This is a genomic window from Pseudomonas sp. C5pp (assembly GCF_000814065.1).
In the GTDB taxonomy this organism is placed as follows: Bacteria; Pseudomonadota; Gammaproteobacteria; order Pseudomonadales; family Pseudomonadaceae; genus Aquipseudomonas; species Aquipseudomonas asiatica.
Genome location: NZ_JWLN01000038.1, coordinates 1 through 51,091 on the forward strand (window position 1 = coordinate 1; position 51,091 = coordinate 51,091).

Consider the following 51,091-nt stretch of genomic DNA (forward strand, 5'->3'; position numbering starts at 1 on the left):
GGAGTTGGGGGAGGGGATCTACCAGCGTTTGATTGGCAGCCGTGAAGAGACCGCTGATGACGGTTCAACTCAAGGACTGATCAATTACTTCCGCGGTCGTCACCGGGGCTGATACTCCCTCCAAGGTCGTCATGCTGTCGGCCACTGGCTGCCCCGAAAAGGGGGCAGCCGCTGTCTAGCGTCAAGTCTCTGATTGGGGCCGCTTGTTGTTATCTTCGATTTTCTATGGCCTTGTGGCATTAGGTGCCTTCTCCACATTTGATTCAACAGCAAAACCAGCAAGCGCCCCCACAATCCGCCCACACGCCTTCCCATCACCATACGGATTATGCGCCACGCTCATCTCCCTATACGCCTCCTCATCGGTCAGTAACCTAGCCAGCTCCCCGACAATAGACCCAACCTCCGTACCCACCAGCTTCACCGTCCCCGCTGCCACCGCCTCTGGCCGCTCCGTGGTATCGCGCATCACCAGCACCGGTTTACCCAGCGCCGGCGCTTCCTCCTGAATGCCCCCCGAGTCGGTCAAAATTACGTACGCCCGGCTCATCAGATAAACGAACGGCAGGTAATCCAGTGGTTCGATCAGGTAGATATTCCCGACATCCGCCAGCAGCCGGTTGACCGGTTCGCGCACGTTGGGGTTGAGGTGCACCGGGTACAGCACATCCACCTCGGGGAACTGGCGCGCCGTCTGTACCAAAGCCTGGCAGATGCGTTCGAAGCCACCGCCAAAGTTCTCGCGACGATGGCCTGTTACCAAAACCATGCGGCGGTTGGCAGCCAGGTAATCGAACTGGCGCTCGAACTGTGCCCTCAGCGCCGGGCTCTCCAGTTTGTGCACCACTTCCAGCAGGGCGTCGATCACAGTGTTGCCGGTGGTGAAGATGCTCGCCGGGTCGATGCCTTCCCTTAGCAGGTTGTCACGCGAGGTGGCGGTGGGGGCGAAGTGCAGGGCGGCCAGGGTGCCGGTAAGGCGCCGGTTGCCTTCCTCTGGCCAGGGTGAATACAGGTTATTGGTGCGCAGGCCGGCTTCTACGTGGGCTATGGGTATTTGTTGGTAATAGGCCGCCAGGCTGGTAGTAAAAGTGGTCGCGGTGTCGCCATGCACCAGCACCACATCGGGCTTGAATTCGGCCAGTACCGGCTGGATACCCTGCAAAATCCCGGTGGTCACGCCGGTCAGGTCCTGGCCGGGTTTCATGATGTTCAAGTCGTAATCGGGGGTGATACCGAACAGTTCCAGTACCTGGTCGAGCATTTGCCGGTGTTGGCCGGTTACGCACACGCGCGACTCGAAGCGGGCGTCCTGGGCGAGTTGCAGGGCAAGGGGGGCCATCTTGATGGCTTCTGGACGGGTGCCAAATACGGTGAGGGTCTTGAGGGGCACGGCGGTGATCCTCTTGCTGGACGGGCTAGTACGGGTGGGCCAAAAGGGGCCGGGCAGGCGCGCGGAGACTGGCCTTGTGGACGGGCCGGGAGCGAGGGCAAGCGGCGGGTGGGTGAGGGCATGCAGCTTGGGTCCTTCAAGCAAACGGCTGTCCATTGCTCAAAAAATCTAGCAGTTGGTTCATGTGATGCCAGTTGGCGTAGGCGGGGATGGCCCGCTGGAGAGTGCTGTTGTTCCTGCTCAGGCCTTGTTCACCGGAGGTTGTAGGAATGTGGGCAGGTTTTGCTGTGAATGCGGCATCGGACAAACGGGTATTCGGCTACAGGCCGTGATGCATGGCGCCAATGCTCTCGGGCTGGGGTGGTGGAGGGAAAAGGCGATTGTTTTTTGGGTTGGCGAAGTTGGCTGGGTGATTGATCGATTTGGTAACCATTCGCCGATGATGGTAGCTGTTTCGATGTCGGATTTGCCGCTAGGGTTGATTGCGCAGCTGAAGGAAACCGGCTGCTGGAAAATGACCAACCCAGGAGTGTTCACCATGCGTAACAACGTTCTGTCGTACTTGCTGCTGCCGCTGTTCGCCAGCCTGTCCTTTTCCCTTAGCGCCGCCCCGGCCAGTACCACGGCGGTGGCCGAGCCGGTGCCGGTGGTAACCCAGCAGCAGGCCCTGCAGCCGCAGCGGCTGGACCTGAACACGGCTGATGCGCTTACTTTGCAGAAGGAGCTGAACGGGATAGGGAAGGCCAAGGCTGAGGCCATAGTGGCCTACCGGGAGGCCAATGGGCCGTTTGCTTCGGTGGATGAGCTGCTGGAGATCAAGGGGATTGGTAATGCGTTGCTGGAGCGTAACCGGGACAAGGTGATGGTGGAATAAGGGGGAGGGGGCTGGGGTTTGTGTCCTGGCCCTGCCTTTGATGAAGATTCAATTCAGAGAACTGAATCCAAAAGCGGTCCGCGTACCCTGTGGGAGCGGCTTTAGCCGCGAACAACCAAACGCGGTGCATGGCACCGGCTGCGCCGGTATTCGCGGCTAAAGCCGCTCCCACAGGGACCCTGCTGATTCAATGAGTTATGTGCAATTCTATGAAAGCGGCCTTGCGACGGTACATGGACCGTATCAGCGGTCAGATCGTGCCAGCGACCAGCGGGGGTGCTAGCGGTCCTGCGCATCCTTGGCATCCGCTTCGGCATTGCGCTCATGTACCTTGCGCAGCTGTTCTTCGGTCAGTGGCAGTTTTTTTGCGGTGTCGCGCAGCAGCATCAGCCCGCCGACGATCGAGCCGAGGGCTATGATGAGTATCAGCCAGGCATACCAGGGCATTGTCGTTCTCCTTTGCTGGTGATGGGCAGCGCTTGTACAAATGTTGAGCAATTGCCCGTTCCGTTGGTTCAATTATAGGAGCCAGCCACTGTCGGGCCAATTCCGTGACCCGCGGGCCCCAAAGCCTGCGCCACTTCGTTTACAATGCGCGCCGTTTTCGACTTGCCAAGAGACCCTGCCCATGTCCGCCTGCCAGACGCCCCTGATCGTCGCCCTGGATTTCCCTACCCGTGAGGCCGCCCTGAAGCTGGCTGACCAGCTTGACCCTGCGCTGTGCCGGGTGAAGGTTGGCAAGGAGCTGTTCACCAGCAGTGCTTCGGGCATTGTCGAAACCCTGTGCGACAAGGGCTTCGAAGTGTTCCTGGACCTCAAGTTCCACGACATCCCCAACACCACCGCCATGGCGGTGAGGGCTGCGGCCGAGATGGGTGTGTGGATGGTGAACGTGCATTGCTCCGGTGGCCTGCGCATGATGGCGGCCTGCCGCGAAGAGCTGGCCAAGCGCAGCGGCCCGCAGCCGTTGCTGATTGGCGTGACTGTGCTGACCAGCATGGAGCGTGAAGACCTGGCCGGTATCGGCCTGGATGTCGACCCGCAAGAGCAGGTGCTGCGCCTGGCGGCGCTGGCCGAGAAGGCTGGCATGGACGGTTTGGTGTGTTCGGCTCTGGAAGCCCCGGCACTGAAGGCTGCGCACCCGTCGCTGCAACTGGTGACCCCGGGCATTCGCCCGGCGGGCAGTGCGCAGGATGACCAGCGCCGTATCCTCACCCCGCGCCAGGCACTGGATGCGGGTTCGGATTACCTGGTGATCGGCCGGCCGATCAGCCAGGCTGCCGACCCGGCGCAGGCGTTGGCTGCGGTTGTGGCGGAGATTCGTGGGTAAGTAGCCCGCGTTGTGAAGAAAGGCCGGCACGAGAGTGCTGGCCTTTTTTGTTTGGTATATGGCACCGCCTTTGGCGGTGATCGCCGGCAAGCCGGCTCCCACAGAAGAGCGCAGCCTCACAGGCAGAGCTGGACCTGTGTGAGCGGGCGAGTCAGCTTTTGGAGTTTGGGTTGTTCCCTCAAAACCTGTCAGTGCAGTTTGTTCCTGGCCAGTTCGATGTCGTTCATCAGTGCCTTGGCCATGGCCAGCAGGTAATCGGCGGAGCCCAGCAGCTTGTGGTCATCTTCCATGTCGCCTTCGCGCACAAGGTGCTTGATGTAGCCCAGCAGGACTGACACGTGCTCGTAGGCATCATCGATCGGTATGCCGGGCTGTACGCGGAGCAGGTCGAGGGTGGGGTTGCCAGCTTCGAGGAAGGTTTCCAGGCCTGCGGTGAGGATGGGGGAGGGGGTGTACTTTTTCATGGTGAAAATCCAGTGCGTGATGAGGAGCAACCACCCGGATCTTTCTCACGGACAAAGGTGGCAGCCATTGCGCGGGGTGAGAAACCGGTGCACTGACGCCGGCCAAGCCGAAGCCTGCCCGCGAATGGCTGCCATTGAACAGTGGAGCAGCAGTGCATAACAGGTTCTCACACCCGGTCACCAACATGGCGACCCGGTGAAGTTATCCCTGAGGGATTTCCCCGACAATTCAGCTGCTTCCGACCGCTGCGTAGGATAGTTCGCTTGCTGCTTCAAGCTGAAGCGGTGGGGGCAAGGTTCAGGAAAGTCTGACGCGCTGCGAACGCGGTGCTGCAGTTATCGCCGGGGCCGCTGTGCGGCCCAATCGCCGGCAAGCCAGCTCTCATAGAACAACACATGACTCATTAGTTCGACGAGGTTCTGTAGGAGCAGCCTTGTGCTGCGAAGAGGCCGGTACTGACAAAGCCTGTCTGTTGCTTGTACCGGCCTCTTCGCAGCACAAGGCTGCTCCTACAAAGGACGCGTCAGACGAGCGATATTTGTTCTCTGCGCGACAGCGCAGCCCAAAAGGGCTGGGTAATCTCTCACAGGTACAGCGTCGGGCTCAAAGGTGGCGCTGTACCTGTGGGAGCTGGCTTGCCGGCGATGAGGCCAGTGTTGGCTACCTCAATCTCAAACCTTCAGCACCAACTTGCCAAAGTTCTCCCCACTGAACAGCTTCAGCAAGGTCTCGGGGAAGGTCTCCAGCCCTTCCACCACATCCTCCTTGCTCTTCACCTGCCCGCTGGCCAGCCACCCGGCAATCTCCAGCGCGGCCTTGCCGTAATCCTTGGCGTAATCCATCACCACGAAGCCTTCCATACGCGCGCGGTTCACCAGCAACGACAGGTAGTTGGCCGGGCCTTTCACCGCTTCCTTGTTGTTGTACTGGCTGATCGCGCCGCAAATCACGATGCGTGCCTTGAAGTTGATGCGGGTCAGCACGGCGTCGAGGATGTCGCCGCCGACGTTGTCGAAGTACACGTCCACGCCTTTGGGGCATTCGCGCTTCAGGCCGGCCAGCACGTCTTCGGCCTTGTAGTCGATCACCCCATCAAAGCCCAGTTCGTCCTTAAGGTACTGGCACTTCTCGGCGCCGCCGGCAATGCCGACCACGCGGCAGCCTTTGATCTTGGCAATTTGCCCGACAATGCTGCCCACCGCGCCAGCCGCGCCGGAAATGACCACGGTGTCACCGGCCTTGGGCTGGCCGACGTCCAGCAGGGCGAAGTAGGCGGTCATGCCGGTCATGCCCAGCGCCGACAGATAGCGGGGCAGGGGGGCCAGGTTGGGGTCGATCTTGTGCAGGCCCTGGGGTTCGCCAGTGAAGTAGTCCTGCACGCCAAGGGCGCCGCTTACATGGTCGCCCGGCTTGTAGGCGGGGTGGTTGGAGGCAACCACTTCGCCAACACCCAGCGCGCGCATCACCTGGCCCAGGGCCACGGGCGGGATGTAGGACTTGCCTTCGTTCATCCAGCCGCGCATGGCCGGGTCCAGCGACAGGTACAGGTTGCGCACCAGCACCTGGCCTTCGCCGGGTTGTTCGGCGGGCACGGTCTCGAAGCTGAAGTCGTCACGGCGCACGGCGCCGACCGGGCGTTTGGCGAGCAGGAAGCGGCGGTTGGTGTTGGTCATGGCGGGTCCTTGTGGGCAATGGAAGGGGGAGGCGTCAAATCTACCCTGTTGATGTAGGCAGGTCCTTAACATCACTGACAAGCATGGTAGCCCAACCGGTGGGGTGATGATGCTGCCCGGGCGGGTGGTGGCTGACTATGCTCTGAACCCCACCAAGCACGCTTTGGAGCACGCGATGAGCATGACCTTTTCCGGCCAGGTAGCCCTGGTCACCGGCGGCGCCGCCGGCATCGGCCGGGCAACCGCCCTGGCTTTCGCCCAGGAGGGCCTGAAGGTGGTGGTGGCCGACCTCGACCCGGCCGGTGGCGAGGCCACTGTGGCCCTGATCCACGCTGCGGGCGGGGAGGCGCTGTTCATTGCCTGCGACGTTACTCGTGACGCCGAGGTGCGCCAACTGCACGAGCGCCTGATCGCTGCCTATGGCCGGCTGGACTATGCCTACAACAACGCAGGTATCGAGATAGAGCAGGGCCGCCTGGCCGAGGGCAGCGAGGCGGAGTTCGATGCCATCATGGGCGTCAACGTGAAGGGTGTGTGGCTGTGCATGAAGTACCAGCTGCCGTTGCTGTTGGCCCAGGGCGGTGGGGCCATCGTCAATACCGCTTCGGTGGCGGGCTTGGGCGCGGCGCCGAAGATGAGCATCTACAGCGCCTCCAAGCACGCGGTGATCGGCCTGACCAAGTCGGCGGCCATCGAATACGCCAAGAAGGGCATCCGGGTGAATGCGGTGTGCCCGGCGGTGATCGACACCGACATGTTCCGCCGCGCCTATGAGGCCGACCCACGCAAGGCCGAGTTTGCCGCTGCCATGCATCCGGTGGGGCGCATTGGCAAGGTCGAGGAAATTGCCAGTGCCGTGCTGTACCTGTGCAGTGATGGCGCGGCGTTCACTACAGGGCATTGCCTGGCGGTGGATGGTGGGGCTACGGCGATCTGAGCCGAAACCGCGTGGCCTTCTTCGCGGGCTTGCCCGCTCCCACAGGTACCCCGCTGCCCTCAGGTCCTGTGATGTCTCTGTGGGAGCGGGCAAGCCCGCGAAGAGGCCCTGGCAGACCACCACAATGCCAGCCCAACAACAACACATCCCACCACCAACACTTCACCAAATACCAGTAAGGCCAGCTGTGACCCTAACCGGTCACTCAGCAGCCCGGTAAAGATCACCGGCAGGCTGAACCCCAGATACGCCAACAGGAAGAACCCGGCACTGGCCCGTGTCTTCTCGTTGCCGGCGAGCTGGTTCACCGCTGCCAGCCCGCCCAGGTAGATAAACCCGTAGCACGCACTGCTGGCCGCCACCGCACCCAGCAATACCGCGCCCAGCTGGCCGCTGTCCGCACCCCAGGCCAGCACGGCATAGCTGCACGGCAGTATCACCAGCCCCAGCAGCGTGGCCGTACGGCTGCGCAGGTGCCGTGCCATGGGCTGGAACAACAACCCGCAGCTGATCACGCAAAAGGTCGAGAACCCTGACCAGGCGCTAAGCCCATGCTGGCGCAGGATGCCCGGCAGCAGGGCGATCACCAGCCCCACGCAGGCCCAAGCCAGCAAAATGGCCAGGCCATAGGCCACGCTGCCACGCGGATAGCAGGGCAGGCGGAGCATGGGGTTGCGTTTTGCCGGGCGTGGGTCCGGCAGGCGCCATACCAGCAGCATGGCCAGCGCCGCCAGCAGCAGTTGCAGGTGGAAACTGCCCGGGGTCAGGCTGGGGCCGCGCAGCAGGAACAGGCTAGTCAGCGCCGCGCCCAGGCCGAAGCCCAGCGAGGTGCTGGCGGTAACCCAGTTGGCGGCGCGGGTGTTGTCCGCGCTGCCCATCAGTTCACCCATGTAGGCGGTGGCCGTGGCCGAGGCCAGGCCGGTACCCAGGCCGAGGAACAGCCGGGCGAGGCCCAGGGTTTCCAGGCTGGGGGCCAGCAGCATCAGCACGGTGGCGACCATCGACAGGGCCAGGGCGGCGAGCACCAATGGCCGGCGCCCAACCCGGTCGGCCAGCCCGCCCAGGGCCAGCAGTACGGGTAGCACGCCGAGCACATAGCCGGAGAAAGCTACTGCGGTGGCGGCGGCGCCTTGGCCGGAGAGGTCGGCGTAGGTGATGTACAGCGGGGCCTGCAGGTTGACCGCCAGGGTGATCAGGCAGAGGGCGAAGGCCAGGCGGGCCGGGGCGGAGGGCATTGGGTAGGATCCTGGTTCTGTAGTGGCTGTACCGGCCCTTTCGCGGGTGAACCCGCTCCCACAGGTACTGCACCGCTCTCGGGTTGGTGCGATCTCTGTGGGAGCGGGTTCACCCGCGAAAGGGCCGGGCCTGTTCACTCTGATGCCAGCCCATTCCGATCACCAGACACACCGCCAACCCTTTTATGCTTAACTGTTCGCTCAAAACCAGCGAACACTTGCCCCATGCACTTGCCCCTCGACCGCACCAGCCCCACCCCGCTGGTGCAGCAACTCACCGACCACCTGCAAACCTGGATCGGCCAGCAACGCCTGCGCCCCGGCGCGCGCCTGCCGTCGATTCGGGCCTTGGCCCGCAGCCAGGCGATCAGTGCGTCGTGCGTGATCGAAGCCTACGACCGCCTGGTCGCCAACGGCTGGCTGGAGGCCCGTCACGGCACCGGCTTTTTCGTCGCCGAGCGCAAACCCGGCCAGGCCGTGGAAGACGCCCAACCCTGGGGCGAGGCCAGCGACGGCAGCTGGCGGCAGTTTCGCGAGGGCCATGACGAATTGCTCAAGCTGGGCTGCGGCTGGCTACCCAGCAGTTGGCGCGCGGCCACCGAGCTGGCCCAGGCAGTGCGCCAGGTAAGCCGTGGCAATCCGCAGGACCTGTTCGACTATTGCCCACCCCTGGGCCTGGCCAGCCTGCGCCAACAGCTGCACAAGCGCCTGGCGCAGCTGGGCATCGCCGCCGGCCCCGAACGTATCCTCACCACCCACGGCGCCAGCCACGGCCTGGACCTGCTGGTGCGCACCCTGCTGCGCCCGGGCGACACGGTCCTTGTGGAAAACCCCGGCTACTACAACCTGTACAACCTGCTGCGCCAACACCAGGTGCGCATGCTGCCGGTGCCGCGCACCGCCGAAGGCCCGGACCTGGCGGCCCTCGAAGCGCTGCTGGCGGCGCACAAACCACGCTGCCTGTTCATCAACAGCCTGTACCACAACCCCACCGGCACCAGCCTGACGCCGAAGGTGGCCTACCGCCTGCTGGAGCTGGCCCGCGAGCACGACCTGCGCATCATCGAGGACGATATCTATGCCGACTTCCAGGAGGGGCCGGCCACCCGGCTGGCCACCCTCGACAGCGAGCAGCGGGTAATCTACATGGCCAGTTTCTCGAAAACCCTCAGCAGCTCGTTGCGGGTCGGCTACTTGGTCGCCGACCCGGTGTTGCTGGCGCGCCTGGCCGAGTTGAAGATGGTCAGCGGCATTGGCACCTCGCGCTTTGCCGAGCAGGTGGTGGGGCAGATGCTGGCCAACGGTAGTTACCGCAAGAGCGTGCAGCGCCTGCGCGTGCGCCTGGGTCAGCACATGGCCAGGCTGCTCGGCCAGCTGGAGCAGGCGGGCTGGCAGGTGTTCTGCGAGCCTTACGGCGGCATGTTCGTCTGGGCTCGGGTGCCGGGGCGGGATTTCGCCAGCCTGGAGCGCCTGGCGCTGGAACACGATGTGCTGCTTACTCCCGGCAGCGCCTTCGATTACCAGGGCGCGGCCAGCGCTTGGCTGCGCATCAATGTCGCTTACGGGCAGGACTCCCGCGCCCAGGCCTTTTTCAAACAAGCGGGGAGCTAGCCTATATATCCTTTTTCTCTATATGTTGATAAGTGGAAAGGCCGTCCTCTTTAACAATCTCACTGTATCCTTGCGCCTTTAGTTGTTCATTGTAGGAGTTCTCGGTGAACCAAGTTGACTTAGTATAGCCGGTAATCTTTTTATTGTCGTATGAAAGCCGCAGTTCGCCGCTGTGGGGTTTGGCTTTGTTGCTAGAGTTCGAATACTCGATCATTGTTATTCTGTCGTTTGTCAGCTTAAGTTGCCATGACTCTGTTTCCTTGTTTGTCAAAGAACTACCTTGTATCGTGATGGCGTCATTGGTTTTGTTGCTGATGTTCCAGTCTATGATTGTGTCGCTAATTAATTGTCGCACTTCTTCGTTGTGTATGTTAAGGAGGCTCCGGCTAAGCGAGTCATCTTTCCAGGAAAATTCCAGATAAGTGCTGTCTGTGTTGTCTTCTTTGCCATTCAAGGATGTGACTTTGTCGTTTCCCCATTTGGTGAAATAGCTCGTAACAGGGTCTTTTGGTCTTTTTTGGAGGGAGATTTTGCATAAAGGCCTGCGCCCTCCGTGGACCTGCGATGGCGCGTAGTGAAACTCGTAGCTTACCCCCATGTCAGTCGATCGGGTAATGCTGGATATGCTCTGATCTTGGCTCCAGAGCAAGTTTTCTAAACTATATGGGTCTGTTGTGCAATCAATCAGGCTGAGCGTTGGCAGGGGGTTGATTACGGCCGAAGAAAGGAGGAACGCTAGTTCCGGTGGAGGTGGGAAGCGTTCTTCGTAGGCTTTGAGGGAGGCTTCGAAGTCAAAAGTACTTCGTTCTGGGAGAAGCTCGCTGCCGAGATACTTAAAGCTTTGGTCTGATTCCGCGGTCTGTTTCTCGCTCCAATTAAAATGGGGCAGGACTTGACCTGCCATGAAAAGATTAAGATGGAAGCTGGCAATTCCAGTGGTGGTGCTGATTAGAATTTCGCTGCGCCCCAGATCAATCTTGATAAAATCTGTTTCCCTGGCTTCTGTGTTCATGATTGCCTCATGTGTGTAATGAATATTTTGCCGTCCTGCTATCACATCAAGCACCCTGCATCGTTGTTCCTTTATCTGCAACTGACAAAAATGCCAGGTGGCAGCAATTGATATTTGTGGAATCAACGGTGCCTGCAATGTCAATCCAGTTCTCCGTTACTCCTGCTGGGTGCTCGGCTACGCTTGCCAGCTTGAAGAGGTGTTAAAAAGCCCGGTAAAGCGACCTTGATATAGTCAATAGCGACGGAACATAGCTATTTGACACTATTCTGACGTCAGGCCCTTGTTCATCGGCTGGCAACGTTGCCACCCTTGGCCTTCGGGATAACCTCGCACGCAGAAGGGGAATCGGCATGGGCACGAGCAAGCACGGTGTGCTGGCGAACCTGGGCATGGCACGCAAACTCGGCCTGGGCTTTGCCCTGGTGCTGGTGCTGACCCTGGCGGTGGCCGGCATTGGCATTGCCGCGTTGCACAGCGTTGGCCAGCGCTTCGACAGCTTGCGCCAGCTGGCCCAGTTCAATACTGACCTGCTGCGCTTGCGCCAGCACGAGCAGGCATTTGCCCTGCGCTCCGACCTGCAGCAGGCCGAGGCCTTGCGCAGCGGCTTGCAGGGCCTGGTCGAACGCGCCCGTGGCCTGCCGGCGCTGGCGGCGGCGGAAACCGACCTGGCAGCCTATGGCCAGGCGTTTGAGGCCTTTGTCGAGGCGGTGCAGGCCAAGGAGCTGGCGCTGGACATGGCCAGTTGGTCGGTGTCCAGCGTGGCCAACAACCTCGACGTACTGCAGGCCGGCCTGGCCGATGACGGCGTGTATACCCTCAAGCAGTCCCAGGGCCAGCAGGGCGGCGCGTTCCTCGAGCAGGCCACGCAGGTGGCGCAGGTGTCGCGGCTGATGCTGCAGGCCATGGACGAAGCGCGGGTACGCCTGGAAAAAAGCCGCAAGGGCGAAGAGGGCGTCAGCCAGGAACGCATCGCCCAGACCGTCGAGGCCGCCAGCCTGGTCAGCCAGTTGCAGGGCGCTGTCAACGATGCCGGCTACCAGAGTGTGCTGGGCGAAGTGGCGGGGCACATCGGCAGCTTCTCGGAAAAGCTCAACGAATACACTGACCAGCTGGCCCGCGAGCAGGGCTTGAAGGCGCAGTTGCAGGCCAGTGCCGAGCAAGTCACCAGTCGGGTCGACCAGGCCTACCTGGGGCAGGAGCAGGCCCTGCAGGGCGAACTGCAACGCAATGCCGTGGCCATCGGCCTGGCTACGGCATTGGCGCTGCTGGTAGGTGTGCTGGCCGCCTGGCTGATCACCCGCGCCGTGGTCGGCCCGCTCAAGCATGTGATTGCCCGCGCCCAGCGCATCGCTGCCGGCGAGCTGAGCTTTGACGCCCAGGCACCACGGCGTGACGAAGTAGGGCAGCTGATGCAGGCCATGCAGCAGATGGCGGCGGGCCTGTCGGGCATTGTCAGCGGTTTGCAGCAGGGCATCGAGCAACTGGCCGGCAATGCGCAGGCGCTTTCGGCGGTGACCGAGCAGACCAACCGCGAGGTGGGCAGCCAGAAGGAAGAGACCGAGCAGGTGGCCACCGCCATGCAACAGATGACCGCCACCGTGCACGATGTGGCGCGTAATGCCGAAGAGGCGGCGCAGGCGGCCCAGGCTGCGGACGAGAAGGTTGATTCCGGGCAGCAGGTGGTGCGCCAGAGCATGCAGCGTATCGAGCAACTGGCGTCGGCGGCGGAGACGGCCAGCGCCGGCATCGACAGCCTCAGTGCCGAGATCCACACCATTGGCGACGTGCTGGAAGTGATCAAGAGCGTGGCCGAACAGACCAACCTGCTGGCGCTGAATGCTGCTATCGAAGCAGCCCGGGCTGGTGAGCAGGGGCGTGGCTTTGCCGTGGTCGCGGATGAAGTGCGTGCGCTGGCGCGGCGTACCCGGCAGTCTACCGAGCAGATCGAGACTTTGGTCGCCAGCCTGCGCGGCAATGCCCAGCAGTCGGTGGCGCAGATTCGCGGCAGTACCGAGCTGGTGCGTTTGGCGGTGGCTGATGCGCTGCAGACCGAAAGCGCGCTGGGCAGCATTGCGGCGGCGGTGTCATTGATTCAGCAGATGAACCAGCAGATTGCCGCGGCGGCCGAGCAGCAGAGCTCGGTGGCAGAAGAGATCAGCCGCAGTGTCACGCAGATCCGTGGTAGTGCCGATCAGGCGGCGTTGGCGATGCAGGACAATGCCCGGTCGAGTATCGAGCTGGCGCAGTTGGGTACCGACCTGAAGGGGATGGTGGGGCATTTCAGGTTGTGATCTGGACCTGGGGCTTGTGTTGCCTGTACCGGCCCCTTCGCGGGTAAACCCGCTCCCACAGGAATACCACAATGCTGAATATTGTGTGATCCCTGTGGGAGCGGGTTTACCCGCGAAGAGGCCAGTACAGGCAACAAATACCTTCAGGCCCTGCGCGGGTTGAGGATCATCAAGGCCAGTACCCCCGCCACAATCCCCCAGAACGCCGAACCAATCGAGAACAAGGTCAGCCCCGAAGCGGTAACCATGAAGGTAATCACCGCCGCCTCCCGCTCGCGCGCTTCGCTCATTGCCACGGTCAGCCCGTTCATGATCGAGCCGAACAGCGCCAGCGCCGCAATCGACAGCACCAGCTCTTTCGGCAGCGCCGCAAACAGCGCCGCCAAGGTCGCGCCGAACACCCCGGCAATGCCATAGAAAATCCCGCACCACACCGCCGCGGTATAGCGCTTGCCCGGGTCTTCATGGGCATGCGGCCCGGTGCAGATTGCCGCGCTGATCGCCGCCAGGTTGACCCCATGCGAACCAAACGGCGCCAGCAGCAGCGAGGCAAAGCCGGTGGCCGAGATCAGCGGCGAGGCCGGCACCTGGTAGCCGTCGGCGCGCAGCACGGCCACACCCGGCATGTTCTGCGAGGTCATCGCCACCACGAACAGCGGAATGCCAATGCTGATGGTCGCCGCCAGCGAGAAGCTTGGCGTGGTCCACACCGGCTTGGCCACCTCCAGCCGGAAGCCGCTGAAGTCCAGCAGGCCCAGGGCGCCGGACAGCGCCGTACCCACCAATAGCGCGGCCAGCACGCAGTAACGCGGCGACAGGCGTTTGACCAGCAGGTAGCTGAAGAACATGCCCAGTACCAGCAGGGTGCGATGCTGTGCGGCAACGAAGATTTCGCTGCCGATCTTGAACAGGATACCCGCCAGCAGCGCCGAGGCCAGCGAGGCCGGGATGCGCTTGACCAGGCGCTCGAAGCTGCCGGTCAGGCCACAGATCAGCACCAGCACGGCACAGGTGATGTAGGCGCCGATCGCTTCGCCATAGCTGACCCCGCCCAGGCTGGTGATCAGCAGGGCGGCGCCGGGGGTGGACCAGGCCACGGTGATCGGTGTGCGGTAACGCAGCGACAGGCCGATGCTGCACACCGCCATGCCGATCGACAACGCCCAGATCCATGAGGAAATCTGCGCGGTGGTCAGCCCGGCTGCCTGGCCGGCCTGGAACATCAGCACCAGCGAGCTGGTATAGCCGGTGAGCATGGCGATGAAGCCGGCGACCACCGCCGACGGGGAGCTGTCTGCCAGGGGCCGCAGGCGTACGGAAGTGGCATCGGTCATGAACAAAATCCTTGTAAAGGTGTAAGCAGTTTTTTCAGACTACAGCGAGCAAGGTTGATCCTTGCCATACAGCGGCCATTGCTTTTAGCCGTACAGTCGCCAACTATTGGGTGAAAATGCAGAACTGCACAGGCAGCCACAAGAATGGTGCCCGCTTTTGTGGGAGCAGCCTTGTGCTGCGAAGAGGCCGTTTCAGCCAATGCAGGTGCTGCGCCTGTAACGGCCTCTTCGCAGCACAAGGCTGCTCCTACAGGGCCAGGCGAGATCTTTGGCATAGAGGGGGAGAGGGGCGATGTACAAGGTCTATGGCGACTACCAGTCGGGCAACTGTTACAAGGTCAAGCTGATGTTGAGCCTGCTGGGCCGGCCATATGAATGGCACCCGGTGGACATCCTCAAGGGCGAGACCGAAACGCCCGAGTTCCTGGCGATGAACCCCAACGGCAAGGTACCGGTGCTGGAGCTGGAAGACGGCAGCTACTTGTGGGAGTCCAATGCCATTCTCAACTACCTGGCCGATGGCAGCGAGTTCCTGCCCACCGAGCCACGCCTGCGCACCCAGGTGCTGCAGTGGCAGTTCTTCGAGCAGTACAGTCATGAGCCGTACATTGCCGTGGCGCGTTTCATCCAGTTCTACCTGGGGTTGCCGGACGAGCGACTGGAGGAGTACCGCAAGCTGCACAAGGGCGGTTACAAGGCACTGAAGGTGATGGAGCGGCAGCTGCAGATGACGCCGTACCTGGTCGGCGAGCAGTATTCGATTGCCGATGTGGCGTTGTATGCCTACACCCATGTGGCGCAGCAGGGCGGGTTCGACCTGGCCGACTACCCCGCAGTGAGGGCCTGGCTGGAGCGGGTCAGCAGCCACCCGCGGCATGTGCCGATGGTGGGTTAGTTTATAGCCTGTGCCGGCCTCTTCGCGGGTAAACCCGCTCTTATCAAACAAAATGCAACCCGCTGTTTTTTAAGCACCTTAGGCTGCCACCAATTGATATCCCAGCTTTCGGGCTTTGCGAAGCAAAGCCCGAAGCTGTCGGTCTTGGCTTTTGGCTTCGAATGCTTCGAGCCCCTGTTCAACATAAGTCTGTTTTTTTGTCAGCAGTGTGTAGACCAGTCGAGCCAGTTGGTGTGCAGTGGCTTTGATGGCGCAACTGGTGTCCATGCGAGTCAATCTGGCTCGATGCGATGCCCCGATGAAACCCTTGTCGTTGCGTGCATTTGAAGCGGCCTGCTTGAGCGCCTGTGCCGCTCGGTTAATGACCTTAGGACCGCCCCCTGATAGCTGGCGGCCGCCTGAGATACGAGTCGGCGGGGCCAACCCTAGCCAGGAGCAAAAGTGCTGGGATGATGGAAATCGTGAGAGATCAGAGCCGATCTCTCCCGCCAGCACCAGGGCGGTGTCCACGCCAATTGTTGGAATAGCGGTCAAATCGACCCCTAGCACCTGCCAGAGGGCTTGGTGTAGCGCTGCCTGTTGAGCGCTCGTCCGGTGTGGGCTTCGCAGCGCTTTCCTGGGTGGTTGTGGTTCATGCTCCAGTACGGGTAGTTGTTCCAATGCCTTTCCGATGACGGCATCGCATTCAGCGATCTGTTGCTCAAGAAAGTCATAGGCTGCGAGCTCCTGCGCCAATGCATGCAGGTGCTCTCGTCGCCAATTGCCATGCAGGCTACGCGCAATGGTGTCTTTACCTGCCTTGATGCGGCCATCGGTCAGCTCAGCCAATCGAACAGGATCTCGCTCACCCGCGATGATTGCTCGCAAAATTCTCATGCCCGTCACGCCTGAAATATCACTGATGACATTGGCCAACTGGATGTTCATTTGGCTCAGTGCCTTCTGTATCCGGTTCAAGGTTTGAGCCTGGTCTTTCACTTTGAAAGCCCGTTGCCTGACCAGTGAGCGAACGCAGCATGTTGGGTCGCTTGGGCGAAAAGCGCCTCGCAAGAGACCATGAGTCATCAGTTGCCAGATCCATTGGCAATCCAGCACGTCAGACTTGCGTCCAGTTATTTGCCGGGTAGCTCGGGCATTAACAAGATAGACCTCGAATCCCCGTTCGCTGAGGATTTCGTAAATCGGAATCCAGTAAACGCCTGTGGACTCCATGGCTACGACCTTGATGGCCAAGCTATCGAGCCAATCGGCCAGCTTGTACAAGTCGTCGGTAAAGGACGTGAATGACTGAACGGCGTTCTCGTACTGGGGATCAACCGCGACAAAGTGTTCTCGACTACCTACATCAATCGCAGCGCAGTCGGGATGAACGATGGTGAAGCGTTGCTTGGAAGGCTTGCGCGCCATGGTGAATACTCGCAGGATAAAGGGCGCGCGGGGCACACGGTGGCGAAAGGGTTCACTCTCTCATACGTGGTCACAGCTGATTCAGCTGATGCCTACAGGGACTTCACGCCGATACCGTGCGGATCACTCTCCCACGCGGGTGTGCTGACACACACCAGTGCTGGCTACGATCTCTGTCCCGCGCGCTCAAACCCTAACAAAGCGAAAGGCGGCTGGCCCTAATAGGCCAGCCGCCTTTTCTTTTTCAAAATGTCAGCGCTGCCACAGATCTGAAGTCATGCGCCTCATGTTTGCTGCGCGACAGCGCAGCCCGGAAGGGCTGGGTGATCTCCCACAGGGAAATCACAGGGCCTGAGGGCAGCGGAGTACCTGTGGGAGCGGGTTTACCCGCGAAAGGGCCAGTACAGGCCACCTGCAAACGGTCAGGCCGACGCGAACCGCTCATCCAGGTAGGCAATGATGGCCTTGGACTCATACATCCAGGTCACCTTGCCCGCTTCTTCAATACGCAGGCACGGCACTTTCACCCGGCCGCCACCTTCCTGCAGGGCCTGGCGGTGCACCGGGTCGTTCTTGGCATCGCGCAGCGCTACCGGCACGTTCAAACGGTGCAGAGTGCGGCGGGTCTTGACGCAGAACGGGCAGGCGTGGAACTGGTACAGCGCCAGGCCCTGGGCCGCTTGCTCGACGCGGGCCTGGGCGGCGGCGTCGCGCTTGCGCTTGGCCGGGCGGCTGATCCAGTCGCCGAACACGATGAGCTGGCCGAGGCCAACCCGCAGGGCTTTGACGATCATGGGCAACTCCTGAAATGAAAAAGCCGACCCGGCAGGGTCGGCTCGGGGTCAGCAGCCAATCACTTGATCAGGCTGAGGAACTCGCTGCGGGTGGCGGCGTTTTCGCGGAACTCACCCAGCATCACCGAGGTGATCATGGTCGAGTTCTGCTTCTCGACACCGCGCATCATCATGCACATGTGCTTGGCTTCGATGACCACGGCAACGCCGGCGGCACCGGTTACCTGCTGCACGGCCTCGGCAACCTGGCGGCTGAGGTTTTCCTGGATCTGCAGGCGGCGAGCGTACATGTCGACGATGCGCGCCACCTTCGACAGGCCCAGTACCTTGCCCTTGGGCAGGTAGGCCACGTGAGCCTTGCCGATGAACGGCAGCATGTGGTGTTCGCACATCGAATACAGCTCGATGTCCCGGACCAGCACCATTTCGCTGTTGTCAGAGCTGAACAGCGCGTTGTTGGTGACTTCTTCCAGTGTTTGCTCATAACCGCGGCAAAGGTACTTCATCGCCTTTGCAGCCCGCTTGGGCGTGTCGAGCAGGCCCTCACGGGAGACGTCCTCGCCAATCTGGCTGAGGATCTCGGTGTAGTTCTGTTCCAGGGACATGGATCTACCTGTGGGAAAAAATCGCAAAAACGAAGGGTACGGCGGTGAGGGCGGCGCTGCAAGCGCGGCGTTACTCGTCGCGGCCTTCGAGCATGGTTCGCTTGAGCATCACATACACTGCGCCGGTGCCGCCGTGGCGGGCGCTGCACGAGGCAAAACCGAGCACCTGCGGGTGCTGGCGCAGCCAGGTGTTGACGTGGCTCTTGATCATCGGGCGCTTGCCGTCCAGGCGCGCGGCCTTGCCGTGGGTAACCCGCACGCAGCGCACTTCCAGTCTGGTGGCCTCGGCGATGAAATCCCACAGGGTTTCGCGGGCCTTTTCCACGGTCATGCCATGCAGGTCGAGGCTGCCCTCGAACGGGATCTGCCCCAGCTTCAGCTTGCGCAGCTGGCCTTCCTGTACGCCATCGCGGCGCCACAGCAACTCATCTTCGGCGCCAACGTCGATGACGAACTGGTCGGACATGCCGTCGATCACCAGCGCCTTGTCACTGCGCACGGTCGCCGCCTGACGCAGGCCGGCCAGCTTCTGGCGGTCGGCCTTGGGCTTGCCGACTTCGGCGCGGTCGTGCCTGATCGGTTTGACACCGCGCACTTCGGCCTTGAACAGGGAAAAATCGTCGTCTTGCATGATGCCTCCACGTGGGCGGCGTAGTTTACGCGACTGTGGGGCCTTGTGCAGCCTGTGCCGGCCCTTTCGCGGGTAAACCCGCTCCCACAGGGACCGCGTCAGCAGTGCCTCAATCGTGTTTTTTCATCAGGTGCGGCGACAGGTTCAGTTCCCGCCCGCGGCGCAGGCGAATGCGGCTGCGCCGCCAGAAGCGCACGCCCAGCCACAGCAGCAGCAAACCGGCCACGGTGAGGATGCCGGCCAGCGGTTTGTTGGCATTGAGCTCCGCCAGGGCAGGGTAGTTGCCCAGCAGGCCGGCAACGCCGGCCATCGCCAGCAGCACGCCAAGGGTCGCCAGCATGGCCGAAAGGCCTGCCGCCAGGCGGGCACCCCAATTACGCGGTTCGCGCGGGCGCAGGCGCTTGGCGTCGAAACTGCCTTTGAGCTTCATTCCGCTCTCCTCTGTGGATATCCGGAATTCGACCTGGGGCCGCCCATCGGGTTCCGCCCGGCTGCCGGGCGGTTGTGCTCAGCCGCTCAGATCAGGCTGGCGGTGGGGGCCACGCAAGCGAAGTTGTCGGCCATCACGGCCATTTCGCACTGGTGGATCTGCGCGGCCGGGATCACCCTATCCTTGAATGCCAGGTCGCGGGTCGCCGAAGCGTCTTCCACCAGGGTGCAGCGGTAACCATAGTCCTTGGCGCGGCGTACCGTGGTGCTGACGCTGGAGTGGCTCATGAAACCGCAGACGATCAGGTCCAGGTGGCCCAGCGCCTGCAGGGTCTCATGCAGCTGGGTGTTCTTGAATGCGTTGGGCATGCGTTTTTCGATGACGATTTCGCCTTCCAGCGGCTCCAGCCCCGGAATGAACTGGCCGGCCGGCCCTTGTGGGTCGAAGCGGCCACCGACAGTGCCCAGGTGGCGAACGTGGATGATCGGACGGCCGCTCTTGCGCGCGGCGTCGAGCAACCTGGCGATGTTGGCCACGGCCTCGTCCATGCCCGACAGCGCCAGGGGCCCGCTGAGGTACTCCTTTTGCGCATCGATGATGATCAGGCTGGCGTGGCTCAGCTTGGCCGGCGGGTAGTCGCGGCCAGTGAGGCGAAACATCGTGGTTGGAACGGACATCAAGGGCTCCTTGGATAGGGCTTTTGTATACCTATTCTCCCCTGCCTTGGCGCCAATGGGAATGGTTGACAACGCAAGCGGCATGGTTACTGGCTTGTGGCTAGCCATTGGGTAAGGCAAAGGAACAAATGTGCGGGTGGGGCTGTTAGACTTTTGTCCGGTCTGAATTAGGAGTACCCCGTGATCACATCCCGCCTGCGCACGCTGCGCGACTACATCCGCTGGGCGGTCAGCCGCTTCCACGAGCACGACCTGTTCTTCGGCCACGGTGCCGACAATGCCTGGGACGAGGCCCGCCTGCTGGTACTGGGGGCGGTGCACCTGCCGTGGGAGGTGGCCGACAGCTATCTGGACTGCATGCTCGAGGACGACGAGCGGGTACGCCTGCAGCACCTGCTCAAGCGCCGTATCGAAGAACGCGTGCCGGCCGCCTACCTGTTGGGCGAGGCCTGGTTCTGCGGCATGTCGTTCATCGTCGACGAGCGCGTGCTGGTGCCGCGTTCGCCGATTGGCGAGCTGATCGAGAAACGCTTCGAGCCGTGGCTGGCGAGCGAGCCGGCGCGCATTCTCGACCTGTGCACCGGTTCTGGCTGCATCGGCATCGTTGCCGCCGACGTGTTCCCCGAGGCCGAGGTAGTGCTGGCCGACCTGTCGTTCGAAGCGCTCGAAGTGGCCAACCAGAACATCGAACGCCACGGTCTGGACGGGCGGGTGTACACCGTGCAGGGCGACGGTTTTGGCGGTTTGCCAGGGCAACGTTTCGACCTGATCCTGTCCAACCCGCCGTATGTCGATGCCGAAGACTTCGACGACATGCCGGCCGAGTACCACCACGAGCCCGAGTTGGGCCTGGCCTGCGGCAACGATGGCCTGGACCTGGTGCGGCGCATGCTGGCCGAGGCGGCGGACCACTTGACCGACAAGGGCTTGCTGATTGTCGAGGTGGGCAACAGCCAGGTGCATGTCGAGGCGCTATACCCCGAGGTGGACTTTGCCTGGCTGGAGTTCGAGCGCGGTGGGCACGGGGTGTTCATGCTGACCGCCGAGCAGTGCCGCCAGCATCAGGAACTGTTCAAGGCCCGGGTCTGATTCCAGGGCCTCTTCGCGGGTAAACCCGCTCCCACAGGTATAGCGTTGCCCTCAGGTGCGACGCGGACCCTGTGGGAGCGGGTTTACCCGCGAATTAGGCGACGCGGTCTCAGCGCGTGGCAATCCAGATCAGCAACCCCGCCTGGAACACCGCAAACGCCACCAGGCAGGTAATGGTAAAGCGCAACCCGCTGTCTTCACGCTGGTACTTGGCAACCCGTTCATCCCGCTCACGCAGTTGCCCTTCCTTCTCCTGCAACTGCTGGTCAGCCTGCTGCAGCAGGCCGGCAGCATCCAGTATCCCCACTCGCTGCAAGCGCTCGCTGTTCCACGCCCCCTTGAGCTCGCCCACCGTCATTTCCACGGTACGGCCCTTCAGATGCTGGCTGTCCTCGTACTCCACCTCGATACCCATCCCGCGCAGGCAGTGGTCACGACGCAGGCGTGAGTCTTCGTTCAGCGCATCCTTGCTCGGCAGCGCCATGCCCTCGATCCGGTAGTGCGACCACTTGCGCTGCAGCCACTGCGCGGCCTGGGCCAGCAGGAAGCGGCCGATGCCACGGTTCAGCGGCTCCAGTTGCAGGCCATGTTCATTGCCAATGCGCACCAGGCGCGCGGAGTGGTCGACGCGAATGTCCAGGCGGTTCTGTTCCTTGTGCACCTTTTGCCCGGGCAGCTGGATTTCCATGCGCAGCAGGCTGTGGGCCTTGTCGTGGCGTTCGGCATAGCCGAACTGCACGAAGCGCAGGGGCCGCGCGCCGGTGTTGCGGTCGGTGGGCAGGGCGGCCAGGCGCAACAGCTGGAAATGTTCGGCGGCCAGCTCGGCCCAGGGCAGGGCAGGGCTTTCCTCGGGCTCTTCGGCTGGCTCTACGGCGGCGGGGGCGGTTGTCATCGGGGCTTGTCCTTGGGTACGGGCATGCGGCAGGGGCTGCGCAGCAGCCCCAAAGTTCCGCTAATACTGAAATATCGGCCGTACCGGCCAAGACCTGAGGGTCAGGCAGAAGGCAAATGCTGGATAAACGTCACAATCTGCTCGCCAAGCTCCCTTGCCAGCGGCAGTTCTGGGTTGAGGTAGCTGTCGCGCTGTTGGCTCATTGCCTTGGGGCTGATGCGCAGCATGTGGTTCATGCCATCGATCAGCACCAGTTGGGCATCCGGCTTGGCCGCCTTCAGTCGTTCGGCGTCGATCACGCCCACCTGCACGTCGTTGCGCCCCTGCACGATCAGCGCGGGCATGGGCAGGCGGGCGAAGGCCGCCGCCGGGTTTTGCTGGAACAGCGAAATCAGGTAGGGCTGCACGCTAGGGCGGAACACCTGACGCAGCGGCGCCGGTACCTCCAGGCTGGTCTGCCCGGCCTGCAGGCGGTCGAGCAGGGCGCTGCCACCAGCCAGTTGTGCCGGCGGCAGGCGCTGTGCCAGCTGTTCGCGCAGCACGTCGGCCAGCGGTCGGCCGCTGCCAGCCAGTGTAATCACCGCGCTGGCGCCGGCCTGCTCGGCGGCCAGGCTGGCGATCAGCGCGCCTTCGCTGTGGCCGATCAGGATCAATGGGCCGAAGCGCGGGTCGGCCTTGAGCTTGCGGCTCCAGGCGACCACGTCGGCTACATAGCGCTCCACGCTCAGGTCACGCTCGTCGGGCGTGGCCGGCTGGCTGGCGGCCACCCCGCGTTTGTCGTAGCGCACGCTGGCGATGTGTTCGTTGGCCAGCAGCAGGGCCAGGCGCTTGAGGTTGTCGACCCGGCCTGACGCCGGGTTGTTGCCGTCTCGGTCGGTGGGGCCGGAGCCGGCGATGATCAGCACCACCGGTGGCGGGGTTGGCTGTTGCGGCAGCAGCAGGCTGCCGTGCAGCACGCCTTGGCCGGTATCGAGGTCGATCGGGCGTTGCAGCACGGTGGGGGCGGCGGCCTGGGCCAGGCCGGTGCACAGCAGGAAGAAGAGGGCGACGAAGCGCGACATCATGCGGTACTACATGGGGAGATGAGGGTTTGACCCAGTGTTTGCGGGAAGGTTCGAAGGGGAGGTTGCCTGTACTGGCCTCTTCGCGGGTAAACCCGCTCCCACAGGTACAGCACAATTTTCGCATCTTGTGACTACCCTGTGGGAGCGGGTTTACCCGCGAAGAGGCCAGTACAGGCGATCAATCCATCTGTATACTGCCGCTTTCGTTCACTTCAGGCAGATCTCGCGGAGCGTCCATGTCCGGCAATACCTACGGCAAGCTGTTCACTGTCACCACCGCTGGCGAGAGCCATGGCCCGGCGTTGGTCGCCATTGTCGATGGATGCCCACCGGGCCTGGAGATTTCTCTCGACGACCTGCAGCACGACCTTGACCGGCGCAAGCCCGGCACCAGCCGGCACACCACCCAGCGCCAGGAAGCCGACGAGGTGGAAATCCTCTCCGGCGTGTTCGAAGGCCGCACCACCGGCTGCTCGATCGGCCTGCTGATCCGCAACACCGACCAGAAGTCCAAGGACTACTCGGCGATCAAGGACCTGTTCCGGCCGGCCCACGCCGACTACACCTACCACCACAAGTACGGCGTTCGCGACTACCGCGGCGGTGGCCGCAGCTCGGCGCGCGAAACCGCCATGCGCGTGGCCGCCGGTGCCATCGCCAAGAAATACCTGGCCACCCAGGGCATCACAGTGCGCGGCTACATGAGCCAGCTGGGCCCGATCGAAATCCCGTTCCAGACCTGGGAGTCGGTGGAGCAGAACGCCTTCTTCAGCCCTGACCCGAGCAAAGTGCCGGAGCTGGAGGCCTACATGGACCAGCTGCGCCGTGACCAGGACTCGGTGGGTGCCAAGATCACCGTGGTCGCCGAAGGCGTCATGCCGGGCCTGGGCGAGCCTATCTTCGACCGCCTCGATGCCGAACTGGCCCACGCGCTGATGAGCATCAACGCGGTCAAGGGCGTGGAGATCGGCGCCGGCTTCGCCAGCGTGGCCCAGCGCGGCACCGAGCACCGTGACGAACTGACCCCGGAAGGCTTCCTCAGCAACAATGCTGGCGGCATCCTCGGCGGTATTTCCTCGGGCCAGCCGATCGTTGCCCACCTGGCGCTGAAGCCGACCTCCAGCATCACCACCCCGGGCCGCTCCATCGACATCGACGGCAACCCGGTGGACGTCATCACCAAAGGCCGCCACGACCCGTGCGTGGGCATCCGCGCCACGCCGATCGCCGAGGCGATGATGGCCATCGTGCTGATGGACCACCTGCTGCGCCACCGCGCGCAGAATGCCGATGTGAAGGTGAATACCCCGGTGCTGGGTCAGCTCTGATTCGCCAGTACCGGCCTCTTCGCGGGTAAACCCGCTCCCACAGGAATATCACTGGGCCTGAGGGCAGTGGGGTACCTGTGGGAGCGGGTTCACCCGCGAAGAGGCCGGCACAGGTCCCCACAAGGTCACCCCATGCAACCAATCCCCTCCCACAGGAATATCACTGGGCCTGAGGGCAGTGAGGTACCTGTGGGAGCGGGTTTACCCGCGAAGAGGCCGGCACAGGTCCCCACAAGGTCACCCCATGCAACCAATCCCCTACTGGCGCCTGTCCAGCTTCTACCTGTTCTACTTCGCCCTGCTCGGTTCCACCGCCCCGTTCCTGGCGCTGTACTTCGACCACCTGGGCTTCTCTCCGGCACGCATCGGCGAGCTGGTGGCCATCCCCATGCTCATGCGCTGCATCGCCCCCAACCTGTGGGGCTGGCTGGGTGACCGCACTGGCCAGCGCTTGCTGATCGTGCGCCTGGGCGCGCTATCTACCCTGGCCACCTTCGCCCTGATCTTCCTTGGCAAAAGCTACGCCTGGCTGGCGCTGGTCATGGCCCTGCACGCATTCTTCTGGCATGCGGTGCTGCCGCAGTTCGAGGTCATCACCCTGGCCCACCTGCACGGGCAAACCGCGCGCTACAGCCAGGTGCGCCTGTGGGGCTCGATCGGCTTCATCCTAACCGTGGTCGGCCTGGGCCGGCTGTTCGAGTGGCTGAGCCTGGACATCTACCCGGTGGCGCTGGTCACTATCATGGCCGGCATCGTCGCCGCCAGCCTGTGGGTGCCCAATGCCCAGCCGGTGGAGCAGGGCGAGCGCAGTGGCGCGGGCGGTTTCCTGCAGCAACTGCGGGCGCCCGGGGTGGTCGCGTTCTACGTCTGCGTGGCACTGATGCAACTCAGCCACGGGCCGTACTACACCTTCCTCACTCTGCACCTGGAACACTTGGGCTATGCCAGGGGGGCCATCGGTCTGCTGTGGGCACTGGGGGTGGTGGCTGAAGTACTGGTGTTCATGGCCATGAGCCGTATCTTCGCGCGGTTTTCGGTGCAGCGGGTGCTGCTGGCCAGCTTCGTGCTGGCGGCGCTGCGCTGGCTGTTGCTGGGCAACCTGGCCGGCGAGCCGGCGGTGCTGGTGTTTGCCCAGGTGTTGCACGCGGCCACCTTCGGCTGCTTCCATGCCGCCAGCATCGCTTTCGTGCAGGCCAGCTTCGGTGCCCGCCAGCAGGGCCAGGGCCAGGCGCTGTATGCGGCGCTGTCGGGCACTGGCGGTGCGCTGGGGGCATTGTATTCGGGCTACAGCTGGAAACTGCTGGGGCCCACCTTCACCTTTGGTATGGCCAGTGCCGCAGCCTTGGCTGCAGCCGTTATCATTGCCCTTTGTTCGCAACCGACCAGGACCCGCCCCTGATGAGCATTCTCAGCGTTTTCCACCCCTCTAGCCCGGAACTGCCGAACAAGGTGTTGACCCACCACGACGATATCGTTGCCACCCTGGCCGAGCAGGGCGTGCGCTTTGCCCATGCCGAGCATGGCCTGCGTGTGCGCCCTGGCTCCGCCCAGGAGGAGGTACTGGAGGCCTGTCGCGAGCACCTTGACCAGCTGATGACGGCGCATGGCAGCAAGGCTTTCGTGGTACTCAACCGTGAGGGTGAGGCCCCTGCGCAGGTGGACGTTCGCGATGAGCATGTGCATGACGCCGACGAAGTGTTTGCCGTAGTCAGCGGGCGGGCTCAGGTTGGCCTGCGTGCGGGGGATTGGGTGTATTCGGTGCTGTGCGAGAAGGGCGACCAGCTGGTGCTGCCGGCGGGGACTCGGCGCTGGGTCGAGCTGGGCGCTACACCGTTTTGCTTGGCGTTGCGGTTGTACGGCAGCGAGGAAGGGATGCAGCCGAGGTTTACCGGGGATGTGACTGCGCGGGCGTTTCTGGGCATTGATGAGTTGTGATGGCTTTGCCGGCCTCTTCGCAGCACAAGGCTGCTCCTACAAGTAAAACGCGAAGCTTGAGGCCAGCGCGGGCCCTGTAGGAGCAGCCTTGTGCTGCGAAGAGGCCAGATCAACCAACAAAAAACTCAGCGATAAGTCGGCAGGGCAAACCGCTGCTGGCTCTGCAGCATCGAAATCACCGGCAATTCACTGGCCTGCTCAGCCAAATCGCGGCGAATCGCACTGATCGCCCAGGACAGCTGCTCGGCACTGTGCAATTGCGCGTAGGTCAGCACGCGGCGGGTGACCTTGCCATCAGCTGCGCGCAGGGTCAGCAGCACACCGCCATCTGGGCGGGCCTGTGTATTCACCTGGTAGGCCGAAAATACCGAAACGAACTTTTCCTGGATGAGGTCCATATCAACTCCTGGCTGTTGCGTGGCAGACGTGAGTTGATGGTTGCAGTGACCGTGCCAGGAAGCATTTTCTGAAAAAACCCTTTAATTTCAGTCGATTACGTATTTTTTGCCGAGACGCTGTCGTGCAACCTGCATGGTCGTGCATTTTGCACAGTGCATATTGCACGACCCGCGGCCAGCTATCGCCCCGATAGAATCTGAACCTTTGACCCGGCAGCCTTGCCTGACAAAGACTTGGGCAACGATTTCTGCCAGGAGGTTCCAAATGTCCAGCCAACCCACGCCCACCACCATGACCGACGACGAGACCGCCGCCTTTGCCGAGCAGGTGTTCGAACGTGCCCGACAGGGCGATGCCGAGATGCTCGGGCGCCTGCTAGCCAGCGGCCTGCCGGCCAACCTGCGCAACCACAAGGGCGACACCCTGCTGATGCTGGCCAGCTACCACGGCCACCACGACGCAGTGCGTGTGCTGCTGGCGCATGGCGCCGACCCGCTGATTGCCAACGATAACGGCCAACTGCCCATCGCCGGCGCCGCGTTCAAGGGTGACCTGGCCATGATTCGCCTGTTGCTGGAACACGGCGTACCGGTGGACGCCGCCGCGCAGGATGGCCGCACCGCACTGATGCTGGCAGCCATGTTCAACCGCAGCGAAATCCTCGAGTACCTGCTGGCCCAGGGTGCCGACCCGGCCCGCCAGGATGCCCGTGGTACCACCGCACTGATGGCAGCGCAAACCATGGGGGCCGTGGACGCCGCAGCGCGGCTGCAAGTGCTGGCCGGCTAACCGCAAGGGGGCATTTGCGGCTATCCTTGGCGACTTTTCACCCGTCGCAGGCCCCCTTTCATGAAAACTCAGTTGCTCGAATTCATCAGCCTCATTGGCGCTGGCTGCATGCGCGAGGAAGACATCGAGCGCATCGCCGACGAGGCCGCCCAGGCCTACGCCGACCCCGCCGCCTTCCTGGCCGCCAACCCCGACATCAACTACGACGACAGTTTCCCCATTCCGCTGGGCGAATGGGTGGTGCTGGGCAGCCTGCCGGACACCGTGGTGTTCCAGGCCGACAGCTACCAGGACCTGTTCCAGCAGATCAGCGACTCGTTCGACCAGAGCGTGCCGTTCACCCTCAAGCCCAAACAACTGGCCCGCACCGAGCCGCTGACCGCGCTCAATCGCATTCAGGTGCAGATGGGGGCGCTGAACAAGGAGGCGGGTGGGTATGTGCTGCTCAACTTCAGCCAGTTGCTGGATGACGAGCTGCAGATGGTGATGGTAGGGCAGAACGACCTGGCGCGGGTGCTGGAGCTGGGGGCTGAGGTGGGGATCAAGGTCGAGCCGGCGCTGGAGGCGTTGAAGGTCGCCGTACACGTCTGATTTCCGCGTTTGCTTCTTCGCGGGTAAACCCGCTCCCACAGGGATATCACTTCCCTCGGGCCCAGTGAGATCCCTGTGGGAGCGGGTTTACCCGCGAAGAGGCTGGCACAGGCAGCTTCAATCTTCAGCCCAGCGCGGTATCGAGGAACATCATCACCGCAAACCCACCCATCAACCCCAGGGTCGCCGCAGTCTGGTGCCCATTGCGGTGGGTTTCGGGAATCACCTCGTGGCTCACCACAAAAATCATCGCTCCGGCCGCCAGCCCCATGCTGACCGGGTAGGCCAAGGCAAAGCCGGTCGAAATCCCCAGGCCGATCACCGCACCCAGCGGCTCCATCAGCCCCGACCCGATCGCCACCAGCGCGGCTTTCAGGTTCGACAACCCGGTAGCGCGCAAGGCCAGCGCCACGGCCAACCCCTCGGGGATGTCCTGAATGGCAATGGCGCTGGTCAGCGGCAGGCCGATGTTCATGTCGCCATTGGCAAAGCTCACGCCAATGGCCATGCCCTCAGGCAGGTTGTGCAGGGTAATCGCCAGCACAAACAACCATACCCGGCTGATGCGCTCGGCCTCCGGGCCGCAAGGGCCGGTGCTTTCGTGTTCATGCGGGGTGAAGCGATCCAGGCCCAGCATCAGCAGCACGCCCAGGCCCATGCCCAGCACCACGGTAAAGGCCGCGGCCGGGCCGTTGCCGGTAATTTCGCGGGCGGCATCCAGGCCCGGCAGAATCAGCGAAAACGAACTGGCCGCCAGCATCATGCCGGCGGCAAAACCCAGCATCACATCCTGGGTGCGGGCCCTGACATCGCGCAGCACCACTGCCAGCACTGCGCCCAGCGCCGTGGCGCCAAAGCCGGACAACCCGCCCAGCATGGCCAGGTGCAGGTTGTCGGCATGGTCGCCGTTCACTGCGTTCCACAGGCTGGCGGCCAGCAGTAGCAACACCGCCAGCAGGCTCAACCCCAGGCCGGCGCTGAGCCACGGGGTGTTCACGGCCTGCTGGCGCCAGGCGTTCAGCAGCGAGGTTGGGGCGGCGCTTTGAGTGTGGGCGGGGGGCATGTGAACCTCGAATCAGTGAATAACGGCAGTCTACTCAGGGACCTGCGCCAATCGCCAAGGATTCCCTTCTATCGCCTTGATAGCTGACTATGCTGTGCAGCAAAGCCTTTGACAGGAGTTTTGGCATGGGGTCGACGTTCAACAGCCTGGTCGGGCTGATCATCCTGGCGCTGGATATCTGGGCCATCCTGAATGTGATCAAGAGTGGCAGCGAAGTGGGCATCAAGGTGTTGTGGATCCTGCTCATCGCCTTGCTGCCGGTGGTGGGGCTGGTGATCTGGGCGATCGCCGGGCCGCGGGGGAATGTGCGGATCTGAATGGCTGTGCTGGCCTCTTCGCGGGCACGCCCGCTCCCACAGGGGGATCACTGGACCTGAGGGCAGTGATCTTCCTGTGGGAGCGGGCGTGCCCGCGAAGAGGCCGTAACAGACAAAAGCGGCAACACCCCCGTGACAAAATTTTCACATTGGTTTAAACAGAATCCGCACCCGCACAATGCTGCGTTGGTAAACACCTGCGCCATCTCCGCAAACCCGCAATCCTAGGACCTTCCCATTCATGGCTAACCTGGACGCCTTGAAGCAACGGGGCGCGCGAGCGTCGTTCTCGCCCACTCTGAAATCCCACCTGGCCTACACCCTGCTCAGTGGCCTGGTGATCATGCTGATGCTCAGCCTCGTGCGCCTGGCGCTGCTGGTCTACAACAGCGACATGATCGGCGATACCCCCAGCGCGACCGTCGCAGAAGGCTTCCTCAACGGTTTGCGCTTCGACCTGCGGGTAGTGGTGTACATCAGCATTCCGCTGCTGCTGGCCATCCTCAGTCCCTGGGCCATGGCCCGGCGTGGCCTGTTCCGTTTCTGGTTGACCATCACCTCAAGCGTGGTGATGTTCCTCGGCCTGATGGAAATGGACTTCTATCGCGAGTTCCACCAGCGCCTCAACGGTTTGGTGTTCCAGTACATCAAGGAAGACCCGAAGACCGTGCTGAGCATGCTCTGGTACGGCTTCCCGGTGGTGCGCTACCTGCTGGCCTGGCTGTTCGGCACCTGGCTGCTGAGCCTGCTGTTCAAGGGCATCGACCGCATGACCCGTGGCAACGGTGCCGGCGAGGTCGCCCTGCAGCGCCGTGCAGCGCCGTGGTACAACCGCCTGGCGGTGTTCATGGTGATCCTGCTGGTGGCCGTGGTCGCCGCCCGTGGCACCCTGCGTCAGGGCCCGCCGATGCGCTGGGGTGATGCCTTCACCACCGATTCCAACTTCGTCAACCAGCTGGGCCTGAACGGCACCCTGACCCTGATCGATGCTGCCAAGAGCCGCTTCGGCGAAGACCGCGCCAACATCTGGAAGCCGGTGCTGGAGCAGGACGTGGCCACGCAGAGCGTGCGCGAGCAGCTGCTGACCGCCCACGACACCCTGGTCGATGCCGACGAGGCTGCAATCCGCCGCGACTTCGTGCCGCCGGCCGAGCGCACCCTGCCGATCAAGAACGTGGTGGTGATCCTGATGGAAAGCTTCGCTGGCCACTCGGTGGGCGCGCTGGGTAGCCCCAACAACATCACCCCGTACTTCGACAAGCTGGCCAAAGAGGGCCTGCTGTTCGACCGCTTCTTCTCCAACGGCACCCATACCCACCAGGGCATGTTCGCCACCATGGCCTGCTTCCCCAACCTGCCAGGCTTCGAGTACCTGATGCAGACCCCGGAAGGCGGCCACAAGCTCTCCGGCCTGCCAGCCTTGCTCAGCGCCCGCGATTACGACGACGTTTACGTCTACAACGGCGACTTTGCCTGGGACAACCAGTCCGGGTTCTTCGGCAACCAGGGCATGACCACCTTCATTGGCCGTAACGACTTCGTCAACCCGGTGTTCTCCGACCCGACCTGGGGCGTGTCCGACCAGGACATGTTCGACCGCGGCGCCGAAGAGCTGGCCAAGCACGATGGCAAGAAGCCGATCTACGCGCTGCTGCAGACCCTGTCCAACCACACCCCGTACGCGCTGCCCAAAGACCTGCCGGTAGAGCCGGTAACCGGCCAGGGCCGCCTGGACGAGCACCTCACTGCCATGCGCTATTCGGACTGGGCGCTGGGGCAGTTCTTCGAGAAGGCGCGCAAGGAGCCGTACTTCAAGGAAACCCTGTTCGTCATCGTTGGCGACCATGGCTTTGGCAACCACCAGCAGGTCACCGAGCTGGACCTGGGCCGCTTCAACGTGCCGCTGCTGCTGATTGCCCCAGGCATCCAGGAGAAGTTCGGTGCGGTCAACCACACCGTGGGCACCCAGGTCGACATCGTGCCGACCATCATGGGCCGCCTGGGTGGCCAGGCCCGTCACCAGTGCTGGGGCCGCGACCTGCTCAACCTGCCTGAGGGCGACCAGGGCATGGGCATGATCAAGCCATCGGGCAGCGAGCAGATCGTCGGCCTGGTACAGGGCGACCGTATCCTGATCGAGTCCAAGGACATGACCCCGCGCATGTACCGCTACCAGCTGGGCAGCGAGTTCAAGGCCGAGCTGATCGAAAGCCCGGACCAGCCGGAAATGCTGAAGAAGCTGGAAGCGTATATCCAGACTGCGACCAAGAGCTTGCTGGATAACACTGCTGGTGTAGTGCACGGCACGCCTAAGTAAGGCTGCAACAGGGGCCGCTTTGCGGCCCATTCGCGGGTAAACCCGCTCCCACAGGGATTTCACAGGGTCTGAGGGCAGTGATATCCCTGTGGGAGCGGGTTTACCCGCGAAGAGGCCGGCACAGACTGAACATTCTCCCCACCTCAAGGTCACTTGTTTCAGGCATTACACACCTGGTGTTCGTTGACTGAGAGGGTTCGTTCAATGAAAGAGTGGGAAGTCATCTTTGCCGACCAGAAAGGCGTGCTCACCACCCTGACGCTGCGCGGCGACCAGTGCCCCAGCGAAGAGGACGCCGCGCGGGCCATCCGTTCGCACCTGTTCCCGGTGATGGACGAGCTGGACCTCAACGACTTCCAGGACCGCACCATTTCCCCCACCGCACGCTGGCTGAAGGAGCAGAGTGGCGTGACCATCACCAGCATCCACGAAACGCCCTGAACCACACGTTTGCGTGGTGCCCTGGCAGGCACTACGCTGCATGAAGGTGCCGGCCTATTCTGCGGGTCGGCACCGCATCCCTTCGCGTCTTGCATCAGCTCGAACTGCCCGGCCGCTGCCGGCAGGTGCGTAGTGCACGGAAAGTCTATCCATCGCATTATTCAGGAGGACGTTTCATGAGCAGCCAGAACGACGATATCAGCAGCAACGTCCTGCGCCAGATGAAGGCAGGCGGTTTCGACTTCACCCAGATCCATCCCATCGAGTTCTACGCCATATTCCCCGACGAAGCAGGGGCCCGCCGTGCGGCCGGGCAGTTTCGTGGGGAATCGCTGAATGCCCAGGTCAAGGAGCTGGGCGACGGTGCATGGCATCTGGAACTGAGCAAGGTCATGTATGCCACCCATGGCGGGATTGGCGACTTTGAAGAGGCCTTCGAGCAGCTGGTGACACCTTATGGCGGTGAGGTGGAAGGGTGGGGGGTCAAGCAGGAGCGGCCCATAGCCTGAGAGTTTTGTGTTGCCTTCTTCGCGGGCAAGCCCGCGAAGAAGCACACACAGCCCTCAAGGCCTGCGCCCAGCCATATGCCCCAGGTAAGCCAGCAATTCATCCAGCTCCGATTCACTCAAGACACTCTCTGCAAACCCCGGCATCTTTGCCTGCGGCCACTGCCGCAGGCTTTGCGGGTCACGAATCAGCTGGCGTAGATATTCAGGCCGAAAATACTCGGTCGGGTTATGCGGCATATTCAGGTCCGGCCCCACCTGTGCATCCCCTGCGCCATTCAACCTATGACACGCCAGGCAATTCTGCTGGAACAAGGCAAAGCCTCGGCGCACCGGGCTGTCGGCCGGCAACTTGGGGTCGGGCAGCAGCGCCGGAAAACGCGCTTCGACGGAGGCCAGCTTGCGAATCGTGGAAATCTGGAACGGCCACTGCTCCGGGCGGATACCGCTGGCCTGCGGTGCAGTCCACACCAGGTAGAACGGTCCTGCACTCGGCTTGCCTTGGCCCAGTGGTGGCCATGGCCGGTCAGGTTCCTCCACCGCCAGCCAGGCCTGTGCCGGCCCCTGCTGCAACAGTGGCGCTGCGGGCATTTCGGCGGCAAAACCGTCCAGCGCCACTGCCTGCAGGTGGTCGCTGGCGCTCACGCCGTCCAGCAGCGCGGCCAGCGGCACAGCCCGATAACGCATGGGCTGCTTGTAGGAAACGTCCTGGTCGATGCTGATGTCCCGGGCCTGCGGGTGGTCGAGCAGTTCTTCACTGCTCCATTGGCGCGTCGTGGCGCCCAGTTCAAGGTGCAGTTGCGCCGCCGACAGCGGCAGGCTCAGGAGCAACACTAACAGTGCAAGGCAGTGGCGCATGGGTAATCTCCGACCATCAAGGCCAGCAGGTTACCTGTGCGTTGCCTGTTGGCGCCACAGCGGCAGTCAGCCGAACAAACGTGTGAGGTTCGGCAGGATCAGCAGCAAAGTCGTGGCGAAGAGAATGAGCCCAGCTTGGCGAATTTTCGATTGTCTGAACATGGCGGACCGCCTTCTTGTTGTTATTCCTGAATACCCGTTGGCTTCCCTGTCGAGCTTCGGGTCGATCGCAGTGGCGTTGCGTGACGCCTGAACTGCCTGCCTCTTGAGAGTGGATATACAACCAACAGTAGGGTGTGCGTCATCCATGTTTGAGAACCCTTTGTTCTAATACTATGGGTCGTTGATTTCGTCTGGCTATGAGGCCAAGTGCCAGCCAGCTGGCATGCTCTCGCTAGACGGTGGCGCAAGTGCCAGCAGGGCACCGACGAAATGTGACCGTTCGTCAGTGCGGCCTACTTGCTTGTACGTGCCTTTCGCGTCAGTCTCTACAGCAGATTCCCACCCATGTCGTTCAGGACTATCCCTATGTCGTTACGCATCTGCATCCTTGAAACCGATGTCCTGCGACCGGAGTTGACCGCGCAGTACCAGGGCTACGGCAGGATGTTCGAGCAGCTCTTCTCGCGTCAGCCGATCGCCGCCGAATTTCGTGTGTACAACGTGATGAACGGCGATTACCCCGCCGACAATGAAGTGTTCGATGCCTATCTAGTGACGGGCAGCAAGGCCGACTCGTTTGGTACCGACCCATGGATCCAGACGCTCAAGGCCTACCTGCTGAAGCTGTACGAGCGTGGCGAGAAGTTGCTGGGTGTATGTTTCGGCCACCAGTTGCTGGCGTTGACCCTGGGTGGCAAGGCCGAGCGTGCGGAACAGGGCTGGGGTGTGGGTATCCACCGCTATTCGCTGGCGGCCCATGCGCCGTGGATGGACCCGGAGGTATCGGAGCTGACCTTGCTGATCAGCCACCAGGACCAGGTGACCGAGCTGCCGGAAGGCGCCACGGTGATCGCCTCCAGCGATTTCTGCCCGAACGCTGCGTACCACATTCGTGACCAGGTGCTGTGCTTCCAGGGGCACCCCGAGTTCGTGCACGACTACTCTCGCGCGCTGCTCGATGCGCGCCAGGAGTATCTGGGGGATGAGGTGTACCACAAGGCCGTGGCCAGCCTGGCCACCGAGCACCAGGGCGACCTGGTGGGGGAGTGGATGTTGCGGTTTATCCAGCAACCGGTGAGCAAACACGACGCGGCCTGAAGCCGAGCGCTGTTTTTGTAGGAGCAGCCTTGTGCTGCGAAGAGGCCCTCACGACCACATAGCATATGTTGGTCTTGCCGGCCTTTTCGCAGCACAAGGCTGCTCCTACAGGAAGCGCGCCGGGCCTGGGGTCAAAGCCAGCCAGACTTCTTGAAGCTGGCATACAGCGCGGTACAGCCCAGCCCAATCACCCCCAGTACCCCGAAGTACCCATAGTGCCACCCCAACTCCGGCATGTTCTGGAAGTTCATCCCGTAAACCCCGGCAATTGCCGTGGGGAACGCCAGGATCGCCGCCCAGGCTGCAAACTTGCGCTGCACGATGCTCTGCCGTGACGACTCCAGCAGCATGCCGATCTCGATGGTCTGGCTGGCGATGTCACGGATACCGGCCAGGTCTTCCATCTGCCGCGTCACGTGGATTTGCACGTCACGGAAGTACGGGCGCATGTTCTTGTCGATGAACGGGAAGCTCAGGCGCTGCAGTTCCTCGCTCACTTCCACCATCGGTGCCACGTAGCGGCGCAGGCGCAGGATGTCGCGGCGCAGGCTATGCAAGCGGCGGATATCGTCCTCTTGCAGCGAACCGCCAAGCACGCTCTGCTCCAGCTCTTCGATCTCGCCATGAATGGCCTCGCTGACCGGCTGGTAGTTCTCGGTGACGAAGTCGAGCAGGGCGTACAGCACGAAGTCTTCGCCGTGCTCCAGCAGCAACGGCCGCGCCTCGCAGCGTTGGCGCACCAGGGCATAGGATTTGGAGTGGCCGTTGCGGCAGGTGATGATGTAGCCGTTGCCGGCGAAGATGTGGGTTTCGATGAACTCCAGCTTGCCTTCGTGGCGCACCGGCGAATAGGTGACGATGAACAGGGCGTCGCCGAAGGTTTCCAGCTTGGGCCGGCTGTGCTTTTCCAGGGCGTCTTCGATGGCCAGTTCGTGCAAATTGAACTGGCATTGCAGGTTGGCCAGTTCCTCAGCGTTGGGCTCTTCCAGGCCAATCCACACAAAATGCCCTGGCTTGCGTGCCCATTCGCTGCCTTCGTCGATGCTGATGTTGGTGACCTTTCTGCCGGCGCTGTATACCGCCGATGCCACGACTCGACCCATGGTTGTTCGCTTATTCCGGTTGGACACGGGTTACAGCTTGGGCTGTAGTGGGCTCAAGAGCAACCTAGCTCTTGGCCAGTTCCCCTTCCATGCGGTCGATGCATTGCTGCATCTGCCCGCGGCACTGTTCGATCAGCGCCGGCAGGTCCTGCAGGGTCATGCCCGCCGTGGCGATCGGTGGCAGCGAGCGCACGATCACCGTGCGCTGGCGCCAGCTGTTCAGGCTGAGGCGCCCGGCATAGCGGCTGACGCACACCGGCACGATCGGCACACCCGCCTCGATGGCCATGTGAAACGCGCCCTTCTTGAAGGCCAGCAGGTGCTCGCCGGGATTGCGCGTGCCTTCGGGGAAAATCCAGATCGAGGTGTCGTCCTGCAGTACCCGGGTGGTCTTCTGCATGGCCTTGCGTGCCTGGTAGGCATTCTTGCGGTCGACCAGCACGTTGCCACCCAGCCAGAACAGCTGGCCGAACAGCGGGATCCAGCCCAGGCTTTTCTTGCCGATGGCGACGGTGCGCTGCGGCACCACCTGGCCTAGCACGAACAAGTCGAAGTTGGACTGGTGGTTGGCGACGATCACGCAGCCTGGCGGCTGGTCCCACAGCGGGCCGACTTCGGCCTTGACCCTGATGCGCATCAGCCAGGTGGCCGGCAGGCTGTAGAGGCGGGCGAAGACGCGGCTGTTGTCGGGGTTGAAGGGGCGGCACAGGCCAACGACCAGGCCCAGGGCCCCAACCACAAGGAAATGCAGCGCCAGCAGGAACATGCGCAATGAATAAAGCATGGTACGACTCACACCAGACAGTCGCCGGGCAGTGTACGGATGTGCACTGGTCGGGGCAAACCCTGGTGCAAGCTTGTACTGGCCCTTTCGCGGGTGAACCCGCTCCCACGGGTACCTCACTGCTCTTGAGGCATGCGATATCCCTGTGGGAGCGGGTTCACCCGCGAAGAGGCCGGTACGGTCAACCTGTATAGTGCTGATCCAGCTCGATCGCCTTGTCCAGCGCCTCCAGCAGCTCTTTGCGCACCTTCAGCTTGGTGTGCTTGTGCGCCAGCATGTTCAGCTTCTTCAGCTCCCGCGCTTTCTCCAGTGCTGCATCCTGCAACTGCTCGGCCGGCACCACCTTGTCGAGGAAGCCGGCATCCACCGCGCCCTGCGGGTCAAACACCTCGGCATTGATCACCGAGCGGTGGAAGGCCGAGCGGCGCAGGCGGTCGCGGGCCAGTTCGATGCCGGCATGGTGCATGGTCATGCCGATCTGCACTTCGTTCAGGCACACCTTGTACGGCCCTTCGACGCCAATGCGATAGTCGCCCGACAGCAGCAGGAAGGCGCCCTTGGCCACGGCGTTGCCCGGGCAGGCGACCACTACCGGGAACGGGTGCGACAGCAGGCGGCGGGCGAGGGTGGAGCCGGCGGTGACCAGGCTGATCGCCTCCTTGGGGCCGCTGGTCATCACCTTGAGGTCGTAGCCGCCAGACAGGATGCCGGGCTGCCCGGTGATGATCACCACCGCGCGCTCTTCGGTGGCGCGGTCGAGCGCGGCGTTGAAGGCGGCGATGACGTCTGGCGAGATGGCGTTGACCTTGCCGTTGTTCAGGGTCAGGGTGACGATGCCGTCTTCGGCGTGGTAGGTAATCAGCTCGCTCATGGCAGAGTCCTTTTGTTGGCGTGGCGACGACGTTACCCAGCGCCAGGGGCGAGGTAAAGCAGTAAGGCTGACTGGTCGGTCAGCGTTCGCCGGGGCTCAAATGCAAATGCATGAAAAAATTGAAAAAAATGCTTGCCAAAGGGAAGGTCTTTCACTAAATTAGCGCACCTCGACAGGCTGCAAGGCTTGAAGAGAAACGGTGAAGTGTCCGAGTGGTCGAAGGAGCACGCCTGGAAAGTGTGTATACGAGAAATCGTATCAAGGGTTCAAATCCCTTCTTCACCGCCACATTCTACGAAGAGCCCCCGAGCTGAAAAGCCGGGGGCTTTTTGTTTTTGGGCCTTTGGGGGCCGCTTTGCGGCCCTTTCGCGACACAAGGCCGCTCCTACAGGGACCGCGTACGCCTGTAGGAGCGGCCTTGTGTCGCGAAGGGGCGCAACGCGCCCCCAAAATTCTAGAAGCTGACCGAAGCCGAAAGCCGAGCCGTCCGCGGCGCTCCCTGGAACAGGTAGTTATCCCCCAGGTAATCCCCCACATCGCGCCAATAACGCTTGTCGAACACGTTATCCACAGTCAGCCGCAGCACCGTGTCATACCCCCCCATACGCGTACGGTAGCGGCTACCCACATCGAACACCGCATACCCACCAACTTCCACATTCCCCGCCTGGCTCGCATATTTGCTGGCGCTGTAGCGCGCCCCGCCCAGCAGTGCCAACCCCGGTACCGGCAGGGTGTATTCCGCCTGCAACGCCGCCCGGAACCTGGGCACGTTGATCGCCTGGTGGCCCTCATAGGCATCGGTATCGCTGTTCTGCACCCGCGCCCGAATCGCCGCAGCGCTGGCCTGCACCTGCAGGTTCGAGGTCACCCAGCCGCTGGCGCCCAGTTCCAGGCCGGTGTTCTTCTGCTGGCCTTGCTGCACGTAGGTGAAAGTGCCGGAGCCGTCCGGGCGCGCGTACTGGTACGCCTGGCGTATCTGGAACAGTGCGGCACTGAAGCTCAGGCCTTGCCAGTCATGCTTGAGGCCTAGTTCCAGTTGGTGTGAGGTCGTCGGTGCCAGGATTTCGAATCTGTTCTCGGCGAACCACGGTGCGGTACCGCCTGCCGACAGGCCTTTGGAATAACTGGCATATACCGAGGTATCCGGCTGCGGCTTGTAGATGAGCGCGGCGTTGGGCAGCAGTTCGTACTGCCGGGTATGGCGGCCGGCAACGCCGTCCTCATTCCAGGTTTTCTCGTCCAGGCGTACTTCACGGGCACCCAGTACGGTCTGCCAGTGCTCGTTGAAGCTGATGCGGTCGCTCACGAACAACCCGTACTGGCGGCTGTCCAGGCGACGTTCGCTAGACCTGATGGGCTTGTCGGATGGATCGAAGGCCGGCGCACCTGTGTGGATATTGCCTGTACCTACCCATTCCATATAGCTGGGGCGCTGATCCAGCGTGCGCCGCTGCGCACTGGTGCCCACGGTCAGCTCATGCCCCACGCCCAGCCCATCGAAACGCCCGTTGAGCATGGCCTGCGCCTCATCTGTACGGCGGGTGTCGTCCGGGCTGCGGAAGTCGTAGATGTCGTAGTCGCCGTTGCTGCCGAAGAACGCGCCTTCGCTCGAGCCCCAGGCAAACGAGCTGTAGTCATCAATCACCACCTTGCTGCGCGAGGCACTCAAAGTCCCGGTCCAGGCTTCGTTGAAACGGTACTCGAAGCGCCCGCCCAGGTTCAGCGAATCGTTCTGCACCGGCTTGGCCCAGTGCTGGTAGGCCAGGCGGTCGTCCGGGTCGATGCCATGGGGTACTTCGCTGCCACCGAGCAACTGGTAACCCGGCACCGAGCGCTGTTCACGGTGCTGGTATTCGGCATCCAGCTGCAGGGTGGCATCTGGGTTGATCTGCCAGTCGAAGGCCAGCGAGGCAAAGTCGCGCTTGCCGTCGGCGTGGTCGACGTAGGAGCGGATGTCTTCATGAGCCAGGTTGGCCCGCAGGCCGAACTGCCGCTCGCTGCCGAACCAGCCACCCAGGTCGGTGGCCAGGTAGCGCTCGCCTTGTTCGTTGGTCGATACCGTGACGCTGCGCACGTCTTCGGCGCGCTTGGTCACGTAGTTGACCAGGCCGCCCGGCTCCGATACGCCGCTCTGCAGCCCGGACAGGCCTTTGAGCAGCTCCACCTGCTGCTTGTTTTCCAGGGCCACGTTCTGCTCGCCGGCGATGGTCTGGCCATTGATGCGGTAGCTGCTGGCGGCATTCAGCTCGAAGCCGCGCACGTTGAAGTTTTCGTAGTAGCCGATGGGGGCGTAGCTTTGGCCCACCGAGGCGTCGCTTTGCAGCACTTCGCTGAGCTGGCGTACCTGGCGGTCTTCCAGCAGTTGCTGGCTGAATACGCTGATCGAGGCCGGGGTGTCGAGGAAGGGTGCGGGCTGGAAGCCGCCTACTGCTGCCTGGCGTGCCTGGTAGCCGTCGTTGGTATAGGTATCGGAGACCTGCAGCGGAGCCAGTAGCACGCTGTCTTCGGCAAGCACATGGGGGCAATGCAGGGCCAGGCCCAGGCTGAGCAGGCTCAGGGGCAGGCGAGGGTGACGCGGGGGCATGCGGTGGGGCTCCTGGATGCGCGACACCTGCGCCGGCCTCTTCGCGGGTGAACCCGCTCCCACAGGAACAGCGCTGCCCTTGAGAGTGGCGCAGTTCCTGTAGGAGCGGGTTTACCCGCGAAGAGGCCAGTACAGGCCATGAAAAAGGCGGCATCTTACAGCCGCCTTCAACATAAAACGATCCGGGCCCTGCGATATCCCGTCAGCCTTTGCTGGCCGGCCGCCTGTGCTGCTTCCAGTTGTCGTCGATCTTCGACCAGGTCTTGCCATCGGTAATGGCCATGAGCTTACGCCCGTCCTTGAAAGTGGCCAGGAAGGTGGCTTCCTCTTCTTTGCCACCCAGCCACAGCCCGGCCAGCAACCCCACCGGCCCGGCCACCAGGGCCCCGGCCACGCCCCAGCCCAGGGCACTGCCCAGGCTGCGGCTGGATTCCAGGCTGGCCAGCCGCAGGTCGCTGATGCGTGCCAGGGAAATCCGCTCGCCCGGGGAGGGGCTGCGCGGGGTCTTGAGTGTGAGCGATCCATTGCGATACTCGCCTTCACCTTGCAAGAAATCGCCGGATTGCACCGTGAGTCTTGTCATAACGTTGTCCTGTCAGGGAAAGGGCATTGACCAGCGCCTACTGAGCGCTGCCCGGGCAGGCAAGTCAACGGCCATGCGACGGAGGGTCGTGCGGTGCATTGTCGCTCAGGTCAATGGGCTTCAGGCGATCTGCAAAGCGTTCTTGCGCTTGCGCTCGGCCAAACCCCACGCCAGCAACGCCAGCCCGCCAATCACCAACCCGGCCAGCACAATCCCCATCCAGCCCTGGCGTTGGAACAGCTGCGTGCCCAGCAGCGATCCCAAGGCCCCGCCAATGAAGTAGCAGGTGATATACCCGGCATTCAGCCGCGTGCGCGCCTCGGGTCGCAGGGCAATTACCGCATTCTGGTTGCTCACGTGCACCAGTTGCACTGCAAGGTCGAGCATCAGCACGCCCAGCAGCAAGGCCAGCAACGACTGCTCGGCGAAGCCCAGCGGCACCCACGACAGCAGCAATACCACCAGGCCCACGGTGGTGCCCAGCGAACCCTTGCCACGGTCGGCCAGGCGCCCCGCCCAGTTGGCCGACAGTGCACCCGCTGCACCGGCCAGGCCGAACAGGCCTATCACCGCGTCCGAATAGTGATACGGGCCTTTCGCCAGCAGGAACGCCAGTGGCGTCCAGAACAGGGCGAACAGGCTGAATGCCAGCAGGCCGAGCAGAGAACGCAGGCGCAGCACCGGTTCTTCGAGGAACAGGCGGAACACCGAGCCGATCAGCGCTGGGTATTTCAGCCCGGCATGGCTGTGGTGTTGTGGCAGGCTGCGGTACAGCGCCACGGCGGTGATGGCCATCAGCAGCGCGGCCAGCACGTAGATGCTGCGCCAGCCACCCAGTTCGGCCATGAACCCGGCGGCGGTACGCGCCAGCAGGATGCCCAGCAGCAATCCGCTCATCAAGGTGCCGACCGCCCGCCCGCGCTGGTGTGGCTCGCTGAGGGTCGCGGCCATGGGCACGAGGATCTGCGCCACCACCGAGAACAGCCCAGTCAGCGCGGTGCCAAGTATCAGCCAGGGAAGGCTCGGTGCGCAGGCGCTGATGACCAGGCCAAGGGTGGAAATGGCAGTCATCACGGTGATCAGCCGGCGCTGCTCGAACAGGTCGCCCAGAGGCGCCAGCAGCAACAGGCCGGCGCCGTAGCTCAGTTGCGCGGCAATGACGATGCTGCCGGCACTGGCGGTGCTCAGGCCGAACTGCTGGGCGATGCTGTGCAGTAGCGGTTGCGCATAGTAGTTGCTGGCCACGGCCAGGCCGGTGGCGGTGGCCATCAGCAGGATCAGGGCGCGGCTGAGAGTGGGGGCGTTCATGCAGTTCTCGTGGCGGGCAGGAGTAAAGGGGGATTATCGGAAAGTGTCGGGCACTACATCAATGCATTGTGCGGCAGAGCAGAGCGGGGGGGCTGGAGGTCGGGGATCGGTTAAACTTGTGCTGGCCTCTTCGCGGGTAAACCCGCTCCCACAGGTACACCACTGGGCTCGGGGCCTGTGATAATCCCTGTGGGAGCGGGTTTACCCGCGAAGAGGCCGGAACAGGCAACCCTTCATTCAGGCTGCAAACCCGCCATCGACCGTCAGGCTGGCCCCAGTGATATACCCCGCCTCAGACCCTGCCAGGTAAGCCACGAAGCTGGCAATCTCATCCGCCTCGCCATAGCGCCCGATCGCCATCAGCGGGATCAAACTGTCTGCGAACTCGCCGCTGGCCGGGTTCATGTCGGTGTCCACCGGCCCTGGTTGCACGTTGTTCACGGTAATGCCTTTCGGCCCCAGGTCCCGGGCCATGCCGCGAGTCAGGCCGACCAGCGCCGATTTGCTCATGGCATAAGGGGCGCCACCGGCAAACGGCATGCGCTCGGCATTGGTGCTGCCAATGTTGATGATGCGCCCGCCTTGGCCCATGTAGCGTGCCGCGGCCTGGCTGGCGACGAATACGCTGCGCACGTTCACCGCCAGCATGTGGTCGAAGTCGGCCAGGTCGAACTCGGTCACCGGCGCTACCGCCAGTACACCGGCGTTGTTGACCAGGATATCCAGCCGGCCGAAGGCTTTCACGGTGTCATCCACGGCCAGTTGCACGGCCGCCGCGTCGGCACTGTCGGCACGCAGGGCCAGCGCCTTGCCGCCGGTTTTGGTAATTTCCTCAACCAGCTCCTTCGCCGGACCGGCGGAACTGACATAGGTGAAGGCCACCTGTGCGCCTTCGCGGGCCAGGCGTCGCACGATGGCTGCACCAATGCCGCGGGAACCGCCCTGTACCAGGGCCACCTTGCCTTCGAGTGAGTGTTGCTTGGACATGTTGATCTCCTGCTGGAAGCCAGGCCGGAATGCCTTGGATGGGCGCAGTATCGGCGCTTGATTACCTGCTGATAAGATGGCAATCACTATCAGCAGAGTAAACCTTTGGTTGCTAATAATGGCCATGGAATCATTCAACGCGTTGGAATGCTTCATCCGCAGTGCCGAAGTCGGCAGCTTTGCCGAAGCCGCCAGGCGCCTCAGCATTACCCCGGCTGCCGTGGGCAAGCATGTTGCCCAGTTGGAAGCACGCCTGGGGGTGCGGTTGTTCCAGCGTAGTACCCGCAAGCTGACCCTGACCGAGGCAGGGCAGCGATTTCTGGGGGAGGTCAGTGACAGCTTCCGCACCATCCAGTACGCCGTGGCCAACCTGGCCAGCAGCGAAGGCCAGCCGGCCGGGTTGTTGCGGGTAAGCATGGGCACGGTTTTCGGGCGCTTGTATGTGTTGCCATTGCTGGGTGAGTTCCTGCGTCGTTACCCGGCCATTACTCCGGACTGGCATTTCGACAACCGCCAGGTCGACCTGATTGGCCAGGGCTTCGATGCAGCGATTGGTGGTGGCTTCGATCTGCCGCCGGGGGTGGTGGCGCGCAAGCTGACCCCGGCGCACAGGGTGCTGGTGGCGGCGCCGGCGTACCTGGGCCGGCACCCGCCGATTGACGATCCGCAGGTGTTGCAACGGCATGACGGTATCCTGATCCGCTCGCCGCAGACTGGGCGGGTGCGCTCATGGCCGTTGACCAGCCGTTGGCAGGTGCAGCAGCCATTGCAGTTGCGCCAGACGATGACCATGAGCGATTCGGATGCGGCTTGTGCGGTGGCCGAGCAAGGCTTGGGAATTGCCCTGGTGAGCCTGCCGTTTGCCGTGCCGTACCTGGAAGGCGGGCGGCTGCGGCGGGTGCTGCCGGACTGGTATGTGGACGATGGGCATATCAGCCTGTATTTCGCCGAGCACAAGCTGTTGCCGGGCAAGACCCGGGCGTTTGTCGATTTTGTGGTGGAGCAGTTCGAGGAGCAGGGGCTGGCGCGGCGGTTCGATGCCTTGCAATCCGTGTAGGAGCAGCCTTGTGCTGCGAAGGGGCCGGTAAGGCAAAAGATCTTCTGTGTTGCTCATGGCCCCTTCGCAGCACAAGGCTGCTCCTACAAGGGGTATCACTGGCCTGAGGGGCGAAGAGGCCGGTTCAGACAACATCAACAATGAACAATGCCTGTGCCCCCAGGTTTACCTCATCATCAACCTTCTTGCCGACCAGTTGTTGCCCCAGCGGCGAGCGCGGGGTAATCACCGTCACCAGCCCATCCCCCTCGCCAATCTTCAACCCCGCCGCCTCGGGCCCGAGGAACAGTCGGCGCTGCCCGCCATCTTCATCCTCCAGCGTCACCAGGTTGCTCACCTGCACCCCGCGTGCCGGGTCGTAATCGCGCAGCAGCAGTTGCTGGTAGGTCAGCAGCGCCTTGCGGATCTCGGCGCTGCGGCGAGCCTGGCCGGTGGCCAGGTACGAGGCCTCCAGGCCCAGGGTGTCGTACTTGTTCTCGGCGATGTTCTCTTCGGCAGTGGCGGCTTCGTACGCAGTTTGCGCCGCGCGGGTCAGCACATCCAGGTCCTGTTCGAGGGTGGCAACTATCTGCGCCAGCAGGCTGGGCTTGTCCATGGTCAGTAACAGAACTCCAGCACGTTGGCCTGGCTTTTGTCGGTGGGCGCGGTGCGGTTCTGCTGCAGCCAGAACTGGCACTTGGGGCTGTTGAGGTTGCGCGGGTTGCCCTGGGCGGCCTCGGCGGCCTGTTGCAGCTCCTGCTTGTGCAGGATGTCCTTGTAGCGTTCGAACATTTCCGCCTGGGCATCCGCAGCAGGGGCTGGCGCTGGCGGCGCGGCAGGCCGGTACGCGGCGGGGGCCACGGCTTGGGCCAGTGGCTGTACCTGCTGTGGCCACAGTTGCAGGGCCAGCCACAGGCTGGCGGCGATCGCCACGGCGCCCAGCCACAGGCCAAAGGCGACGCACACGATCAACGGCAACGGCTTGAGGGTGATCTTCAGTTCACGGTGGCGCGCCATGGCAGCCTCCTGGCAGGGTGTTCGGGGTGCATTGTCGCATGCGCCTGGGCATTTTTCCGCGCAGGTGCTTTTGTCAGCGACAATTTATACGCAGAATGCGCGGTTTTTCCGCTGGGCGAGGGCAGGGTACATGAAAGCCACTTGGGACATCTTCTGCAGCGTCGTCGACAACTACGGCGATATAGGCGTGACCTGGCGCCTGGCCCGGCAGCTGGTGGCCGAGCACGGCCTGGCTGTGCGCCTGTGGGTGGATGACCTCAATGCATTCACGCCCATGTGCCCCGGGGCCGATGCCACCGCCCCGCAGCAGTGGCAGCACGGTGTGGATGTGCGCCAATGGCCGGTAGCCTGGCTGCCGGTGGCGCCGGCTGATGTGGTAATCGGTGCCTTCGCCTGCCAATTGCCAGCAGCCTATGTGGAGGCAATGCGTGCTCGTGTCACGCCGCCGCTGTGGCTGAACCTCGAGTACCTCAGTGCCGAGGACTGGGTGGAAGGTTGCCATGGCTTGCCTTCGCCGCAGCCCAATGGCTTGCGCAAGGTATTTTTCTTTCCGGGCTTCACCAAAAAAACCGGTGGCCTGCTGCGCGAGGGCTCGCTGCTGGCACGGCGTGATGCGTTCCAGCAAGGCGCACGGCAGGCCTTCTTGCAGGGGCTTGGCGTAAACCCTGAAGCGGGGGCGTTGCTGATTTCCCTGTTCGCCTACGAAAACCCGCAATTGGGCAACTGGCTTGAGGCCCTGGCCTCAGGCGAGCAACCTTGCCACCTGCTGGTGCCGCAAGGGCGCGTTGTTGCGGGGCTCGGCCAGTGGCTTGGCGAGGCGGTACTGCAGGTGGGCAGCGTGCGCAAGCGAGGGGCGCTGACCCTGCAGGTGCTACCTTTCGTCAGCCAGGACGACTACGACCGCTTGCTGTGGAGCTGTGATTTCAATGCCGTGCGCGGCGAAGACTCGTTCGTGCGCGCGCAGTGGGCCGGGCAGCCGATGCTGTGGCACATTTACGTGCAGGACGAGAATGCCCATTGGGAAAAGCTCGAAGCGTTTCTCGCGCATTATCGACAGGGGTTGTCAGGCGATGCCGATGCCGCCCTGCTTGGCCTGTGGCGTGCCTGGAACATGGACCGCGACATGGGCCAGGCCTGGCAGGCAGCCCGTCAGCACTGGCCGGAACTGCAGCAGCATGCCCGGCTTTGGGCGGCGCGACAGGCCGCTCAGCCGGACCTTGCCACAGCGCTAGTACACTTTTACCGAAATTCGCTATGATACGCGGCCTCGATTTTTATAAATCCATCCAGATTCGGATACTTCGTAATGAAAACTGGTAAAGAACTGAAACCCGGTACCGTCCTGCGGATCGACAACGACCCGTGGCTGGTTCAAAAAGCTGAGTTCACCAAGTCGGGCCGTAACAGCGCGATCATGAAGACCAAGCTGAAGAACCTGCTGACCGGCTACAAGACCGAAACCGTCTACGGTGCAGACGACAAGCTGGACGACGTGATCCTGGATCGCAAAGAAGCGACCCTGTCGTTCATCAACGGTGACGAATACACCTTCATGGACACCACCGACTACACCATGTACGAACTGAACGCCGAGGACATCGAAGCCGTTCTGCCGTACATCGAAGAAGGCATGGAAGACGTCTGCGAAGCCGTGTTCTTCGAAGGCCGCCTGGTATCGGTTGAACTGCCGACCACCATCAGCCGCCAGGTTGTCTACACCGAGAACGCTGCACGCGGCGACACCTCGGGCAAGGTCATGAAGCCTGCCAAGCTGAAGAACGGTACCGAGATCTCGGTTGCCGACTTCATCCAGATCGACGAGTGGATCGATATCGACACTCGCGACAACAGCTTCAAAGGCCGTTCCAAGAAGTAATCCTTCTTGTGGAACGCAAAAAACCCGGCCTAGGCCGGGTTTTTTAATGCCTGCGTTTTTGCAGTCCTCGATGCTTGCTCTTGCTTTTGTGGGAGCGGCCTTGTGTCGCGAAAGGGCCGCAAAGCGGCCCCGGCAATATCAAGGTGTACCCGAGATTCCGGGGCCGCTTCGCGCCCCATCGCGACGCAAGGCCGCTCCCACAGCCTTACACGGTCACGTGCAGGCGCACATCCACGTTGCCGCGGGTGGCGTTGGAGTACGGGCACACCTTATGCGCCTTTTCCACCAACCCTTCGGCATCGGCCTGGGCCAGGCCCGGCAGGTTGATGTGCAGGTCGATGTCCAGGCCGAAACCACCTGGAATCTGGCCAATGCCCACTTTCGCGGTGATCGAGGCGTCCGCCGGCAGGGCTTTTTTCTCCTGCCCGGCCACGAACTTCAGGGCACCGATGAAGCACGCCGAGTAACCGGCGGCGAACATCTGCTCGGGGTTGGTGCCTTCACCGCCTGCGCCGCCCAGTTCCTTGGGGGTGCTCAGGCTGACTACCAGCTTGCCGTCACTGGAGCGGGATTTGCCATCGCGCCCACCGGTGGAGGTAGCTTCTGCGATGTACAGCGGAGTGACCTTTTGCATCTTGAGCCTCGCTAATGTGCTGTGCGCTCCCCGTCTGGAGGAGGGCGCGGGTTGGTGTGGGATTTAAATTAGCGCGCAATTAGTTAGTGCGCAAGATAAATCATCACCGTTCATCTGAACGGCCATCGCACAGCATAGCTGTCAGAGGGTTTTCTGCAGGTTCTCGCGCAGCGCCAGCAGGTCGGCCTGCAGCTGTTGCAGCTGTTCCAGGCTGCGCCCGCTGGCCTTGAGGATGCACTGCGGCACTTCTTTGGCCTGCTGCTGCAAGGCGCGGCCCTTGTCGGTCAGCTGCACCAGTACCACCCGTTCGTCCTCGCGGCTGCGGTTGCGCTGCAGCAGGCCTTCGCTCTCCAGACGCTTGAGCAGCGGTGTCAGCGAACCGGGGTCGGTGAGCAGGTGCTGGCTGATCTCGCCTACGGTCAGGCCATCGTGCTCCCAGAGCACGAGCATGGCCAGGTACTGCGGGTAAGTCAGGCCCAGGGCCTGCAGCAGCGGTTTGTAGACCTTGGTCATCAGCAACGAGGTGGAGTGCAGGGCGAAACAGACCTGGTTTTCCAGCAGCAGCTCGTCACAGGAGGCTTGGGTGTCGGCGTTCATGCAGGTCCTTGAAGGTAATCAATGGGAAAGTCTGGCACGCGGATCGTTAGTGCGCGCTTTATTCGCGCAGCTCACTGCGCAAGGCCAGGTCCCAGGGTGGAATCGGGCTGAAGCGGCTCTTGAGAAATTCGAGCAGCAAACGGCTGCGAGAGTTCGTTTCATGTTCCAGGCGAAGTGCGTAAATACCGCTGGTTTCCGCTTTGGGCAAGCCACCGTCGCAAAACAACGGTATCAACTCGCCGCGCAGCAGGTATTCGCTGATCAGCCAAGTAGGCAGGTGGGCTATGCCTAAGCCTGCAAGCGCACCGAACAGCAGGGTTTCGGCGTTGTTGGCGGCCATGCGCATGCGCGAGGGGCGGTACAGGCGGGTTTGCCCGGCCACGTTGAAACGCCAGGCGAATGGTGGCGCAAGGCCGTCCCAGTCCAGGCCGTCGTGCCCTGGCAGCTCGCTGGGGCAGCTGGGCATGCCGCGGCTGGCCAGGTAGGCCGGGCTGGCGCAGGCGATGCGCACCATGTAGGCCAATGGCGTGGCGACCAGCCGGGTGTCGGCCAGGGGGCCGGCGCGTAGCACCAGGTCGACCTCGCCCAGGTGGCTGCCATGCAGGTCGACGAAGCTGTCGATCAGGCGCAGTTGCACATCCAGGCCCGGGTAGGCGACCAGGAAATCGGCGATGGCCGGGGCCAGGTGGCGGCGACCGAATGCGGCGGGGGCGTCGATGCGGATCAGGCCTTCGGGGGCATTGCTCAGCGACACCGCTTCAGCGCGGGCCAGGCGCAGTTCCTCGATGATGCGCCTGGCCCGTTCGGCAAAGGCGTTGCCGGCAGGCGTGGCGCGCACGGCGTGGGTGCTGCGGGTGAACAGGCGGCTGCCCACGGCGCTTTCCAGGTTGTCGATGCGGCGGGCCACGGCGGAAGGCGTCAGCGGGTGGCGGCGGGCGGCGGCAGAAAAACTGCCGGTTTCCAGCACATCGAGGAACAGGCTTAGCTGGTCGGTCAGGGTATCGGGGCTCATGGCTGCCTTGCTTTTGCGAAAAACGCGCAGCCATTGTGCGCTGCTGTGCGTTTCCCCACCAGCCCGCAATCGATAGCATGCTCGCATTATGTGTACAGGCGGATGAGGCCCCTGATGATCGAGTGGTTGTTGTATATCGTGTTGGGCGCAGCCCTGGGGACCATGGGTGGCCTGTTCGGCATTGGCGGCGGGCTGATCGCGATTCCGGCGCTGGGCGTGCTGTTCGGCCTGGACCAGCAGTTGGCGCAGGGCACTGCGCTGGTGATGGTAGTGCCCAATGTACTGCTGGCGCTGTGGCGTTATCACCAGCGTAACCGCATCGAGTTGCGCCATGCGGTACCGCTGTCGCTGTGCAGCTTCGTGTTCGCCTGGCTGGGGTCGATCTGGGCGGTCGGGCTGGATGCGCATTCCATGCGCCTGGGCTTCGTCGGCTTCCTGGTGGCCCTGGCGGTGTGGAACGTTGCGCGGATGTTCATGAAGGTAACGCCGCCCAGCGCCGAGTTGCGCTATGCCTGGCCTTGGCTGGGTGTACTGGGCAGCTTTGCCGGGACCATGGGCGGCTTGTTCGGGGTGGGTGGGGCTGTGGTAGCCACGCCGATTCTGACCAGTGTGTTCGGTACCACCCAGGTGGTGGCGCAGGGGCTTTCGCTGGCGCTGGCGGCGCCAAGTACCTTGGTAACCCTGGTGACCTACGGGGTGCACCACAGTGTTGACTGGGGGGTGGGGGTTCCATTGGCGGTGGGCGGCTTGCTGAGTATCAGCTGGGGGGTGAAGTTGGCCCATGCGTTGCCGGAGAAGGTATTGCGGGCGATGTTCTGTGTGTTTTTGGTGGGTTGTGCGGTGATGCTCGGGTTCGAGCTTTGAGATTTTGGGGCCGCTTTGCGGCCCATTCGCAGCACAAGGCTGCCCCTACAGGGGGGGGCATGCCCGCTGCGGCTCACTTGAACCCTTCGACAATGTAGTCGGCCATGCAATCGGTAATCGGCGAAGGGTTCTGAGTACTGCGCACCAGCATCACATTGGCCACCGGTAACTGCGGCAACCCTTCGTTTTCGCCCAGAATGCGGATATTCCCGCCAATCAGGCTCTGCAACTGTGCGGTCACCGCCAACCCTGCGGTGACGATGGCAAAGATCGCTGCCAGGCTCGGGCTGGTATAGGCGATGCGGTAGTCGATGCCCTGGGCCTCCAGGGCATTGCAGGTCCAGGCCCGGCAGAAGCAGTCGGTGTTGAACAAGGCTACCGGCATGGGGCGTTGCTCCTGCGGGCAGAAGCCTTCCGCGGCGGCCCAGACCAGGCGTTCCTGGCGCAGCAGCTGGCCAATCTCGTTGCCCGGCTCACGGGTGACGATGGTCAGGTCCAGGTCCTGGCGCAGCATCAGTTGTTTGGAGGAGTCGCAATGCACCTCCACCTGCACCAGCGGGTAGGCCTGGGCAAAGCTCGACAGGATGGTCGGCAAAAAGCGCATGGCATAGTCGTCCGGCGTGCCGATGCGTACTACCCCGACCATGTGCGGCATGCGCAGGGTGTTGAACACTTCCCCATGCAACTTGAGGATGCGCCGCGCATAGCCGAGCAGCACCTGGCCCTCGGCGGTCAAGCGCACCTGGCGGCCATCGCGCTCGAACAGCTGGCGCTGGAGGATGTCCTCTTCCAGGCGTTTCATCTGCATGCTCACCGCCGACTGGGTGCGGTTGACCACCTCGCCAGCGCGGGTGAAGCCACCCTGCTCGGCGATGGCCACGAACGTGCGCAGTACGTCCGCATCGAGGCTCTGGTACTGGGACATTGCATCAATCTCCGAGATGCATGGCATCAGAAACATTCGTTGGATTGATCTTATGCCTGGCAGGAGACTGGAGCCATCAACACGGAGGGCTTCACGATGAAAGGTCATGTCAGCAGCATCCAGCAACCTGCCTTTTCCCTGAACCACCTGTGGCATGCCGCCCTGCAGCGCCCTGCGCGATGGCTGCAGCTGTACCGCCAGCGCCAGGAACTGGCCAGCCTGAGTGATGCGACCCTGCACGACCTGGGGTTGAGCCGGGCGGATATCCAGCAGGAGGCCGAGCGGCATTTCTGGGATGATCCGCTGAGTAAGTGATGCCAAGCGTGGCAACAGATCTTGCTCTTGCTCGTTTCGGCTTTTGCTTTTGCTTCTAAGCGCGCGATAGTTCAGGCGCCGGCGATTGCGACTTCAGGAGGCTGAGCGAAGGGCTTGCGGAGGGAGGTGACGGGCATGGATGCCCGTCA

At 62.8% G+C, this 51,091-nt stretch carries 55 protein-coding genes, 1 tRNA gene and 1 pseudogene; 25 read left to right on the top strand and 32 right to left on the bottom strand.

Annotated elements, in window-relative coordinates:
* Positions 1-112 (top strand): hypothetical protein (locus tag RR51_RS32025; RefSeq protein ID WP_442961541.1); only part of this gene is annotated, 112 nt, incomplete at its 5' end.
* Positions 113-223: 111 nt separating this feature from the next.
* On the opposite strand, the gene wecB is transcribed toward RR51_RS32025, so the two are convergent.
* Positions 224-1,390 carry a non-hydrolyzing UDP-N-acetylglucosamine 2-epimerase gene (gene wecB, locus RR51_RS24095; RefSeq protein ID WP_039614916.1) on the bottom strand — a complete coding sequence of 389 codons (1,167 nt, stop codon included), beginning with the start codon at positions 1,388-1,390 and terminating at the stop codon, positions 224-226.
* 538 nt (positions 1,391-1,928) lie between these two features.
* Between wecB and RR51_RS24100 the strand changes: the two genes are divergently transcribed.
* Positions 1,929-2,264, top strand: coding sequence for a ComEA family DNA-binding protein (locus RR51_RS24100; protein ID WP_039614938.1), 336 nt, complete (start codon positions 1,929-1,931; stop codon positions 2,262-2,264).
* 279 nt (positions 2,265-2,543) lie between these two features.
* Here the strand turns inward: RR51_RS24100 and RR51_RS28705 are convergent, their stop codons facing one another.
* A complete protein-coding gene (locus RR51_RS28705; RefSeq protein WP_010952850.1) occupies positions 2,544-2,711 on the bottom strand; it encodes a DUF2897 family protein in 168 nt (55 codons plus the stop codon).
* Between the two features lie 181 nt (positions 2,712-2,892).
* On the opposite strand from RR51_RS28705, the gene pyrF reads away from it, so the two are divergent.
* Entirely contained in the window at positions 2,893-3,594 is a 702-nt protein-coding gene (pyrF, locus tag RR51_RS24105; protein ID WP_015269338.1) for an orotidine-5'-phosphate decarboxylase, read from the top strand.
* 188 nt (positions 3,595-3,782) lie between these two features.
* On the opposite strand, the gene RR51_RS24110 is transcribed toward pyrF, so the two are convergent.
* Positions 3,783-4,058: a DUF3077 domain-containing protein gene (locus RR51_RS24110; protein ID WP_039614917.1), complete on the bottom strand. Its 276-nt coding sequence runs from the start codon at positions 4,056-4,058 to the stop codon at positions 3,783-3,785.
* Positions 4,059-4,730: 672 nt separating this feature from the next.
* Positions 4,731-5,732: an NADP-dependent oxidoreductase gene (locus RR51_RS24115; protein ID WP_039614918.1), complete on the bottom strand. Its 1,002-nt coding sequence runs from the start codon at positions 5,730-5,732 to the stop codon at positions 4,731-4,733.
* 175 nt (positions 5,733-5,907) lie between these two features.
* Here RR51_RS24115 and RR51_RS24120 point away from each other — a divergent pair, with 175 nt between their 5' ends.
* A complete protein-coding gene (locus RR51_RS24120; RefSeq protein ID WP_039614939.1) occupies positions 5,908-6,669 on the top strand; it encodes an SDR family oxidoreductase in 762 nt (253 codons plus the stop codon).
* 59 nt (positions 6,670-6,728) lie between these two features.
* Here RR51_RS24120 and RR51_RS24125 read toward each other — a convergent pair whose 3' ends face one another.
* Positions 6,729-7,904, bottom strand: coding sequence for an MFS transporter (locus RR51_RS24125; RefSeq protein WP_039614919.1), 1,176 nt, complete (start codon positions 7,902-7,904; stop codon positions 6,729-6,731).
* Positions 7,905-8,129: 225 nt separating this feature from the next.
* On the opposite strand from RR51_RS24125, the gene RR51_RS24130 reads away from it, so the two are divergent.
* Entirely contained in the window at positions 8,130-9,515 is a 1,386-nt protein-coding gene (locus RR51_RS24130) for an aminotransferase-like domain-containing protein (RefSeq protein WP_039614920.1), read from the top strand.
* Position 9,516: 1 nt separating this feature from the next.
* Here the strand turns inward: RR51_RS24130 and RR51_RS24135 are convergent, their stop codons facing one another.
* Positions 9,517-10,671 (bottom strand): hypothetical protein, encoded by a 1,155-nt coding sequence (locus RR51_RS24135; RefSeq protein WP_152619933.1) that lies wholly within the window; start codon positions 10,669-10,671, stop codon positions 9,517-9,519.
* A gap of 761 nt (positions 10,672-11,432) precedes the next feature.
* On the opposite strand from RR51_RS24135, the pseudogene RR51_RS32030 reads away from it, so the two are divergent.
* Positions 11,433-11,960, top strand: a pseudogene (locus RR51_RS32030) (HAMP domain-containing protein); the annotation flags it as partial.
* Entirely contained in the window at positions 11,958-12,821 is an 864-nt protein-coding gene (locus tag RR51_RS32035; RefSeq protein ID WP_371858040.1) for a methyl-accepting chemotaxis protein, read from the top strand. The pseudogene RR51_RS32030 and the gene RR51_RS32035, both read left to right, overlap by 3 nt.
* Positions 12,822-12,964: 143 nt before the next feature.
* Here RR51_RS32035 and RR51_RS24145 read toward each other — a convergent pair whose 3' ends face one another.
* Positions 12,965-14,155 carry a benzoate/H(+) symporter BenE family transporter gene (locus tag RR51_RS24145; RefSeq protein ID WP_039614923.1) on the bottom strand — a complete coding sequence of 397 codons (1,191 nt, stop codon included), beginning with the start codon at positions 14,153-14,155 and terminating at the stop codon, positions 12,965-12,967.
* Positions 14,156-14,447: 292 nt separating this feature from the next.
* Here RR51_RS24145 and RR51_RS24150 point away from each other — a divergent pair, with 292 nt between their 5' ends.
* Entirely contained in the window at positions 14,448-15,050 is a 603-nt protein-coding gene (locus RR51_RS24150; protein ID WP_038409095.1) for a glutathione S-transferase family protein, read from the top strand.
* A 78-nt stretch (positions 15,051-15,128) separates the two neighbouring features.
* Here the strand turns inward: RR51_RS24150 and RR51_RS24155 are convergent, their stop codons facing one another.
* The 6 genes from RR51_RS24155 to RR51_RS24180 form a co-directional block, all read right to left on the bottom strand.
* Positions 15,129-16,457, bottom strand: a complete 1,329-nt coding sequence (locus RR51_RS24155; RefSeq protein WP_038410380.1) for an IS110 family transposase — start codon at positions 16,455-16,457, stop codon at positions 15,129-15,131.
* A 422-nt stretch (positions 16,458-16,879) separates the two neighbouring features.
* Positions 16,880-17,251: a glutaredoxin family protein gene (locus tag RR51_RS24160; protein ID WP_003260822.1), complete on the bottom strand. Its 372-nt coding sequence runs from the start codon at positions 17,249-17,251 to the stop codon at positions 16,880-16,882.
* Positions 17,252-17,310: 59 nt separating this feature from the next.
* The gene (folE, locus tag RR51_RS24165) at positions 17,311-17,856 is read right to left on the bottom strand and encodes a GTP cyclohydrolase I FolE (protein WP_013971502.1); all 546 of its coding nucleotides are present in this window, start codon (positions 17,854-17,856) and stop codon (positions 17,311-17,313) included.
* A 70-nt stretch (positions 17,857-17,926) separates the two neighbouring features.
* Positions 17,927-18,487 carry a Smr/MutS family protein gene (locus RR51_RS24170; RefSeq protein ID WP_013971503.1) on the bottom strand — a complete coding sequence of 187 codons (561 nt, stop codon included), beginning with the start codon at positions 18,485-18,487 and terminating at the stop codon, positions 17,927-17,929.
* Between the two features lie 109 nt (positions 18,488-18,596).
* Positions 18,597-18,917 carry a hypothetical protein gene (locus RR51_RS24175; RefSeq protein ID WP_024086500.1) on the bottom strand — a complete coding sequence of 107 codons (321 nt, stop codon included), beginning with the start codon at positions 18,915-18,917 and terminating at the stop codon, positions 18,597-18,599.
* Positions 18,918-19,003: 86 nt separating this feature from the next.
* Complete coding sequence (locus tag RR51_RS24180) at positions 19,004-19,594, bottom strand: cysteine hydrolase family protein (protein ID WP_015269349.1); 591 nt, start codon at positions 19,592-19,594, stop codon at positions 19,004-19,006.
* Between the two features lie 180 nt (positions 19,595-19,774).
* Between RR51_RS24180 and prmB the strand changes: the two genes are divergently transcribed.
* Positions 19,775-20,683 (top strand): 50S ribosomal protein L3 N(5)-glutamine methyltransferase, encoded by a 909-nt coding sequence (gene prmB / locus RR51_RS24185; RefSeq protein ID WP_015269350.1) that lies wholly within the window; start codon positions 19,775-19,777, stop codon positions 20,681-20,683.
* A gap of 109 nt (positions 20,684-20,792) precedes the next feature.
* Here the strand turns inward: prmB and RR51_RS24190 are convergent, their stop codons facing one another.
* Positions 20,793-21,575, bottom strand: a complete 783-nt coding sequence (locus RR51_RS24190) for a hypothetical protein (RefSeq protein ID WP_013971507.1) — start codon at positions 21,573-21,575, stop codon at positions 20,793-20,795.
* A 101-nt stretch (positions 21,576-21,676) separates the two neighbouring features.
* Positions 21,677-22,639 (bottom strand): alpha/beta hydrolase, encoded by a 963-nt coding sequence (locus RR51_RS24195; RefSeq protein WP_039614924.1) that lies wholly within the window; start codon positions 22,637-22,639, stop codon positions 21,677-21,679.
* A gap of 236 nt (positions 22,640-22,875) precedes the next feature.
* On the opposite strand from RR51_RS24195, the gene aroC reads away from it, so the two are divergent.
* The 3 genes from aroC (at position 22,876) to RR51_RS24210 (ending at position 25,902) form a co-directional block, all read left to right on the top strand.
* Complete coding sequence (gene aroC, locus RR51_RS24200) at positions 22,876-23,967, top strand: chorismate synthase (protein ID WP_003260967.1); 1,092 nt, start codon at positions 22,876-22,878, stop codon at positions 23,965-23,967.
* A gap of 244 nt (positions 23,968-24,211) precedes the next feature.
* Positions 24,212-25,366: an MFS transporter gene (locus RR51_RS24205; RefSeq protein WP_039614925.1), complete on the top strand. Its 1,155-nt coding sequence runs from the start codon at positions 24,212-24,214 to the stop codon at positions 25,364-25,366.
* Entirely contained in the window at positions 25,366-25,902 is a 537-nt protein-coding gene (locus RR51_RS24210) for an oxidase (RefSeq protein ID WP_039614926.1), read from the top strand. Before RR51_RS24205 ends, RR51_RS24210 begins: the two co-directional genes overlap by 1 nt.
* Before the next feature lie 125 nt (positions 25,903-26,027).
* Here RR51_RS24210 and RR51_RS24215 read toward each other — a convergent pair whose 3' ends face one another.
* The gene (locus RR51_RS24215; protein ID WP_013971511.1) at positions 26,028-26,300 is read right to left on the bottom strand and encodes a DUF3509 domain-containing protein; all 273 of its coding nucleotides are present in this window, start codon (positions 26,298-26,300) and stop codon (positions 26,028-26,030) included.
* Positions 26,301-26,565: 265 nt separating this feature from the next.
* On the opposite strand from RR51_RS24215, the gene RR51_RS24220 reads away from it, so the two are divergent.
* Entirely contained in the window at positions 26,566-27,090 is a 525-nt protein-coding gene (locus RR51_RS24220; protein ID WP_039614927.1) for an ankyrin repeat domain-containing protein, read from the top strand.
* Between the two features lie 60 nt (positions 27,091-27,150).
* Positions 27,151-27,681 (top strand): hypothetical protein, encoded by a 531-nt coding sequence (locus RR51_RS24225; RefSeq protein ID WP_013971513.1) that lies wholly within the window; start codon positions 27,151-27,153, stop codon positions 27,679-27,681.
* Between the two features lie 124 nt (positions 27,682-27,805).
* Here the strand turns inward: RR51_RS24225 and RR51_RS24230 are convergent, their stop codons facing one another.
* The gene (locus RR51_RS24230) at positions 27,806-28,744 is read right to left on the bottom strand and encodes a ZIP family metal transporter (RefSeq protein WP_039614928.1); all 939 of its coding nucleotides are present in this window, start codon (positions 28,742-28,744) and stop codon (positions 27,806-27,808) included.
* Between the two features lie 125 nt (positions 28,745-28,869).
* On the opposite strand from RR51_RS24230, the gene RR51_RS24235 reads away from it, so the two are divergent.
* From RR51_RS24235 to RR51_RS24250, 4 genes are all read left to right on the top strand, one after another.
* Positions 28,870-29,061, top strand: coding sequence for a PLDc N-terminal domain-containing protein (locus RR51_RS24235; RefSeq protein WP_012271091.1), 192 nt, complete (start codon positions 28,870-28,872; stop codon positions 29,059-29,061).
* A gap of 241 nt (positions 29,062-29,302) precedes the next feature.
* Positions 29,303-31,378, top strand: coding sequence for an LTA synthase family protein (locus tag RR51_RS24240; protein ID WP_039614929.1), 2,076 nt, complete (start codon positions 29,303-29,305; stop codon positions 31,376-31,378).
* Between the two features lie 204 nt (positions 31,379-31,582).
* The gene (locus RR51_RS24245) at positions 31,583-31,819 is read left to right on the top strand and encodes a hypothetical protein (protein ID WP_015269359.1); all 237 of its coding nucleotides are present in this window, start codon (positions 31,583-31,585) and stop codon (positions 31,817-31,819) included.
* 176 nt (positions 31,820-31,995) lie between these two features.
* On the top strand, positions 31,996-32,328 hold the full coding sequence (locus RR51_RS24250; RefSeq protein ID WP_003260395.1) for a ribonuclease E inhibitor RraB: 333 nt from the start codon (positions 31,996-31,998) through the stop codon (positions 32,326-32,328).
* A 54-nt stretch (positions 32,329-32,382) separates the two neighbouring features.
* Here RR51_RS24250 and RR51_RS24255 read toward each other — a convergent pair whose 3' ends face one another.
* On the bottom strand, positions 32,383-33,183 hold the full coding sequence (locus tag RR51_RS24255; protein WP_039614930.1) for a c-type cytochrome: 801 nt from the start codon (positions 33,181-33,183) through the stop codon (positions 32,383-32,385).
* 66 nt (positions 33,184-33,249) lie between these two features.
* Positions 33,250-33,492: a hypothetical protein gene (locus RR51_RS31335; RefSeq protein WP_152619935.1), complete on the bottom strand. Its 243-nt coding sequence runs from the start codon at positions 33,490-33,492 to the stop codon at positions 33,250-33,252.
* A gap of 219 nt (positions 33,493-33,711) precedes the next feature.
* Between RR51_RS31335 and RR51_RS24260 the strand changes: the two genes are divergently transcribed.
* The gene (locus tag RR51_RS24260) at positions 33,712-34,443 is read left to right on the top strand and encodes an amidotransferase (RefSeq protein ID WP_038409106.1); all 732 of its coding nucleotides are present in this window, start codon (positions 33,712-33,714) and stop codon (positions 34,441-34,443) included.
* Between the two features lie 131 nt (positions 34,444-34,574).
* Here RR51_RS24260 and RR51_RS24265 read toward each other — a convergent pair whose 3' ends face one another.
* From RR51_RS24265 to RR51_RS24275, 3 genes are all read right to left on the bottom strand, one after another.
* On the bottom strand, positions 34,575-35,546 hold the full coding sequence (locus RR51_RS24265; protein WP_015269363.1) for a magnesium and cobalt transport protein CorA: 972 nt from the start codon (positions 35,544-35,546) through the stop codon (positions 34,575-34,577).
* A gap of 64 nt (positions 35,547-35,610) precedes the next feature.
* Entirely contained in the window at positions 35,611-36,330 is a 720-nt protein-coding gene (locus RR51_RS24270; RefSeq protein WP_039614931.1) for a lysophospholipid acyltransferase family protein, read from the bottom strand.
* A 181-nt stretch (positions 36,331-36,511) separates the two neighbouring features.
* Positions 36,512-37,201: a crotonase/enoyl-CoA hydratase family protein gene (locus RR51_RS24275; RefSeq protein WP_013971521.1), complete on the bottom strand. Its 690-nt coding sequence runs from the start codon at positions 37,199-37,201 to the stop codon at positions 36,512-36,514.
* A gap of 198 nt (positions 37,202-37,399) precedes the next feature.
* On the opposite strand from RR51_RS24275, the gene RR51_RS24280 reads away from it, so the two are divergent.
* Positions 37,400-37,489, top strand: a tRNA-Ser gene (locus RR51_RS24280).
* Positions 37,490-37,655: 166 nt separating this feature from the next.
* On the opposite strand, the gene RR51_RS24285 is transcribed toward RR51_RS24280, so the two are convergent.
* The 4 genes from RR51_RS24285 to RR51_RS24300 all read right to left on the bottom strand — a co-directional run bounded on the left by RR51_RS24285 (position 37,656) and on the right by RR51_RS24300 (position 42,666).
* Positions 37,656-39,788, bottom strand: coding sequence for a TonB-dependent siderophore receptor (locus RR51_RS24285; RefSeq protein ID WP_039614932.1), 2,133 nt, complete (start codon positions 39,786-39,788; stop codon positions 37,656-37,658).
* A gap of 202 nt (positions 39,789-39,990) precedes the next feature.
* Entirely contained in the window at positions 39,991-40,371 is a 381-nt protein-coding gene (locus RR51_RS24290; RefSeq protein WP_015269367.1) for a hypothetical protein, read from the bottom strand.
* A gap of 120 nt (positions 40,372-40,491) precedes the next feature.
* A complete protein-coding gene (locus RR51_RS24295; protein WP_039614933.1) occupies positions 40,492-41,679 on the bottom strand; it encodes an MFS transporter in 1,188 nt (395 codons plus the stop codon).
* 237 nt (positions 41,680-41,916) lie between these two features.
* Positions 41,917-42,666, bottom strand: a complete 750-nt coding sequence (locus RR51_RS24300; RefSeq protein WP_039614934.1) for a 3-oxoacyl-ACP reductase family protein — start codon at positions 42,664-42,666, stop codon at positions 41,917-41,919.
* A gap of 118 nt (positions 42,667-42,784) precedes the next feature.
* On the opposite strand from RR51_RS24300, the gene RR51_RS24305 reads away from it, so the two are divergent.
* On the top strand, positions 42,785-43,723 hold the full coding sequence (locus RR51_RS24305) for a LysR family transcriptional regulator (RefSeq protein WP_039614935.1): 939 nt from the start codon (positions 42,785-42,787) through the stop codon (positions 43,721-43,723).
* Positions 43,724-43,847: 124 nt separating this feature from the next.
* Here RR51_RS24305 and RR51_RS24310 read toward each other — a convergent pair whose 3' ends face one another.
* Together RR51_RS24310 and RR51_RS24315 are read right to left on the bottom strand one after the other, a co-directional pair.
* Positions 43,848-44,318 (bottom strand): GreA/GreB family elongation factor, encoded by a 471-nt coding sequence (locus RR51_RS24310; RefSeq protein ID WP_023662567.1) that lies wholly within the window; start codon positions 44,316-44,318, stop codon positions 43,848-43,850.
* Between the two features lie 2 nt (positions 44,319-44,320).
* Positions 44,321-44,719, bottom strand: coding sequence for a hypothetical protein (locus RR51_RS24315; RefSeq protein WP_013971528.1), 399 nt, complete (start codon positions 44,717-44,719; stop codon positions 44,321-44,323).
* A 130-nt stretch (positions 44,720-44,849) separates the two neighbouring features.
* Between RR51_RS24315 and earP the strand changes: the two genes are divergently transcribed.
* Together earP and efp are read left to right on the top strand one after the other, a co-directional pair.
* Complete coding sequence (gene earP / locus RR51_RS24320; RefSeq protein WP_039614936.1) at positions 44,850-45,977, top strand: elongation factor P maturation arginine rhamnosyltransferase EarP; 1,128 nt, start codon at positions 44,850-44,852, stop codon at positions 45,975-45,977.
* Between the two features lie 48 nt (positions 45,978-46,025).
* Positions 46,026-46,595, top strand: coding sequence for an elongation factor P (gene efp / locus RR51_RS24325; RefSeq protein WP_013971530.1), 570 nt, complete (start codon positions 46,026-46,028; stop codon positions 46,593-46,595).
* A gap of 205 nt (positions 46,596-46,800) precedes the next feature.
* Here efp and RR51_RS24330 read toward each other — a convergent pair whose 3' ends face one another.
* The 3 genes from RR51_RS24330 to RR51_RS24340 all read right to left on the bottom strand — a co-directional run bounded on the left by RR51_RS24330 (position 46,801) and on the right by RR51_RS24340 (position 48,838).
* On the bottom strand, positions 46,801-47,229 hold the full coding sequence (locus tag RR51_RS24330; RefSeq protein ID WP_039614937.1) for an organic hydroperoxide resistance protein: 429 nt from the start codon (positions 47,227-47,229) through the stop codon (positions 46,801-46,803).
* A 141-nt stretch (positions 47,230-47,370) separates the two neighbouring features.
* Entirely contained in the window at positions 47,371-47,826 is a 456-nt protein-coding gene (locus RR51_RS24335; protein ID WP_013971532.1) for a MarR family winged helix-turn-helix transcriptional regulator, read from the bottom strand.
* Between the two features lie 58 nt (positions 47,827-47,884).
* Complete coding sequence (locus RR51_RS24340; protein WP_013971533.1) at positions 47,885-48,838, bottom strand: LysR family transcriptional regulator; 954 nt, start codon at positions 48,836-48,838, stop codon at positions 47,885-47,887.
* A 114-nt stretch (positions 48,839-48,952) separates the two neighbouring features.
* Between RR51_RS24340 and RR51_RS24345 the strand changes: the two genes are divergently transcribed.
* A complete protein-coding gene (locus RR51_RS24345; protein WP_023661078.1) occupies positions 48,953-49,702 on the top strand; it encodes a sulfite exporter TauE/SafE family protein in 750 nt (249 codons plus the stop codon).
* Between the two features lie 73 nt (positions 49,703-49,775).
* On the opposite strand, the gene RR51_RS24350 is transcribed toward RR51_RS24345, so the two are convergent.
* Positions 49,776-50,627 (bottom strand): LysR substrate-binding domain-containing protein, encoded by an 852-nt coding sequence (locus RR51_RS24350; protein ID WP_015269374.1) that lies wholly within the window; start codon positions 50,625-50,627, stop codon positions 49,776-49,778.
* A 96-nt stretch (positions 50,628-50,723) separates the two neighbouring features.
* Here RR51_RS24350 and RR51_RS24355 point away from each other — a divergent pair, with 96 nt between their 5' ends.
* Positions 50,724-50,942, top strand: coding sequence for a DUF1127 domain-containing protein (locus tag RR51_RS24355; protein WP_003260420.1), 219 nt, complete (start codon positions 50,724-50,726; stop codon positions 50,940-50,942).
* Positions 50,943-51,091: the final 149 nt, after the last annotated feature.

Coding starts and splice junctions, on each gene's coding strand:
- RR51_RS24100 (WP_039614938.1), top strand. CDS start 1,929: ATGCGTAACAACGTTCTGTCGTACTTGCTGCTGCCGCTGTTCGCCAGC.
- RR51_RS28705 (WP_010952850.1), bottom strand. CDS start 2,711: ATGCCCTGGTATGCCTGGCTGATACTCATCATAGCCCTCGGCTCGATC.
- pyrF (WP_015269338.1), top strand. CDS start 2,893: ATGTCCGCCTGCCAGACGCCCCTGATCGTCGCCCTGGATTTCCCTACC.
- RR51_RS24110 (WP_039614917.1), bottom strand. CDS start 4,058: ATGAAAAAGTACACCCCCTCCCCCATCCTCACCGCAGGCCTGGAAACC.
- RR51_RS24115 (WP_039614918.1), bottom strand. CDS start 5,732: ATGACCAACACCAACCGCCGCTTCCTGCTCGCCAAACGCCCGGTCGGC.
- RR51_RS24120 (WP_039614939.1), top strand. CDS start 5,908: ATGAGCATGACCTTTTCCGGCCAGGTAGCCCTGGTCACCGGCGGCGCC.
- RR51_RS24125 (WP_039614919.1), bottom strand. CDS start 7,904: ATGCCCTCCGCCCCGGCCCGCCTGGCCTTCGCCCTCTGCCTGATCACC.
- RR51_RS24130 (WP_039614920.1), top strand. CDS start 8,130: ATGCACTTGCCCCTCGACCGCACCAGCCCCACCCCGCTGGTGCAGCAA.
- RR51_RS32035 (WP_371858040.1), top strand. CDS start 11,958: ATGGCGGCGGGCCTGTCGGGCATTGTCAGCGGTTTGCAGCAGGGCATC.
- RR51_RS24145 (WP_039614923.1), bottom strand. CDS start 14,155: ATGACCGATGCCACTTCCGTACGCCTGCGGCCCCTGGCAGACAGCTCC.
- RR51_RS24150 (WP_038409095.1), top strand. CDS start 14,448: ATGTACAAGGTCTATGGCGACTACCAGTCGGGCAACTGTTACAAGGTC.
- RR51_RS24155 (WP_038410380.1), bottom strand. CDS start 16,457: ATGGCGCGCAAGCCTTCCAAGCAACGCTTCACCATCGTTCATCCCGAC.
- RR51_RS24160 (WP_003260822.1), bottom strand. CDS start 17,251: ATGATCGTCAAAGCCCTGCGGGTTGGCCTCGGCCAGCTCATCGTGTTC.
- folE (WP_013971502.1), bottom strand. CDS start 17,856: ATGTCCCTGGAACAGAACTACACCGAGATCCTCAGCCAGATTGGCGAG.
- RR51_RS24170 (WP_013971503.1), bottom strand. CDS start 18,487: ATGCAAGACGACGATTTTTCCCTGTTCAAGGCCGAAGTGCGCGGTGTC.
- RR51_RS24175 (WP_024086500.1), bottom strand. CDS start 18,917: ATGAAGCTCAAAGGCAGTTTCGACGCCAAGCGCCTGCGCCCGCGCGAA.
- RR51_RS24180 (WP_015269349.1), bottom strand. CDS start 19,594: ATGTCCGTTCCAACCACGATGTTTCGCCTCACTGGCCGCGACTACCCG.
- RR51_RS24190 (WP_013971507.1), bottom strand. CDS start 21,575: ATGACAACCGCCCCCGCCGCCGTAGAGCCAGCCGAAGAGCCCGAGGAA.
- RR51_RS24195 (WP_039614924.1), bottom strand. CDS start 22,639: ATGATGTCGCGCTTCGTCGCCCTCTTCTTCCTGCTGTGCACCGGCCTG.
- aroC (WP_003260967.1), top strand. CDS start 22,876: ATGTCCGGCAATACCTACGGCAAGCTGTTCACTGTCACCACCGCTGGC.
- RR51_RS24205 (WP_039614925.1), top strand. CDS start 24,212: ATGCAACCAATCCCCTACTGGCGCCTGTCCAGCTTCTACCTGTTCTAC.
- RR51_RS24210 (WP_039614926.1), top strand. CDS start 25,366: ATGAGCATTCTCAGCGTTTTCCACCCCTCTAGCCCGGAACTGCCGAAC.
- RR51_RS24215 (WP_013971511.1), bottom strand. CDS start 26,300: ATGGACCTCATCCAGGAAAAGTTCGTTTCGGTATTTTCGGCCTACCAG.
- RR51_RS24220 (WP_039614927.1), top strand. CDS start 26,566: ATGTCCAGCCAACCCACGCCCACCACCATGACCGACGACGAGACCGCC.
- RR51_RS24225 (WP_013971513.1), top strand. CDS start 27,151: ATGAAAACTCAGTTGCTCGAATTCATCAGCCTCATTGGCGCTGGCTGC.
- RR51_RS24230 (WP_039614928.1), bottom strand. CDS start 28,744: ATGCCCCCCGCCCACACTCAAAGCGCCGCCCCAACCTCGCTGCTGAAC.
- RR51_RS24235 (WP_012271091.1), top strand. CDS start 28,870: ATGGGGTCGACGTTCAACAGCCTGGTCGGGCTGATCATCCTGGCGCTG.
- RR51_RS24240 (WP_039614929.1), top strand. CDS start 29,303: ATGGCTAACCTGGACGCCTTGAAGCAACGGGGCGCGCGAGCGTCGTTC.
- RR51_RS24245 (WP_015269359.1), top strand. CDS start 31,583: ATGAAAGAGTGGGAAGTCATCTTTGCCGACCAGAAAGGCGTGCTCACC.
- RR51_RS24250 (WP_003260395.1), top strand. CDS start 31,996: ATGAGCAGCCAGAACGACGATATCAGCAGCAACGTCCTGCGCCAGATG.
- RR51_RS24255 (WP_039614930.1), bottom strand. CDS start 33,183: ATGCGCCACTGCCTTGCACTGTTAGTGTTGCTCCTGAGCCTGCCGCTG.
- RR51_RS31335 (WP_152619935.1), bottom strand. CDS start 33,492: ATGGATGACGCACACCCTACTGTTGGTTGTATATCCACTCTCAAGAGG.
- RR51_RS24260 (WP_038409106.1), top strand. CDS start 33,712: ATGTCGTTACGCATCTGCATCCTTGAAACCGATGTCCTGCGACCGGAG.
- RR51_RS24265 (WP_015269363.1), bottom strand. CDS start 35,546: ATGGGTCGAGTCGTGGCATCGGCGGTATACAGCGCCGGCAGAAAGGTC.
- RR51_RS24270 (WP_039614931.1), bottom strand. CDS start 36,330: ATGCTTTATTCATTGCGCATGTTCCTGCTGGCGCTGCATTTCCTTGTG.
- RR51_RS24275 (WP_013971521.1), bottom strand. CDS start 37,201: ATGAGCGAGCTGATTACCTACCACGCCGAAGACGGCATCGTCACCCTG.
- RR51_RS24285 (WP_039614932.1), bottom strand. CDS start 39,788: ATGCCCCCGCGTCACCCTCGCCTGCCCCTGAGCCTGCTCAGCCTGGGC.
- RR51_RS24290 (WP_015269367.1), bottom strand. CDS start 40,371: ATGACAAGACTCACGGTGCAATCCGGCGATTTCTTGCAAGGTGAAGGC.
- RR51_RS24295 (WP_039614933.1), bottom strand. CDS start 41,679: ATGAACGCCCCCACTCTCAGCCGCGCCCTGATCCTGCTGATGGCCACC.
- RR51_RS24300 (WP_039614934.1), bottom strand. CDS start 42,666: ATGTCCAAGCAACACTCACTCGAAGGCAAGGTGGCCCTGGTACAGGGC.
- RR51_RS24305 (WP_039614935.1), top strand. CDS start 42,785: ATGGCCATGGAATCATTCAACGCGTTGGAATGCTTCATCCGCAGTGCC.
- RR51_RS24310 (WP_023662567.1), bottom strand. CDS start 44,318: ATGGACAAGCCCAGCCTGCTGGCGCAGATAGTTGCCACCCTCGAACAG.
- RR51_RS24315 (WP_013971528.1), bottom strand. CDS start 44,719: ATGGCGCGCCACCGTGAACTGAAGATCACCCTCAAGCCGTTGCCGTTG.
- earP (WP_039614936.1), top strand. CDS start 44,850: ATGAAAGCCACTTGGGACATCTTCTGCAGCGTCGTCGACAACTACGGC.
- efp (WP_013971530.1), top strand. CDS start 46,026: ATGAAAACTGGTAAAGAACTGAAACCCGGTACCGTCCTGCGGATCGAC.
- RR51_RS24330 (WP_039614937.1), bottom strand. CDS start 47,229: ATGCAAAAGGTCACTCCGCTGTACATCGCAGAAGCTACCTCCACCGGT.
- RR51_RS24335 (WP_013971532.1), bottom strand. CDS start 47,826: ATGAACGCCGACACCCAAGCCTCCTGTGACGAGCTGCTGCTGGAAAAC.
- RR51_RS24340 (WP_013971533.1), bottom strand. CDS start 48,838: ATGAGCCCCGATACCCTGACCGACCAGCTAAGCCTGTTCCTCGATGTG.
- RR51_RS24345 (WP_023661078.1), top strand. CDS start 48,953: ATGATCGAGTGGTTGTTGTATATCGTGTTGGGCGCAGCCCTGGGGACC.
- RR51_RS24350 (WP_015269374.1), bottom strand. CDS start 50,627: ATGTCCCAGTACCAGAGCCTCGATGCGGACGTACTGCGCACGTTCGTG.
- RR51_RS24355 (WP_003260420.1), top strand. CDS start 50,724: ATGAAAGGTCATGTCAGCAGCATCCAGCAACCTGCCTTTTCCCTGAAC.